Source organism: Nocardioides lijunqiniae (genome assembly GCF_015024225.1).
Taxonomy (GTDB): Bacteria; Actinomycetota; Actinomycetes; order Propionibacteriales; family Nocardioidaceae; genus Nocardioides; species Nocardioides lijunqiniae.
In genome coordinates, this window is the sequence record NZ_JACJGM010000017.1 from 1 (window position 1) to 57175 (window position 57175).

Here is a 57175-nt window from a genome sequence, read left to right on the forward strand (position 1 = left end):
CACCCCCTTCTGGGACTCTCTCTTCCCCCGCGGGGGGCGGGGTGTTGCGCCGGTCGACCGGCGAAACTCCCGTCTGCGGCGCAGATTCCTCCCCGGAACCTCCAGTTTCGCCGGTCGACCGGCGATTCCTGAGCCAGAGTGACGCACGAGGCTCAGCGACAAGGCGACAGATCTATATGTCGACAAAGCGATTCGTTGCTAGATCGGCCTGTCGTTGCGGTTGCGGGGGTCCATGATGTCGATGATGCGGCGCAGGTCGTCGAGGGAGGCGAACTCGACGGTGATCTTGCCCTTGCGCTGGCCGAGGTCGACCTTGACGCGGGTCTCGAGTCGGTCGGAGAGGCGCTCGGCGATGTCGGCGAGGCCGGGGGCGGTGGGACGGCGGCGGGCGCTGCGCTGGCCGGTCGAGCCGACCTCCCCCACGGCCACGATCTCCTCGAGGCCGCGGACGCTGATGCCCTCGGCGACGACGCGCTGGGCGAGGCGGTCCTGGATCTCCGGGTCCTCCACCGCCAGCAGGGAGCGGGCGTGCCCCGCGGAGAGGACGCCGGCCGCCACGCGGCGCTGCACGGCGGGGCTGAGCTTGAGCAGGCGCAGGGTGTTGCTGATCTGCGGGCGGGAGCGGCCGATGCGGGTGGCGAGCTCCTCGTGCGTGCAGGAGAAGTCCTCCAGGAGCTGGGCGTAGGCGGACGCCTCCTCCAGCGGGTTGAGCTGGGAGCGGTGGAGGTTCTCCAGCAGCGCGTCGCGCAGCATGTCGTCGTCCTCGGTCTGGCGCACGATCGCGGGGATCGCCTCCAGACCGGCCTGCTGGGAGGCGCGCCACCGGCGCTCGCCCATGACCAGCTCGTAGGCCTCGGGGCCGGTACGCCGCACGACGATCGGCTGGAGGAGACCGACCTCGCCGATGGAGTGCACGAGCTCGGCCATCGCCTCCTCGTCGAAGACGCTGCGTGGCTGCACGTGGTTGGGCTGGATCTGGCCGATCGGGAGCTCGGCGAAGTACGCCCCCGCCTCGTTCGGGGGAGGCTCCGGGGCGGCCTCCGGGGCCGGCGCGGACGCGTCGCCGTCCGTCGAGGGGTCCTCGACGGACTGCTCGGGCGCGCTCGGGGCGGTCGGGATCAAGGACCCCAGGCCGCGGCCCAGGCCCCGGCGCTGCTGCGGACGGCTCACGGACGTACCCCCTTGGTGGCGATCTCGCGCGCGGCCTCGAGATAGCTGAGCGCACCCGGGGACCCCGGGTCGTAGGTCATGACCGTCTGCCCGTACGACGGCGCCTCGGAGACGCGCACCGACCGCGGGATCGAGGTCTTCAGCACCTGGTCGCCGAAGTGGTCGCGGACCTCCTCGGCCACGCCCGCGGCCAGCCGGGTGCGGGCGTCGTACATCGTCACCAGGATCGTGGAGACGGCGAGATCGGGGTTGAGGTGCGCCCGGACCATGTCGACGGTCTCGAGCAGCTGCCCGAGACCCTCGAGCGCGTAGTACTCCGCCTGGATCGGGATCATCATCTCGTCGCCGGCGACGAGCGCGTTGAGGGTGAGCAGACCCAGCGACGGCGGGCAGTCGATGAAGACGAAGTCGAAGCGGTCGTCCCCCACGTCCTGGGCGGTGCCCACGAGGGGGTGACCGTTGATCGCGCGCTGGAGCCGACCCTCGCGGGCGACCACGCTGACCAGCTCGATCTCCGCGCCGGCGAGGTCGATGGTCGCCGGGACCACGAACAGGTTCTCGATGTCGGGGCACGGCGTCACCACGTCGGCGAGCGGGACGCCGTCGACGAGCGCGTCGTACGTCGAGGGGACCCCGCGCCGGTGCTCGACGCTGAGGGCCGTGGATGCGTTGCCCTGGGGGTCGAGGTCGATGACCAGGACGCGCTGTCCCAGCTGGGCGAGGCCGGCCGCGACGTTCACGGTCGACGTGGTCTTGCCGACGCCGCCCTTCTGGTTGGCCACCACGAACACCCGGGTGGCCTGGGGTCGCGGCAGGGCCGGGCGGGCGGATGCCTGCTGACGCGCCATCAGGCTGTGCTGCGCGGCGCGAGCCAGGGGAGTGGCCGCGTCCTCGAACGAGCCGCCCATCGAGGCGACGTCCGCCGCCGTCCTCACCGTCCTGCCGGCCGGGGCGGCGACGGGAGAGTGTGTTTCACGTGAAACACCTTCGGTCGGCGCCGTTTCACGTGAAACATCGCCCGTCGACCCGTCCCCCTCACCATCCCCAACTTGTGGATAACTGGCCTGGACCTGTGGATGGTCACGCTCAGGGGGCGGGTTGCCACCGGTGGAAAACTCCTCGGTCACGCGTTCCGCCTCTGCTTGCGTCGTGTCTGATCTGATCTGCCCGGACGCCGTCCCGGCGTCTGGGCAAGCGGCCAAGATACCCGCGCGGGGTCGGCCCAGGGAACCCGGACGGCAACGGTGGTGGAGGACAGCAGGCCCTCACCCAGGACGCTCACCTCCGGCTCGCCGCAGCCGAGGTCGCGCAACACCTTCCGTGCGCCCTCGACCTCGTCACCCACCGAAGACCCCTTCATCGCCACCATCGCGCCGTGGGCGTCCACCAGGGGCATCGACCACCCCAGCAACCGGTCCAGCGGGGCGACCGCGCGGGAGGTCACCACGTCGAACCGGCGCTGGCCGTGCAACGACTCCGCCCGACCCCGCACCACCTCGACGTGGTCGAGGCCGAGCTCGGCGACGACCTCCTCCAGGAACGTCGTACGACGCAGCAGCGGCTCCACGAGCGTCACCCGGACGTCGGCCCGAGCGATGGCGAGCACCAGTCCCGGCAGGCCTGCGCCCGAGCCGAGATCGACCAGCGAGCTGCCCTCCGGCACCAGGTCGCCCAGCACCGCGCAGTTCAGGAGGTGCCGGTCCCAGAGCCGGGGCGCCTCGCGGGGCCCGATCAGGCCGCGCACCACGCCGGCGTCGGCCAGCATGGCCGCGTACCGCTCCGCCAGCGGAAGCCGGTCCACAGCAAACACCCTCCGGGCCACATCAGGCACGGAGGGCGTCTGCGGGTGCTGCTCGCTCATCGCGAGGCACCGTGTTCCACGTGAAACATCGCGATCACGCGGGGACGATCACCACGAAGCGGCGCGGCTCGGCGCCCTCCGACTCGGACGTCAGGCCGGCGGCCGCGACGGCGTCGTGCACGACCTTGCGCTCGAACGGGCTCATCGGGTCCAGCGAGACGGGCTCGCCGCTCTCGCGCACCTGCGCCACCAGGCGCTCGGCAAGCTCGACGAGCTGCTGGCGCTTCTCGGCGCGGTAGCCGGAGATGTCCAGCATCAGGCGGGACCGGTCACCGGTCTCGCGGAACACCGCCAGGCGCGTCAGCTCCTGCAACGCCTCCAGCACCTCGCCGTCAGGGCCGACCAGCTGCGAGAGGTCGGCACCCACGATGGAGACGGCAGCGCGGTCGCCGTCGACGTCGATGTCCAGGTCGCCGTCGAGGTCGGCGATGTCGAGGAGCTCCTCGAGGTAGTCGGCCGCGATGTCGCCCTCGCGCTCCAGCTGCTGGATCCGCGTTCCTGCGGCCGGCGCGCCCTCCGTCGCGGGGCTCTCAGTGCCCTCAGCGCCCTCGTCGACCTCGTCGACCTCGGTGGGCTGGGTCTGGTCGCTCTGCGTCGCATCGCTGTCGATCAGCTCGGTGCTGTCGGTCTGCGCGGTGTCGGCGTCGGCACTCATGGGGTGTCTCCCTTGTTCTCGTCAGGTCGGGGCGTGGGCTGCGCCGGCTTCTGGCCCGGCTTCTGGCCTGGCTTCTGGTTCCGCTGCTGCGCGGACTTCTGCGCCTGGCGCTGCTGGGCCTGGCGCTGGGCCTTGGTCAGCTTCTTGGGCTGCTGCCGGACGGCGGGGCGAGGGGCCTCGGGCTCGGCGACGACCTCCTCGGTCAGCACCGTCCCGTGCTTGGCAGCCTTCGCCTTGTCGCGCTCCTGCTTGGCCTGGAAGGCCGGGGTGCCGGGGGCGGGGTTGTTGCGGATCACGTAAAACTGCTGGCCCATCGTCCACAGGTTGGAGGTGGTCCAGTACAGGAGCACGCCGATCGGGAACGCCACGCCACCGAGGCCGAAGGCCACCGGGAGGATGTAGAGCAGCATCTTCTGCTGCTGGGCGTAGGGCCCGCTGAGCGCGTCGGCCGGCATGTTCTTGCTCATCAGCTGGCGCTGGGTGGTGAACGTCGTGGCGGTCATGGCCAGCACCAGGAACAGCGCCACGAGCATCACGGCGACGTTGGAGTCGGGGTTGTCGCCCCACACGCGGGCGCCCCAGAAGCTGTCCTTGATCGGGATGACGCCGAAGATCTCGGACTGCCCGAAGCTCGCGGCCAGGTCCTTGTTGAGGAAGCCGTGCGCCTTGTTGCTCTTGGCCGCCTGGTCGAGGAGGCGGAACAGCGCAAAGAAGATCGGCATCTGGAGCAGGATCGGCAGGCACGAGGCGAACGGGTTGGTGCCCGTGTCCTTGTACAGCTTCATCGTCTCCTGGGCGAGACGCTCCCGGTCGTGGCCGTACTTCTTCTGCAGCTCCTTGACCTTGGGCTGGATCAGCTGCATGTTGCGGCTGGACTTGATCTGCTTGACGAACAGCGGGATCAGGCAGATCCGGATGACCAGGGTCAGGCCGATGATCGACAGGGCCCACGCCAGACCGCCATCCTTGTCGAGGCCCAGCAGCGTGAAGAGCTTGTGGAAGCCGATCATCACCGCCGAGATGACGTAGTACAGCGGCGTCAGGATGAAGTTGCCGATGTCGGACAGGGTTCCCACGGATCAGGCTCCTTGGTTGGGCGTCGTGTGGCCCGCGGCGACGCGGGAGGGGACGGGGTCGTAGCCACCCGCGGCCCAGGGGTGGCAGCGAGCCAGGCGGCGTACGGCGAGCCATCCGCCCCGGACCGTACCGTGCTGCTGCACGGCTTCGAGGGCGTAGGCCGAGCAGGACGGGTGGTAGCGGCACACCTGCCCGTACAGGGGGCTGATCACGGCGCGGTACGCCTTCAGGAGCCCGATCACGACGTGCTTCATGCGGCGCCCCTCGGTTGCACTCGACCGAGACAACGATCCAGGTCGGCGGCCAGTTCCGGCGTGGCCGCGCTCGAGGCCGCCGGCAGCGCCCGCACCACGAGGGCCGAGGAGACCGGCAGGGTGCCGAGGCGCTCGCGCACGAGGTGACGCAGCCGACGCTTGACCCGGTTGCGCACGACGGCGTTGCCGACCGCCTTGCTCACCACGAACCCCGCCCGCACCGGACCGACGTCCAGGGGCGCCAGGTGCACGACGAGGGTGCGCGAGGACGACCGGCGTCCCGTGCGGGACGCGCGGCGGAAGGTGTCGGCGTCGGTGAGCCGGTGCTCCGGTGGCAGCACGAGTGGGGCGCGTCTGGCCAGGTCGGCCGGAGGACGCAGACCCTCAGACGGCCAGTTCCTTGCGCCCCTTGCGGCGGCGCTGCGACAGGATGGCGCGACCGGCGCGGGTGCGCATGCGCAGGCGGAACCCGTGCACCTTGTGGCGACGACGGTTGTTCGGCTGGTACGTACGCTTGCTCACGACTGTGTCTCTTTCGGTTGGTTCGGGAAGGGTCACGCCGGTGGATCGGCAGTGCCTGGCCCCTCGGGACGAGCCCGGGAGGCCGGTTCAACTGGCACCGCCCATCCACGGAGACGACAACTCATCCCGTGGACATGCGGCACCGGTCGACACCGGGCGACCGGCCAACGGTACGCGCGGGTCCTCCACAGGGTCAAACCGGTGACCGACCCTTCTCCACCGGTTCCGTCCCTGCCTGTGGATGACGGCTTGCCGGGGCTGCCGGACGCGGGTTACGTTCGGGCCACCGAGGTTCCCCCGCAGCTCCCGGACGCACCGACTCGACGCGGTCTGTGACCTCCGCCACATCGGTGGACAAAGGGCACCTGACCTGCGAGAACAGCCGAGATCGAGGTGGCCGGCTGTGTCTCGGACCGGCTCTCTCCACAGACACAGAGTCGGGTTCACAACCTGTGGACAAACTTGTGGACACAGCGTCCCGCTGGGGGCGGAACGAACGACTCGGGTCCGAAAGGCGGCGGGAGCCACGTGGAGCACATGACGTCCGACCTCGACCAGGCGTGGCGCCAGGTCGTCAACGACCTGCAGCCCAACCAGCGGGCCTGGCTGCGCGCCAGCAAGCCGGTCACCCTGCACGAGAACACCGCGATCATCGCGGTCCCCAACGACTTCACCCGGGTGCAGCTCGAGGGTCGGCTGCGGGGGCAGCTCGAGGACGCGCTGACGGTCAGCTTCGCGCGCGAGATCCGGATCGCCGTCACCGTCGACGCCGCGCTCGACGACGGGCAGATGATGCCCGACCACCCGCGTGGCGATTCGGAGACAAGTCGAGAAGTCGACATATCGACCACACCGCAGGCGCCGCCTGCCGCGCCGGCACCGGTGTTCGTCCCCGAGGCCACCGAGTCGATGAAGGGCAGCGCCCTGGAGACGCGGCTCAACCCGAAGTACACCTTCGAGACCTTCGTCATCGGCAGCTCCAACCGCTTCCCCCACGCCGCGGCCGTCGCCGTGGCCGAGGCGCCGGGCAAGGCCTACAACCCGCTGCTCGTCTACGGCGACTCCGGGCTGGGCAAGACCCACCTGCTCCACGCGATCGGCCACTACGTGCGCAGCCTCTACGCCGGCGCGAAGGTGCGCTACGTGTCGAGCGAGGAGTTCACCAACGAGTTCATCAACGCGATCCGCGACGACCGGCAGGACCGGTTCAAGCGGCGCTACCGCGACGTCGACGTGCTGCTCATCGACGACATCCAGTTCCTGGAGGGCAAGACCCAGACCCAGGAGGAGTTCTTCCACACGTTCAACACCCTCCACAACGCCAACAAGCAGATCGTGCTGACCTCCGACCGGGCGCCCAAGCGGCTCGAGGCGCTCGAGGACCGGCTGCGCAACCGGTTCGAGTGGGGCCTGATCACCGACGTCCAGCCTCCCGACCTGGAGACGCGGATCGCGATCCTGCGCAAGAAGGCGGCGATGGACCGGCTCACGGCGCCGCCCGACGTGCTGGAGTTCATCGCCTCCAAGATCCAGACCAACATCCGCGAGCTCGAGGGCGCACTGATCCGGGTGACGGCGTTCGCCAACCTCAACCGCCAGGAGGTCGACATGACCCTGGCCGAAATCGTCCTCAAGGACCTGATCCCCGAGGGCGGCGAGCCGGAGATCACGGCCTCGCTGATCATCGCCCAGACCGCGGCCTACTTCGGGCTCAGCATCGAGGAGCTCACCGGACCCAGCCGCGGCCGGCACCTGGTCATGGCGCGCCAGATCGCGATGTACCTGTGCCGCGAGCTCACCGACCTCTCGCTGCCCAAGATCGGCGCGCAGTTCGGCAACCGCGACCACACCACGGTCATGTACGCCGACCGCAAGATCAACCAGCTGCTCGCCGAGCGTCGCGCGGTCTTCAACCAGGTCAGCGAGCTCACCAACCGCGTGAAGATGCAGGCCCGCCAGTCCTGACCTCTCCGCTCCGGCGGTCGACGAGGGACGAAGTCCCGTCTCGAGACCCTGAGGGGAGACCCAAGCATCCGGGGTTTCGAGACGGTTGCTGCGCAACCTCCTCAACCCCCGGGACGAGGGACCGTCAGTCGGGGACGGAGTCGTCGAGGCCGACGAGCATCCGGTCGAGCAGGCTGCGCAGCTGGGCGGCCTCGGCCTCGCTGAGTCCCATCCCGCTCGCGATGCCGAGAGGTACGTCGGCGACCCGGTCGCGCCGCTCCCACCCCGTGGGCGTCACCTCCAGCAGCACGCGGCGCTCGTCGGCCGGGTCGCGCCGGCGTCCGAGGTGCCCCGCCGCCTCCAGGCGCTTGAGCACCGGGGTGAGCGTGCCCGAGTCCAGGCGCAGGCGCGCTCCGAGCTCGCCCACGGTCATCGGATCGTCGGCCTCCCACAGCGCGAGCAGGCACAGGTACTGCGGGTAGGTGAGCCCGGCCTGCGCCAGCAGCGCCGAGTAGCGGCGCGTCACCGCGCGGCTGGCGGCGTACAGGGGGAAGCAGAGCTGGGCGTCCAGGCCCAGCTGCGGGAACGACGTGGTCACACCCTCAGTCTAGCCCTTGCACAATTCAGTTGTGCACAATATATTTGTCCACATGAACACTCTCTACACGGCCTCCGCCGTCGCCACGGGCGACGGCCGCAACGGTCACGTCCAGTCCACCGACGGCCTCGTCGACACCGACGTCCGCACGCCCACCGAGCTGGGCGGCCCCGGCGGCGCGACCAACCCCGAGCAGCTCTTCGCCGCGGGGTACGCCGCGTGCTTCCACTCCGCGCTCAAGCTGGTCGCCGGCCAGGCCAAGGCCGACACCACCGACTCCGAGGTCGTCGCCGACGTCTCCCTGGGCGCCAACGACAACGGCGGCTTCGGCCTCGCCGTCCAGCTCGAGGTGACGCTGCCCGCGATCGAGCGGGAGCAGGCCGAGCAGCTCGTCGCGAAGGCCCACGAGGTCTGCCCCTACTCCAACGCCACGCGCGGCAACATCGAGGTCACCCTCACGGTCGCCTGAGCGACCCCCCGGCAGACGATGCCGACAGCACCACAGCAACCCGCCCGGGGCGCTGTCTCCCTGTGGAGGCAGCGCCCCGTCGTGTCCGAACTACACGGGGAGGATCTGTGGACGACCGGCGCCGTCCGTTCCGGCACGGGATGTGGTTCCACATCCGACGCGGCCCGCACCGATCTCATCCACAGCCGTCTCCACCCCCGCGCACGGGCCTGACCTGCGCGAACGGTGCTCCTCCACAGTTTCCACCGATGCTATGACGACTACCTACCTGTAGATGAGCGGATCATCGGTGCACCTCTGCTCGGCCCCCTGCCTGGGGATGACTCGTGCCGTACCGACCCACGTGGCAGGATGCGCATCCCGAGATATGTGTGAGACCGAGCCCCAGACGAAGGATGCATCGTGAAGTTTCGTGTCGACCGCGACGTGCTCGCTGACGCCGTCGCCTGGGCCGCCCGCAGTCTCCCGGTCCGCCCGAGCGCCCCGGTCCTGGCCGGCCTGCTCATCGACGCCTCCGACGACGGCCTGGTGCTCTCGACGTTCGACTACGAGACCTCGGCCCGCGCCACGCTCACCGCCGAGGTCAGCGACGAGGGCCGCGCCCTCGTCAGCGGCCGCCTGCTGGCCGACATCTGCCGCAGCCTGCCGGGCAAGCCCGTCGACATGGCGCTCGACGGCGCCCGCGTCACGCTGACCTGCGGCTCCGCGCGCTTCACGCTGCAGACGATGCCGGTCGAGGACTACCCCACGATCCCGCAGATGCCCGAGGCCACCGGCACCGTGCAGAGCGACGTCTTCGCCCACGCCGTCGCCCAGGCCGTGACGGCCGCCGGCCGCGACGACATGCTCCCGGTGCTCACCGGCGTGCGCATCGAGATCGACGGCTCGATGATCTCGCTGCTCGCCACCGACCGCTTCCGGCTCTCCCAGCGCGAGCTCGGCTGGGACCCCCGCTCCCCCGACGAGTCCGTCGCCGCGCTGGTCCCGGCCCGCGTGCTCGGCGACACCGCCAAGTCGCTCACCGCCGGCAGCGAGGTCAAGATCGCGCTGGCGGCCAGCGGCTCGGGCGAGGGCCTGATCGGCTTCGAGGGCAACGCGCCCGGCGGCGTGCGCCGTACGACGACGCGGCTCCTGGACGGCGAGTTCCCCAAGGTGCGCAGCCTGTTCCCGGCCGAGAAGCTCACCGTGGCGAAGGTCGACAAGGCCGCGCTCATCGAGTCGGTCAAGCGCGTCTCCCTGGTCGCCGAGCGCAACACCGCGGTGCAGCTCGCGTTCAGCGACGGGGTGCTGACCCTGGACGCCGGCTCCGGCGACGAGGCCCAGGCCTCGGAGTCGATCGAGGCCGACATCGAGGGCGACGACATCACCACCGGCTTCAACCCGCAGTTCCTGCTCGACGGCCTGACCGCGATCGACGAGTCCGTCGTGGAGCTCGCGTTCACGCAGGCCTCGAAGCCGGTCGTGCTCAGTGGCTCGGTGGAGGACGGCGGCGCCGACAGCGGGTTCCGCTACCTGCTCATGCCCAGGCGCCTGCTTTCCTGACAGCGGACGTTCCTACGGCCCGGGAGGGCAAGCAGATGGAGACGAGCATGGACATCGGACTGGTCGGCCTCGGCAAGATGGGCGGCAACATGCGCACCCGGATGCGCAACGGCGGCGTGACCGTCGTCGGCTACGACCGCAACCGCGAGGTGTCGGACACCGACAGCCTCGAGGCGATGGTGCAGCAGCTGCCCGCGCCCCGCGTGGTGTGGGTGATGGTGCCGGCCGGCGGGCCGACCCACGAGACGATCACCGAGCTCGCCGGGCTGTTGGAGGAGGGCGACCTGATCGTCGACGGCGGCAACTCGCGCTGGACCGACGACATCGCCCACTCCGAGGCGCTGGCCGAGAAGGGCATCGGCTTCGTCGACTGCGGCGTCTCCGGCGGCGTGTGGGGCCTCGAGAACGGCTACGCCCTGATGTACGGCGGCTCCCCCGAGGACGTCGCCAAGGTCCAGCCGGCCTTCGACGCGCTCAAGCCCGAGGGCGAGTTCGGCTCGGTCCACGCCGGCAAGGTCGGCGCCGGCCACTTCAGCAAGATGGTCCACAACGGCATCGAGTACGCGATGATGCAGTCCTACGCCGAGGGCTGGGAGCTGCTCGAGAAGGTCGACATGGTCGACAACGTCACCGAGGTCCTGCGCTCGTGGCGCGAGGGCACGGTCATCCGCTCCTGGCTGCTCGACCTGCTGGTCAGCGCGCTCGACGAGAAGCCCGCGCTCGAGGGCATCAGCGGCTACGCCGAGGACTCCGGCGAGGGCCGGTGGACGGTCGAGGCCGGCATCGAGCACGCGGTCGCGACCCCGGCGATCACCGCCGCGCTCTACGCCCGCTTCGTGTCGCGCCAGGACGACTCCCCCGCGATGAAGGCCGTGGCCGCGATGCGCAACCAGTTCGGCGGGCACGCCCTTCGCACCAGCGCTCCCGAGGGCGGCGACGCCGACGGCGGCGGCACTCCGGACCAGTCGGGCGCGGCGAAGAAGGCCGGCTCGGGCGACGACTCCGCACCGGCCGAGAGCTAGCCCAGCTCCTCCGGTGTACGTCTCCCACCTGACACTGCACAACTTCCGCTCCTACGCCACGGCCGACGTCGCGCTCGAGCCCGGGGTGACCGCCTTCATCGGTCGCAACGGGCAGGGCAAGACCAACCTGGTCGAGGCGATCGACTACCTCTCGCGCCTGAGCTCGCACCGCGTCGCCACCGACGCCCCGCTGGTGAGGGCCGGGTGCGACCAGGCGATCGTCCGGGCCGCCGTCGTACGCGACGGGCGCACGGCGGTGCTCGAGGTGGAGCTCAACCCGGGCAAGGCCAACCGCGCGCGGGTCAACCGCTCGACGCTGCCCAAGTCGCGCGACCTGGTGGGGCTGGTGCGCACGGTGGTCTTCTCCCCCGAGGACCTGACGCTGGTCAAGGGCGACCCCTCCGACCGGCGCCGCTTCCTCGACGACCTGCTCGTCCTGCGCACGCCGCGCCTGGCGGGCGTGCGCTCCGACTACGACCGCATCCTGCGCCAGCGCAACTCCCTGCTCAAGACCGCCGGCCACGCGCGGCGCGGGTCGACCAGCCAGGAGGGGGCGCTGTCGACGCTCTCGGTGTGGGACGGCCAGCTGGCGCGCACCGGCGCCGAGCTGCTGCGCGAGCGCCTCGCGCTGGTCGACGCGCTGCGCCCCTACGTCGGCAACGCCTACGCCACCGTGGCGCGCGGCGCCTCGCGCGACGACGCCCAGATCGAGTACCGGCCGTCGTTCGAGCTGAGCGACGACCTCGAGGCCGGCCTGCTCGCCGAGCTGGAGCGCCGGCGCAGCGACGAGCTCGACCGCGGCATCTCGCTGGTGGGCCCGCACCGCGACGAGCTGCTCCTGACGCTCGGCGGCCCGCCCGAGGCCGGCGGTGTGCGGCTGCCGGTGAAGGGCTACGCCTCCCACGGGGAGTCGTGGTCCTTCGCGCTGTCGCTGCGCCTGGCGTCGTACGACCTGTTGCGCTCCGACGGCGACGACCCGATCCTGATCCTGGACGACGTCTTCGCCGAGCTCGACACCGAGCGCCGCGCGCAGCTGGCCGAGCTGGTGGCCGGTGCGGAGCAGGTGCTGGTCACGGCCGCGGTCGGCGACGACGTCCCCGAGGCGCTGGCGGGAGCCCGCTACGCCGTGGCGCAGGGAGAGGTGACGCGTGCCTGACGAGCCCGACGACGCCGTCCTGCCCGAGCCGGAGCCCGAGCCGCCGCACGCCGACGACGGCCTCGACCTGGCGCGCGCGCTCACCCGCGCGGCGGCCGGATCGACCCCGCGTCACCGCGCCCGGGCCCGCGGCCGCGCGCGCCCGGCCGGCACCGGCCGGGTCAGCGGCGCCCACCCCGACGACCGCGACCCGCAGACCCTTGACTCCACCCTCGCCCGCCTCGTCGACGACCACGGCTGGGCGCTCGACCTGCGGATGCGCGGCGTCTTCGCCCGCTGGCCCGAGCTCGTGGGCGCCGAGGTGGCGGCGCACTGCACGCCGGAGAGCTTCACCGACGGCAAGCTGCTGGTGCGCACCGACTCCACGGCCTGGGCCACCCAGCTGACCCTGCTCGCGCCGACCGTCGTACGCCGCCTCAACGAGGAGCTCGGCCCCGCCACCGTCGTCGCGATGGACGTCGTCGGGCCGCACCTGCCGAGCTGGAAGAAAGGCCGGCGGTCCACCCGCGACGGCCGCGGCCCGCGCGACACCTACGGCTGAGTCGAGGGCACCGATCAGGCGATCTGCGGGCCGCGCAGCGGTACAGGGACCTGTCGGCACCCCTGTTCGGCCCTCCGGGAGGCCGCTACGGGACGCTCAGGGAGGGTTTTCCTCCACAGATCCCCCCGTTGCGGTGGTCGTTGCGTGGAATGCGGCCCTAGAACCGGTATCATGGACGTCGGCCGCCGTGACGGGACTCCACCCTGGTCCGCGGCCTTCTGTGTGCCACACCCCCGGAGTAGATGAGGTCCTGCGTGTCCGACGCCACCCCCCCGCCGCACTCGAACGTCAGCGGCGACTACGACGCCTCCGCCATCCAGGTCCTCGAGGGTCTGGAGGCGGTCCGCAAGCGTCCCGGCATGTACATCGGCTCGACCGGTGAGCGGGGCCTGCACCACCTGATCTGGGAGGTTGTCGACAACTCCGTCGACGAGGCCCTCGCCGGGCACTGCGACCGCATCGTCCTCACGCTGCTCGCCGACGGCGGCGTCCGGGTCGAGGACAACGGCCGCGGCATCCCCACCGACACCGCGCCCGGCGCGGAGATGCCGGCGCTCACGATGGCGCTGACCATGCTCCACGCGGGCGGCAAGTTCGGCGGCGGCGGCTACAAGGTCTCCGGTGGTCTCCACGGCGTCGGCATCTCGGTCGTCAACGCGCTGTCGACGCGCGTGATCGCCGAGGTGCGCAACCGCGGCCACGAGTGGCGCCAGACCTTCACCATCGGCGTCCCCGACGGCGACCTGGAGCAGGTGCGCCCGATGGAGTCCGGTGAGCGCACCGGCACCACGATCACCTACTACGCCTCCCCCGAGATCTTCGAGACCACGACGTACTCGCTGGAGACGATCGTCAACCGGATCCGCGAGATGGCCTTCCTCAACAAGGGCCTGGAGATCGTCGTGCGCGACGAGCGACCCGAGGCCGACGACCTGGTCGAGGCCGTGCAGGACGCCACCGTCGACGCCGAGGTCGACACCGCCGGCCACGACGGCATCAAGAAGGCCGAGGGCGGCGGGCTGGAGCAGGTCTTCAAGTACGACCGAGGCCTGGTCGACTACGTCGAGCACCTCAACCGCCGCAAGGACAAGGCCAACCCGACGATCATCGCGTTCGAGGCCGACTCCGACCTGTTCTCCAACGGCAAGGGCAACGACAACGCCGACCACCACATGAGCCTCGAGGTGGCCATGCAGTGGAACACCTCCTACACCGAGTCGGTCCACACCTTCGCCAACACGATCAACACCCACGAGGGCGGCACCCACGAGGAGGGCTTCCGCTCCGCGCTCACCTCCCTGGTCAACCACTGGGGCGAGGAGTGGGGCCTGATCAAGAAGCGCGAGGACCGCGTCTCCGGCGACGACATCCGCGAGGGCCTCACCGCGATCATCTCGATCAAGCTCGGCGAGCCGCAGTTCGAGGGCCAGACCAAGACCAAGCTCGGCAACACCGAGGCCAAGGGCTTCGTGCAGCGCCTGACCAACGACCAGCTGGGCGCGTGGTTCGAGCAGAACCCCGCCGAGGGTCGCGACATCGTCCGCAAGAGCCAGGCGGCGGCGTCCGCGCGCATCGCGGCCCGCAAGGCCCGCGACCTCGCCCGCGGCCGCAAGGGCCTGCTCGGCGGCGGCGGCCTGCCCGGCAAGCTGTCGGACTGCCAGTCGACCAACCCCGCCGAGTGCGAGGTCTTCATCGTCGAGGGCGACTCCGCCGGCGGCTCGGCGCGCCAGGGCCGCGACCCGCGCGTCCAGGCGATCCTGCCGATCCGCGGCAAGATCCTCAACGTCGAGAAGGCGCGCATCGACAAGGTGCTGGCCAACACCGAGGTCCAGGCGATCATCTCCGCGCTCGGCACCGGCATCCACGAGGAGTTCAGCCTTGAGAAGCTGCGCTACCACAAGGTCGTGCTGATGGCCGACGCCGACGTCGACGGCCACCACATCAACACCCTGCTGCTGACGCTGCTGTTCCGCTTCATGAGGCCGCTCATCGAGCACGGCTACGTCTACATGGCCCAGCCCCCGCTCTACCGGATCCGCTGGAACAAGCCGGCCGAGCACGAGTTCGTCTACTCCGACGCCGAGCGCGACCTGATGATGCGCGACGGCCTCGAGCAGGGCAGGAGGCTGCCCAAGGAGAACCCGGTCCAGCGCTACAAGGGCCTCGGTGAGATGAACGCCGAGGAGCTGTGGGAGACCACGATGAACCCCGAGCAACGGCTGATGCTCCAGGTGACCCTGGACGACGCCGCCCAGGCCGACGAGATCTTCTCGATCCTCATGGGCGAGGACGTCGAGCAGCGTCGTTCGTTCATCCAGCGCAACGCCAAGGACGTGCGATTCCTCGATATCTAGCTCTCTAACCCGAGCCTTAGACAGTCGTAGACGCACCGAGAGAGACGAAGAGACGTGACTGAGACCCCCACCGACTCCACCGGCGGCCCCGGCGGGCCCGAGGGCCCCGGGCCCGGCGGCCGCATCGAGCCGATCGAGCTGCAGACCTCCATGCAGCGCGCCTACATCGACTACGCGATGGCCGTCATCGTCGGCCGCGCGCTGCCCGACGTACGCGACGGGCTGAAGCCGGTGCACCGCCGGGTGCTCTACGCGATGTACGACGGCGGCTACCGCCCCGACCGCGGCTTCTCGAAGTGCTCGCGCGTCGTCGGTGACGTCATGGGTCAGTACCACCCGCACGGCGACACCGCGATCTACGACACCCTGGTGCGCCTCGCGCAGCCGTGGGTCATGCGGGCGCCGCTGGTGCACGGCCAGGGCAACTTCGGCTCGCCGGGCAACGACTCCGCCGCCGCCATGCGCTACACCGAGTGCCGCATGGCCCCGCTCGCGCTGGAGATGGTGCGCGACATCGGCGAGGACACCGTCGACTTCCAGCCCAACTACGACGGTCGCTCGCAGGAGCCCGTCGTCCTGCCGGCGCGCTACCCCAACCTGCTGGTCAACGGCTCCGCCGGCATCGCGGTCGGCATGGCCACCAGCATCCCGCCGCACAACCTGCGCGAGGTCGCCGACGGCGCCCGCTGGGCGCTCGAGCACCCCGACGCCACCCGCGAGGAGCTGCTCGACGCGCTGCTCGAGCGGATCAAGGGCCCCGACTTCCCCAACGGCGCCATGATCGTGGGCCACGAGGGCATCGAGCAGGCCTACCGCACCGGCCGCGGCTCGATCACCCAGCGCGCCGTCATCGAGGTCGACGAGGACGCCCGCGGGCGCACGATCCTCTCGATCACCGAGCTGCCCTACATGGTCAACCCCGACAACCTCGCGCTGAAGATCGCCGAGCTCGCCGACTCCGGTCGGGTGCAGGGCATCTCCGACGTGCGCGACGACTCCTCGGGCCGCACCGGCCAGCGCCTGGTCGTCGTACTGAAGCGCGACGCCGTCGCCCGCGTCGTGCTCAACAACCTGCTCAAGCACACCGAGCTGCAGACCAACTTCAGCGCCAACATGCTGGCGCTCGTCGACGGCGTGCCGCGCACGCTCTCGGTCGACCAGTTCATCAGCAACTGGGTCGCGCACCAGGTCGAGGTCATCCAGCGGCGCACCCGCTTCCGCCTGGCGGAGGCCGAGCGCCGCGCCCACATCTTCCGCGGTCTGGCCAAGGCGCTCGACGCGCTCGACGACGTCATCGCGCTCATCCGCCGCTCCCCCGACGTCGAGGAGGCCCGCACCGGCCTGATCGCGATGCTGGAGATCGACGAGATCCAGGCCAACGCCATCCTCGAGATGCAGCTGCGCCGCCTGGCCGCCCTCGAGCGCCAGAAGATCATCGACGAGCTGGCCAAGATCGAGGCCGAGATCGCCGACCTCGAGGACATCCTCGCCAACGAGGCGCGCCAGCGTCAGATCATCGGCGACGAGCTCACCGAGATCACCGATAAGTACGGCGACGAGCGGCGCACGCAGATCATCGCGGCCGACGGCGACCTCTCGATGGAGGACCTGATCCCCGACGAGGAGCTCGTCGTCTCCATCACCCGCGGCGGCTACGCCAAGCGCACCCGCGCCGACCAGTACCGCTCGCAGAAGCGCGGCGGCAAGGGCGTGCGCGGCGCGACGCTGCGCGGCGACGACGTCGTCGAGCACTTCATCGCGACCACCAACCACCACTGGCTGCTGTTCTTCACCACCGCCGGTCGCGTCTACCGCACCAAGGCCTACAACCTGCCCGAGGCGTCGCGCGACGCGAAGGGCGGCCACGTGGCCGGGCTGCTCAGCTTCCAGCCGGACGAGTCGATCGCGCAGGTGCTGGCGATCCGCGACTACGAGCAGGCGCCCTACCTGGTGCTCGCCACCCGCAACGGCCTTGTCAAGAAGACCCGCCTGGGCGACTACAACAGCCCGCGCCAGGCCGGCGTCATCGCGATCAACTTCCGCGAGGACGACGACGAGCTGATCGGCGCCGAGCTGGTCAACGCCGAGGACGACATCCTGCTCGTCTCCCGCAAGGGCTCGGCGATCCGCTTCCGCGCCGACGACGCGCAGCTGCGGCCGATGGGCCGGGCGACGTCCGGCGTCTCCGGCATGAAGTTCCGCAGCGAGGACGACTCGGTGCTCTCGATGTCGGTGATCCGCGCGGCCCAGGCCGCGGCGGAGGAGTCCGACGAGAACGTGCAGTACGTCTTCACCATCACCGACGGCGGCTTCGCCAAGCGCAGCCGGATCAGCGAGTACCGCCTCACCAACCGCGGCGGGCTCGGGGTGCGCGCCATGGCCCTGGCCAACGAGGACCGCGGCGGACTGGTCGGCGGCTTCATCGTCGAGGACGGCGACGAGGTCCTGGCCATCACCCAGAGCGGCCAGGTCGTGCGCAGCCCGATCAACGAGAACTTCCGGCCCACCGGCCGCTCCACGATGGGCGTGAAGTTCGTGTCGCCCAAGTCCGGCGACTCGGTCGTCGTCGTGGCCCGATCGGTCGAGGCGAAGGTGATCGAGGAGGTCGTCGAGAACGCCGAGGCCGCGGAGGCCGCGGAGGCCGAGGGTGCGGTCGAGGGCGGCGTCGACAGCGGCGTCGACAGCGGCGTCGACAGCGGTGTGGACGAGGCCCCGGACGCCGTCGGCTCGTCGGATGTGGCAGCAGATGTCACAATCGAAGAGACCGCTGCACCGGAGACCACCGACGACACAGGCGAGAGTGAGGGCTGATGACGGAGCGTTCCGCCCAGCCAGCCACCCAACGCACGCCGACCCGCACCGGGTCCGACCGATCCACGGCGGACGACACCGCCGTACGGCCTCCGCTGCGCCAGCGCATCCAGGCCAAGGTCGCCAACGTGACCGACGAGCACCGCGCCAACGCGGAGCCGGAGTCGAAGAAGGCGGCCAAGAAGGCCTCGGGTCCGGCCAAGCCGCCCCGTCGCGCTCGTCTGCGGCTGACCCGGATCGACCCGTGGTCGGTGATGAAGACGGCGTTCCTGCTGTCGATCGCCTTCGGCGTCGTCACCGTGGTCTCGGTGATGATGATCTGGTCGGTGCTCGGCGCGGCCAACGTCTGGGACTCCATCAACCAGACGATCCAGGACAGCATCGGTGGCAACGAGACCGCCAACTTCGACATCGAGAACTACATCGGCACCTCGCGCGTCGTCGGGTTCACGATGCTCGTGGCGGCCGTCGACGTCATCCTGCTGACCGCGATCGCGACCCTCGGCGCCTTCCTCTACAACATGGCCGCCGCCCTGCTGGGCGGCATCGAGGTGACGCTCGCGGAGGACAACGCCTGATCGGTGCCGCGACCCTCAGGCCGTTTTGTGAGGGGCGTTCGCGGTGAGGTAATGTTCGCCGCTGGCAGTCGCCATGCGGGCCTATAGCTCAGACGGTTAGAGCGCTTCCCTGATAAGGAAGAGGTCAGAGGTTCAAGTCCTCTTAGGCCCACCACCACCTCCGCCGCGACCTGCGGCCCTGCCCACCCACGTGTCACGGGAGTCAGCATGAAGAAGGTCCTCCTGGTCCTCCTCGCCGCCGGCGGCGCCGTCCTGGCCCGCCGCAAGGTCGCCGAGGGTCGCGCCGAGCAGGCACTCTGGGCCGAGGCCACCGACAACGTCGAGAAGGTCTGACCCGCTCGACGCACCACCGGCCCGGACCCGCTCCGGCGCTGAGGGGCCTTGGCGCAATTGGTAGCGCACCTGCTTTGCAAGCAGGGGGTTAGGGGTTCGAGTCCCCTAGGCTCCACCATCGATCGACCAGGTCGGCTCGGGATCTTCGGTCCCTGGGTTCCTCTGGAGTTCTGCGGCCAAGATGGCGCCGGGGAATGCACCGAGAAGTAGAAGCCAGTACCGCTAATCCAGATGCATGCCGGCGATGCGCAACCGCTGTACGGCACCCACATCATGCGGGTGACACACAGCAGTTCCTCGCCCTGCGGCGGGCAGAGGTGGTTCGCGATCAGAGGTCGCTGAGCAGCTTGGCCTTGGCGCTCGCGAACTCCTCGTCAGACAAGATCCCTTCCTGGTGGAGACTGGCAAGTTCGCGGAGACGGTCCGCCAGACTCGGAGGGGCTACCTGAGCGGCGACTTCCACGCCGGGCTGGACGGCTGGTTGAAGCTCAGCTGCCGCAGCCTCCACGGTCAAAGAGCTGTCGTTGCCGAGGACGGCATTGCCCGCAGCTACGAGCGCCAGTCCGACGTCGACGTGGCCCTTCTTGGCGGTCTTGAGACCCACGCTGTTGGGGACCTGGTTGGAGAGAGTGTAGATCTGACGGTCCGTAGCGATCGTCAGGTACGAGGTGCGCGACCCCTGGCTTGCGACGTGCGCGATCCCGGCGGCGGCCAATCCTGGTGCGCTCGCCTTCATCAGGTGTTTCGTGCCTTTAAGGAGGCCAGCTACAGCCGGGCCAATAGCATTCTCGAGACCGGAGCCGTCGTCCGAGGCCTGACTCGACTCCGGCGAGGTAAACGTGATCGACCGCAACTTTTCGTATGGCGTCTTGGCGGTGATTCCACCGCCGTTCAGATTCGCGGCCATCTGTGATCGCACGTTCGCGGCGCTCGGGCGATCGGGCTGCTCCCCGAACGCAACGCGGGCGTAGCCACCTTCGTAGATCTCGACGGTTGAAAGCCCAAAAGTTCCACTAGTGACCAAAGCGCCCGCGGCGGCTACGTCTTCGGCCCATTTCCGCTCCTGGGCCTCCTTCGCCGCTCTCTTCTCGGCTGACCGATCGGCGGAAGCCTTCCTGAGCCTGGCGAATGTGCCGTCCTTCTTGGCGGCCTCTGGGATCACGACACCACCCGCGCCCTCGTCTTGGGTTTCCTGGGACCGCGCGGTTCCGTCCCAATACCGCATCGTGCCCTGTTGGTCTGGGTAAAACCCCGCGGGAGTCTGCTGGTTCATGGTGGCATTCTGGCACCGCGAGGCGGTTGAAATCATCGCGTCTACCTATTGTGGCCAGCACTCTCACCGAGATCCTTCGGGCATTGGCTGGCGAGTCAGTCAGGTCTTCTCGATTGCCATGGGTGTGGACGACCATCAGCGCATATCGGCGCAAGCGGTTGCCATCGCGGAATGCCGTGCTCGACGGCCGCGTGATGCAGAGAACGATCGCCTCGGGCGTCAAGCGACTCCCGGCCAAGCCTCGTAAGTCGCTCCCCATCTTCCCCGCGAGGGAACTGTCGCTGTCGAGGGTGGCGTGCTGGGGACGGCTCGCCGCGAGAGCGTCCCTTCCAGACCGTCGCCCGTCGCCTGGGTGCGTTCTTCGGTGACCCCGGCGGGAGATCGACGTGTTGAGCGTCCACGTCTTCGCGTACTGACCGGGCGGTCTCTTCCAGGCGACGTTCAGCCGAGCTCCTTGCGCAGGTGCACGTCGGCGACGCCGGCGCCGGCGGCGAGGAAGGTCTGGCGGGCGCTCTCGGCGTGGCCGTAGACGCGCAGGTGCACGTCGCGGACGCCGACCTCGTGGACATGGCGGCGCAGGGCGCCGAGGAACGACTTGGTGAGGCCCTGGCCGCGGTGCTCGGGGAACAGGTCGATCGAGTGGCCGAGGAAGTCGAGCGCACCGTCGCGCTCGACGAAGGTGCCCCAGGCGCGGCCGACCGGCGTGCCGTCGACCTCGGCGGTCATGAGCATCTCGTCCTCGGGCGAGGGGTCGAGGGCCAGGCGGGCGAGGCGCTCCTCGAGCTCCTCGATGCGCCCGGCGCCGGGGGACAGCACACCGGCACGTTCCATGCCGGCGGTGAGCAGCCCGCGGACGTCGACGACGTACTGCTCACGCTCCGTTCGCGTCATCGGCCGTACGGCGACGCGCCGGTCCTCCTGCAGCTCGGGCGCGGAGGCGGGGTCGAGGCGCTTGCCGATGCCGGTCATCGTCGCCTGGAAGCCGGCGGCGGTGAAGACGCGCGCGAGCTCGGGTGCCACCCCGGCGACGAGCACGGCCGCGCCCAGAGTGCGGGCGCGCGCCTCCAGCGCCGCGACGGCCGCGGCCCAGTGCTCGTCGGCGTCGCGGGGGAGGGTCGTCTGCAGCACCCGCAGCGAGCAGCGGGTGCCGCCGACGTCGGGCGTGAGCTCGAGCAGGGCGCCGCCGACGGCGACCCCGTCGACCTCGACGGTCACCGCCGACTGGGCGCCGTCGCGCGCTGGCTGGGGCAGCGGCACGCCGTCCGCGGCCCGGGCCTCACGCCAGGCGGCGAGCTCGGGCCCGGGCATCGGCAGCACCCGGGCTCGGCTCACCGGAGCTTCTTGACGCCCGAGGTGGAGCCCTGGACGCGCTTGCTGGGCAGCAGCTGGGCGCGGTAGGTGGTCGTGGCCGCGCCGTTGCTGTCCTTGACGGTGACGGTACGGCGACCGCGCTTGTCGAGCACGATCGTCTTGACGGCCTTCCACTTGCGGCCGACCTTCACGGACAGCCGCACCCGCTCGCCGGCGACCGACGCGGGGCCGGTGACGACGAGGCGGTCGGGCTTGGCGCCCTTGCTGGAGCCGGTGAGCCTGATCTTGGCCGTCCCCTTCTTGCCGGAGCCGAACGTCGCCTTGGCGGTCACGGTCTCCTTGGCCGCCTTCGCCTCGGCGCGCAGCGCGCCGGTCTCGCTGGGGGCGCCGGCCTCGGCGGCGTCGGCCACCGTGACGGCGAAGGCGCCTGCCTTGCTCGTGGTGACCGAGCCGGTCAGCTTGCGGGCGCCGCCGGCCAGGATGCCGGCGTCGGCGTCCTTGCCGGGGACGAGCTCGACGCCGCGGGTGTAGCCCAGGGATATCGCCCGCCCGGAGACCGGCCACTCGCCGACGCGCAGGCTGCCGGCGTACGCGACCTGTCCGCCGGAGGAGGCCGCGCCGGCGGCGGGGGTGAGCCTGAGCGTCGAGTCGCCCGCCACGAGGGTGTGGCGCCGGCGCTCCCAGAGGCCGTCGCCGTCGGTGTGGACCAGCGTCCAGGCGCCGTCGGGACCGGCCGGGTCGAACGGCAGCACGGCCCGGCCCGACGCGTTGGTGGTGACCGTCGTGTCGCTCGGGGCCTGGCCGCCGGTCGGGTAGAGCCGGTACTCCAGGTCGCGCACGCCGGGGAAGGGCTCGCCCTCCTGGTCGACGATCTGCAGGGCGATGTCGCCGGCGGCGTACTCCTGGTCGTCGAAGACCTTGCCGTCGGCCAGCACGAGCTCCACGCCGGAGGCCGCGGGCGTGTAGGCAGGCGCGTCGATCTGCAGCTGGTAGTCGGTGCTCGTCTCGTACTCGTCGACGTCGGTGGTGTTGACGTAGTAGGTCGCGGTCGAGCTGTTGGGCTGGAGGTGCCGGATCCGTCCCCCGCCGTCGGTGTAGCCCACGAGCGACCCGTCGCCCAGGCGGACCTCGACCCCGGCGACGCCGGAGCCCTTCTGGTCGGTGACGGAGAGCGTGATGCTCGTGCCCTGCGAGGTCGTGACCGACTTGTCGGACAGGACGCCGAAGGACTGGATGGTCTGCTCGTAGAGCTGTGCGGTGTCGACCTCGTCGCTGCTGCGACCGCCGGCCAGGGCCGCGCGCACCGCGACCCGGTCACCCAGCGTGGCGTCGAACGCCGACAGCTCGACGGCGCCGTCGAACCGGCCGCCGTCGACGAAGGTGAGGTTGTTGGTGGCCGAGACCTTGAGGTCCTGGGGGGAGACGGCGGCGTCGGTCAGGCCGTGGAAGGTCCCGTCGGCCCGGCGCCACTGCGACAGCTCCACCTGTCCGCTGGTGGCCGTCGTGGTGCCGGTGAGCCCGACGAGCTGCTGGGTGCGCTGCGAGGAGTCGTAGGGCTGCGTGAAGACGCCGCCGTTGAACCCGGTGAAGGACACGCTGTCCGCGGGGGAGGCCTCGCCCGTGACGGCGACGTCGTGACGGGTGGAGTACGTCGGGTCCTGGCTGGGGAGCGTCGACACCACGCGCACCGAGACCCGCGTGCCCACGAGGTCGCCGGGCGAGGCGAGCCCGCCGTCCCACTGCGTGACCGCGAAGTCGCCCTCGTCCTGCACGTTGTTCACGCTGATGTCGGTCCAGCCAGGGGCGGCGTCGCCGGCCCGGGGGTCGGCGTTCACCTCGAAGGCGATCGTCGCGGCGGGCTCGAGGCGCGCGGCCACGAGCTGGATCGGGTAGCTCGACGTCGCGAGCTCGCTGTCGGTCTTGGTCGACGCGATGCCGCTGCTCAGGCTGAGCAGGACGGCCCCGGGATCGCCCGGGGCGGCCTGGGCCGCGGGCGTCATCGCCAGTCCCGTGATCGTGAGCGCGGCGACCGCGCTCGCTGCGAGTCCTTGACGAATCCCCATGTGTGACATACCGCGACCCTAGGGGCGCAGCCCTTGCCCCCGAGGCCTTTCGTCGATTCTGGTGGGCGCTCTGACCTGGGGGTGCGCGTGCCCGCACCCGCGCCATCCCGGGCGCGGCCGCTAGCGTGGTCGGGCGCAGCCGACGACGACGAGGGCGGGGGGCCAGGAATGGGCGGACACCACTCCCACGGCCCGCGCCACGCGGCACCCGGCGAGAGCCGCACCCCGCTGGTCGCCTGGCTCGTGATCGTGCCGATCGCGCTGCTCACCCTGGGCGCCATGGCGTGGCTCTGGCCCTCCGACGACGCCGTGCCCGACCAGCAGCAGTCGTCGGCGGAGCAGTACGAGGGCAGCGTCACCTCCGTGCAGCGCGAGGAGTGCACCGAGCAGCTCGAGGACGACGTCAACGGCTGCGGCAGCGCCGTCGTCCGCCTCGACCAGGTGGTCGACGGGGAGCGCGACGTCACGGTGCCGCTGCCCAACGGCGCGGGGGCGCCGGAGGTGGCCGACGGCGACGACGTCGTGCTGGTCGCGATCGACAGCCCCGACGGGCAGACCTACACGATCGTCGACCACCAGCGCGGCCGCGGCCTGTGGGTGCTGGTCGCGGCGTTCTCGCTGGCGCTGGTCGCCTTCGGGCGCTGGCGCGGGCTGATGGCGCTGGCGGGGCTGGGCGTGACGTTCGGGCTGCTGCTGCTGTTCGTGGTCCCCGCGATCCTGGCGGGGGAGCCGCCGCTGCTGGTGGCGATCGTCGGCTCCGCCGCAGTGATGCTCACCGTGCTCTACCTGACCCACGGCCCGGCGCTCTCGACCACGGTCGCGCTGCTCGGGACGCTGGCGAGCCTCACCCTGACCGGGCTGCTGTCGTGGCTGGCCGTGGCCGGGCTGCACCTGACCGGCATCACCGACGACATCTCCGGGTCGGTGGCGATGTCGCAGGGAGTGGACACCCGCGGGCTGCTGCTCGCAGGCATCGTCATCGGGTCGCTCGGCGTGCTCGACGACGTCACGATCACCCAGTCGGCGACGGTCACCGAGCTCGCTCGCGCGAACCCGTCGTACGGCGCCCGCCAGCTCTACCGCGCCGCCAGCCGGGTGGGGCGGGCGCACATCGCGTCGGTGGTCAACACGATCATCCTCGCGTACGCCGGCTCGTCGCTGCCGCTGCTCATCCTCATCGTCGCCGCCGACGACTCGCTCGGAAACGTCCTCACCGACCAGGTCATCGCGCAGGAGATCGTCCGCAGCGCGGTCGCCACCATCGGCCTGATCGCCGCCGTCCCGATCACCACGGGGCTGGCCGCCCTCGGCTTCCGCCGACGACAGCCAGCCCCGCGGCCGGACTAGCTCCTCGCTGCGCTACCGCCGCGCGCGCTTGACCACCACGACTCGCACGGGCGAGGCGGAGGGCTTGGCCCTGGTCGTGCCGGCGTAGGTCACCTTCAGCCTGTGCTTGCCGGGCTTGAGCTTCAGCTTGACCACGAGCTTGCCCTTGACCACCACGGTCCGCACGATCTTGCGGCCGTCGCGGATCACGACGGTGCCGGACGTGACGCCGGTCAGCTTGATCTTCAGCGTGACCTTCTTGCCGGCCTTGACGCTGCGCGGCGCGGTCAGCGACAGCTGCGTCGCGGTCGCCGCGGGAGGCGTCACGACGACCGGCACCTGCACGCGGAAGGTCCGCGTCGCTGGGCTGGCGTCGACGTTGCCGGCCGCGTCCACCGCGCGGAACGCCACGGTGTGGGCCCCGTCGGTGAGCGAGCCGAACGTCGCCGGGCTGGTGCAGTCCGCCCAGGCCCGCGCGTCGACGCGGCACTGCAGGGCGGCGGTGTCGCCGGCGGTGCCGGAGAAGCCGAACGTCGCCGAGCGGGTCTTGAGCACGGACCCCTCTGCCGGGCCCGAGTCCACGACCGTGTCGGGCGCGACCGTGTCGACGGTGAACGTCCGGACCGCCGGCGTGGCGTCGGCGTTGCCGGCGGCGTCCTGGGCGCGGAAGCGCACGGTGTGCCGGCCCTCGGCGAGGTCGCCGAAGGTGGCGGGGCTGGCGCAGCCGGCCCAGTCGCCCTCGTCGAGGCGGCACTGCAGCTTCGCGGTGTCGCCGGCGGTGCCGGAGAAGCCGAACGTCGCCGACGAGGTCGTCAGCACGGCGCCGTCGGCCGGGCCGGAGTCGACCGTGGTCTCGGGCGCACCCGTGTCGACGGTGAACGTCCGGACCGCCGGCGTGGCGTCGATGTTGCCGGCGGCGTCCCGGGCGCGGAAGCGCACGGTGTGATCGCCCTGCGCCAGGTCGTTGAGCTCCAGCGGGCTGGTGCAGCTCGCCCACTCGCCCTCGTCGACCCGGCACTGGAGCGCGTCGGTGTCTCCGGCGGTGCCGGAGAAGGTGTACGTCGCCGACGAGGTCGTCACCACGGTGCCGTCGGCCGGGCCGGAGTCGACCGTGGTCTCGGGCGCGGTCGTGTCGACGGTGAACGTCCGGACCGCCGGCGAGGCGTCGGCGTTGCCGACGGCGTCCTGGGCGCGGAAGCGCACGGTGTGCCCGCCGTCGGCCAGGCCGGTGAGGGCCAGCGGGCTGGTGCAGCTCGCCCAGTCGCCGTCGTCGACCCGGCACTGGAGCGCGTCGGTGTCGCCGGCGCTGCCGGAGAAGGTGTACGTCGCCGCGCCGGTCGCGATCACCGCGCCGTCGGCGGGCCCGGAGTCGACGGTCGTGTCCGGTGCGGTGGTGTCGACGGTGAACGTGCGCGTCGCCGGGGTGGCGTCGGCGTTGCCGGCCGCGTCCTGGGCGCGGAAGCGCACGGTGTGCTGGCCGTCGGCCAGCTCGGCGAACGTCGCCGGGCTGGTGCAGTCGGCCCACTCGCCGTCGTCGATCCGGCACTGGAGGAGCGCCGTCTCACCGGCGGTGCCCGCGAAGGTGAACGTCGCCGACCGGGTCGTCAGCACCGCACCCTCGGCCGGGCCGGAGTCGACCGTCGTGTCGGGCGCCGCGGTGTCGACCGTGAACGTCCGCACCGACGGCGTCGCGTCGGCGTTGCCGGCGGCGTCCTGGGCGCGGAAGCGCACGGTGTGCTCGCCGTCGACCAGACCGGTGAGGGCCAGCGGGCTGGTGCAGTCGGCCCACTCGCCGTCGTCGACCCGACACTGGAAGGTGTCGGTGTCGCCGGCGGTGCCGGAGAAGGTGAACGTCGCCGCGCCGGTGGTCAGGGTGGCGCCGTCGGCCGGACCGGAGTCGACCCTGGTCTCGGGGGCCACCGTGTCGACGGTGAACGTCCGCACCACCGGCGTCGCGTCGGCGTTGCCGGCGGCGTCCAGGGCGCGGAGGCGCACCGTGTGCTCGCCCTCGGCCAGGTCGGTGAGGGCCAGCGGGCTGGCGCAGACGGTCCACTCGCCGTCGTCGACCCGGCACTGGAAGGTGTCGGTGTCGCCGGCGGTGCCGGAGAAGGTGAACGTCGCCGCGTCGGCCGTCAGCACGGCGCCCTCGGCGGGGCCGCTGTCCACGGTCGTGTCCGGCGCGGTGGTGTCGACGGTGAACGACCGCGTCGCCGGCGTCGCGTCCACGTTGCCCACACGGTCCTGGGCGCGGAAGGCCACCGTGTGGTCGCCCTCGCCCAGGTCGGAGAACGTCACCGGGCTGGTGCAGTCGGCCCAGGCGCCCTCGCCGACGCGGCACTGGAGCTTGGCCGTGTCGCCGGTGGTGCCGGAGAACGCGAACGTCGCCTCGTCGGTGGTCAGCGTCGCTCCGTCGGCCGGCCCGGAGTCGACCGTCGTGTCCGGCGCCGTGGTGTCGACCGTGAACGTGCGCACCGACGGCGTCGCGTCGGCGTTGCCGGCGGCGTCCTGGGCGCGGAAGCGCACGGTGTGCTCGCCCTCGCCCTGGCCGCTGAGGACCAGCGGGCTGGTGCAGTCGGCCCAGGCGCCCTCGTCGACGCGGCACTGGAGCTTGGCGGTGTCGCCGGCGGTGCCGGAGAACGCGTACGTCGCCGCGCCGGTCGCGAGCGTCGCGCCGTCGTCGGGACCGGAGTCCACCGTGGTGTCGGGCGCGAGCGTGTCGACCCGGAACGAGCGGGTGGCCGGGGTGGCGTCGGCGTTGCCGACCGCGTCCTGGGCCCGGAAGCGCACGGTGTGCGCGCCTTCGCCGAGGCCGGTGAGGGCCAGCGGGCTGGTGCAGTCGGCCCACGCGGCGTCGTCCAGCTGGCACTGGATCTTCGCCGTGTCGCTGGTCGTGGTGCCCCGGAAGGTGAACGAGGTCGTCGTCGTCGCGATGGTGGCACCCTCGGCGACCCCCGTGTCGATGACGGTGTTGGGCGCGACCGTGTCCACGCGGAACGTCCGCGTCGCCTCGGTCGGGTCCTCGACGCCACCGGCGCCGATGGCGTAGACGCGGAAGGTGTGCGAGCCCTGGGCCAGGTTCGTGAAGGTCTTGGGGTTCGTGCAGACCGCCCAGGGGCGGGAGTCGATCTGGCACCCGAACGAGCGGGCCGCGTCGGCCGGCACGCTCGCGAACGTGAACGTCGCCGTGGTGCTGGCGATCGTCGACCCCGCGACGGGCCCGGTCACGATCTCGGTGTCCGGCTCGGGGATGCGCTCGAGGGTGCCGTCGGCGACGGCCGTGCCGGCGCGGGGGACGACGACCGGGGTGGCGGTCGCGAACGTCGCGGCGTCGGCGTGGAACTCGTCGGCGTAGGGGCCGGCGTTGCGGCAGTTGCGGTAGCCGACGACGTACGTGCCGGGCACGATGTCGCGGAAGCGGTAGGTGCCGTTGCTGCCTGTCACGACGGGGTCCTGGGCGCGGGTCTCGTTCTGGTTCCACAGGTCCACGCAGATGTTGGGCAGCACGGCGCCGGCGTCGTTCCTGACCGTGCCGGTGACGTGCCCGCCGATGACCATGCTGGCGTCGATCACGGTCGGCCGGCCGGTGGTCACGGCGAACGTGTCGGCGTCGGCGGCGGTCTTGCTGTCGTACCACTCCTGGATCGGGTAGCCCAGGCCGCAGTCGAGGAAGTCGATGATGAAGGTCTCGGGGATGACCTCGACCGAGTAGCGGCCGTCCCCGTCGGTGCGGACCTGCCAGGACTGGAGCTGCCCGGCGACGGTCGCGGTCACGCAGATGTTGGCGAGCGGTGCGCCCTGGTCGTCGGTGACCCGGCCGGTGATGATCGCCGGGTCGTCGGGGAGCGAGACCTGGGCGTCGACGTCCTTCGTGCGGGTGCCCGCGACGACGGTGACGTCCTTGGCGAGGGCGTAGGTGGCGACGTCGTCGAAGAACTCGGGGAAGGCGCCGGAGCCGCAGTCGCCGAAGCCGACGCGGTAGGTGCCGGCCGCCAGGCCGTAGATGCGGTAGTCACCGAAGTCGTCGGTGACGATGCGGCCGGCGGAGGTGCCCTCGGCGGAGTAGGCGTCGACGCAGACGCCGGCGAGCCCGTTGCTGTTGCGGTCGACGACGCGTCCGGAGATCGAGCCCGACGAGCCGGCGGCGGCGAGCTGCGCGCCGATGGAGCCGGTCTGGGCGTCGGCGCGCACGCGGACGGAGGAGGCGTCGTCGTAGGTGGTCACGTCGTCGTAGAACTCGGTGACGAAGGCGCCGGTGCCGCAGTCGCTGAACCGGACGCGGTAGTCGCCGACGGGCAGGTCGGCCAGGGTGTAGTAGCCGGTCCCGTCGGTGAGCGCCTGCCTCGCGGACTGACCCTCGGTGGCGTAGGCGTCGACGCAGATGCCGGAGAGCGGCTCGGCGGTGGCGTCGGTGACCTGGCCCCGGATGGCGCCGGTCGGCGGGCCGGCCGCGGCCACCGTGAGCGTGAACGCCCCACCGGAGCCGTTGTAGGAGTCGAGCGCGATGCGGTACGTCGTGCCCTGGGTCGCCTCGAACGTCGCGGCCCCCTGGAGTCCTGCGTCGCCGTCGTCGGCGGCGGCGACCGAGCTCAGGTCCCCGACCGCAGGCCCGGTGTAGACCCCCACGACCGTGTCGAAGCCGGTGCCGGCCGGGTCGACCGAGACGAAGCCGTTGGCCGCGGCGGTCCAGGAGAACCACACCGAGGCGCCGCCCGGGGCATCGGCGTGCGACGGCTCGTTGGGCTCCCTGGTCGCGTCGGTGCTGTCGCCGGTGACCGTGGCGGGCAGCGTGTCGAGGACCTGGGCGTCGGCGAAGTCGTCGTTGGTGGGTGCGGCGGCGGAGGCCGGGGCGGGCACGGCGGCGAGCCCCGCGATCGCGAGGAGGGGGCCGAGGGCCAGGGCGACCAGGCGGCCGCGGGCACGAGGGCGCGCGAGTACGCGGGCGGTGCGGTGAGGGAGCATGGCTCGGACCGTAGTTAAGGAAGCCTCCTCGCGCGGGCCGAATGCCGAGACGTGGCCGAGATCGGCCGCCCCCGTGGCCGGGATCGGCCACGCGTCAGGAGGCCAGGAGTCGCCGCTGAGGGACTATCCCGAGCGCAGCAGCCCGCGGTCGTCGAGCGCGGCGCGCAGGCCGTCGCCGTCGGGGGCCCAGACGGCCGGGGTGCCCCCCTCGCTGGCGGCGTCGGTGAGGGGGTCCGGTCCGGTGGGCAGGCCGTGGCGCGCGAGCTGCTCGCCGACGCTGAGCTGGCGGATCGCGATGGCGTGCACCCGGTCGGGGTGGGCCTCGGCGGCCTCGGCGTAGATGGTCGGGTCGTGCTGGCCGTCGTCGCCGACCAGCAGCCACCGCACCTGCGGCAGGTCGGCGAAGAGCCGCTCGAGCTGCGCGCGCTTGTGCGCCTGGCCGGAGCGGAACCAGCCCTCGGTCGTCGGTCCCCAGTCGGTGAGCAGCAGCGGACCCGGCGGGTAGCCGTGCCGCTCGAGGAAGTCGCCGAGCGCGCCGGCGGTGTTCCACGCGCCGGTGGAGAGGTAGACGACGGCCGCGTCGGGGTGGGCGTCCAGGATGCCGGCGTAGAGGTCGGCCATGCCGGGCACGGCCTTGCGGGCGCTCTCGCGGACGAGGAACGCGTTGCGGAAGGCCAGCAGCGGCTTCGGCAGCATGGTGACGATCACCGTGTCGTCGACGTCGCTGACCATCCCGAACGTCGTGCCCTCGCCGACGATGCGCAGCCGCGCGGCCACGGGCGGGTCGTCGCCGACCGACAGCTCCGCGCTCGCCCACCCCGGCTCGAGGTCGCAGGGCAGCCGGGCGTCGATGTAGCCGTCGCGACTGCTCGTCACGACGTGCGTCGCGCCGCCGACACGCACCGTCACCTCGATGCCGTCGGCCGAGACGCTCGTGAAGCGCCGCCATCCCCGCCGCTCGGGTCGGGCCTCGCGCGGGGTGCGCGGCGGCGCCAGGAGCACCCGGGCCAGGACCCGGACCCAGCCGGCTCCGCCGTAGCCGACGTACGGCGTCAGGTGCGGCGCCCAGCCGCGCGCGACGAGCCGCTCCTCGAGGAGCCCGTGCACGCGGTCCTCGATCCGGGCGGCGCGGTGGGTCGGGCTCATGCCGGGAACCTACCGCCGCGGCCAGCCTCGGCGGGCGCGGCGGGCGCGGCGGGTGCAGCGGGTGCTCGGCCGGGAGTGCGCCCGGCAGCATCAGCCCTAGTGGCAGACTGCCCCGGTGAGAATCTGGGGTGGCACGGCGCTCCTCGCCGCGGCGCTGGCGGTGGGCGGGTGCTCGGTCGAAGAGCCGGAGCCCGTGCCGGCGCCCCCGCTGCCGACCTCGACAGTCGCTCTCCCACAGGCCTTCGACCCCGAGCTGGCCCCTGCTCTCGCGGCGCTGACCCTCGTGCCCGCCGACGCCACGACCCTGACCGTCACGGACTTCGACCAGGTCCGGCTGCAGCTCGGCGAGCCCCTGCTGACGAGCGCGTCACCGCCGGCGGCGCGCGCGGCGTTCTGGCGGCGGGCCGAGGCACGGGCGCCGCTGCTGTCGACCGGCCGGCTGCGCCCGGTCGACGCACGGCTGCTGCGCGACTACGGCTTCACCCAGGACGACGTCGCGTGGGAGGCCGGCTTCTCCGGCCCGTCCGGGCAGGGCTGGGTGGCCCGGCTCCGCGACGACCTGGACCTGACCGGCGTACGGCGCGCGGTCGGCGACGGCGTCGGACCGCTCGCCGGCGCCGAGCTGGACGAGGAGACCCGGCTGGTCTCGGTGGGTGCCGCGCCCGACGCGGCCTCGTCGTGGGCGCAGGACGACGAGCTGGGCGACCTGGTCGCCGGCGCCGCCGCCGGCGCGACGTACGTCGAGCGCGCCTGCGTCCCGGCCGAGACCGCCCTCGGCGCCGACGCAGCGATAGCGGCGACGGGAGGCGCGACGGAGGCGGAGCTCGACGACCTCGAGACCTGGTCGGTGTCCTTCGGCGGCTCGCTGGCCACGGTGCGGCTCGGCCCGTCGCGCGACGACGTCTTCGACCGGCTGCGGGTCTCCGAGGCGCTGCCGAGCACCGGCCCGGCGCTCGCGCGCGGCTTCACGCAGGGCGTGGCCGACCCCGTGGGCGGGCGGATCGGCTTCGCCATGGCCGATCCCGCGGTCGCGGCGCGACTCACGCTGCAGCGACGCCTGCCGTTCGCGGCCTGCGCGCCGTAGCTCTCACACCGAGTCGTCGGGCGGCGGAGGCGGCCGCAGCGACGCCGGGCTGAAGACCGCCCAGACGCGGCGGCGCAGGGGGACGTCGGCGGCGAGGCCGGAGCGCCGGTCGCGCACGAGCGCCCAGAACGCCGCCGCGTCGGCCGGCGCGGGCTCGTCGGCGCCGAAGATCCGCGCGTCGGCCTCGCCGGCCAGCGTCAGCAGGGCGCCCGCATCGCCGTCGCCGTCGCCCCGATCGCCGTCGGAGGCCGCCATCGCCCGCGCCTCCGCGGGGCGGGTCAGTCCGCCCGGCACGGGCGTGCCCAGGTCGCGGGCGCGGTCGACGAGCTCGCGCCACGCGCCGGCGTAGCGCGCGGTGACCGCTCGCGCGGCGAGACGGCGCCGCCGGCGCACCAGCTTGGCCAGGGGGATCGCCGCCACGAGCAGCACGAGCAGGGCCAGCAGCACCAGTCGCCACGGCACACCGGAGGAGGCGTCGGCCTCCGCGTCCTCCGAGGGCTCGTCGACCTGCGGCTCCTCGGCCTCGGGCTCCTCGCCCGGCTCCGGGGCCGGTGGCTCGAACGGCGGGAAGGAGCGCGGCTCGGGCTCCGGGGACCCGCGGTCGGGCGGCTTGCGACCCATGAAGGTCTCGGTCGGCAGCGTGCGCCAGCTGCCGTTCTCGATCCGGATCTCCACCCACGCCTGGACGTCCTTGCCGCGCACGGTGCCCGACTTCGGCACGACGGCGCCGACGACGACCCGGGCCGGGATGCCGAGCCGGGTCGCGAGCAGGGCCATCGCGGAGGCGTACTGCTCGTCGTCGCCGACCGTCGGGACGCCGAGCACGAAGCCGTCGCCCAGCCGCTGCTCGCCGTGCCCGGGGCGGTAGACCGACTCCCACGGCTCGGTGCCGGAGCTGTAGCGCCCGACCTCCTTGAGCCGGGCGGCGACCTGGAAGAGCGCCTGCATCGGGTACTTCGCGCCCGCGGCCCACGACTCGACGGCCGGCTGGAGGAACGCCGCGCGGTCGTAGAGGTCGGTGTCGAGCTCGTCGGAGGGCGACATCCGTTGCTTGAGGAGGCCGCCGGTCAGCCCGCTCGTGAACAGGTAGGCGTCGCCCTTCTCGAGGCGGTCGTCCATGACCGCGGTCTGCGTGGCGGGGTTGTAGCGCAGGTGCGACTGGGCGTCCGGGCGCGCCGAGCCCAGGAACTGGAAGGAGCGCAGCGCCCCGATCGTCGGCACCCAGGGCTGGGTGTACCTGGGCGTCGGACGCACGGTGATCTTGCGCTCCTTGCCCGACGAGGGGTTCTCGATCGTGGAGGAGAGCCGCAGGAAGCGGTCGTCCTGCCGCGTCGGGTCGGTGTCGTTGTCGGCCTGCCAGCTGGAGCCGTCGTAGGTGTCGAGAGCCGCCAGGCGCAGCCGCGCGCCGGCCGGGGCCCCCTCGACGACGAACAGCTTGGACTCGAAGACGTTGCCCTCGGTCCGCCCCTGCTGGCGGGTGTAGTCGCGGAACTCGTCGAGCGGAGTCGACAGCTTCTGCACCTGGTACGGCGCGAGGCTGCGGCTGAGCAGCAGCCGCTCTCCCGGCGGCGAGGTGCTCGCCAGCAGCCCGGCGACCAGGGCCACCACGACGACCAGCGCGACGCTGCCCACCAGGCGCCAGCCCCGGGCCGGGTCGCGACCGTGGGCCGCCTCGTCGATGCGCAGGCCGCGCAGGCGCATCCACAGCATCGCCAGCGTGCCGTAGCCGACGCCCTGCAGCAGCACCGAGACCGGCTCCGGCTGCGCCAGCAGCAGCACCGCGCCGAGCATCAGCGTCGGCGGCACCAGCGGCGTCGCCGCCCGGCGGCTGCGCAGGGCCAGCGCGGCGCCCACCCCGGCGGAGGTGAGGCTGAGCAGCACCGGCGCGATCAGCACCGCTCCGGAGGCGTCGATCGGCGGATGGGTGCCGAGCAGGATCGACCAGCCCTCGGAGTTGGCGCGCACGCCCGACTCCAGCGTGCGCAGGCCGTCGAGGCGCAGGGTGCCGTCGACGATGGGCCCCGACACCAGGTAGTAGCCGACCAGCAGCACCAGCGTCACGATCTCCACGCCGCCGCGGGCCGAGACCACCGCCATCGCGACGACGATCCCGGTCAGGGCCGCCAGCCCGCCGGCGATCCACCAGCCGGGTCCGCGGAAGGTCGACTCCCAGCCCACCAGCGCGATGGCGGTGAGGCCGAAGACCAGCAGCAGGTCCCAGACGTGGAAGGACTGCACCGCCGGCTCGCGCGGACCGCGCGGGGGCCGGGGCGCTGGCCGCAGGTGCGGCGTCAGGTCGGGGGCGCTCACAGCACGATCCCGCGCACGTGGGCCGCCAGGAGCCCGGGCAGCCGCTCGAGCCGGTCGACCGTGATCAGCTGCGGAGCCTGGGCGCCGGTCTCGTCGGGGTCGGCGTCCAGGTCGGCACGGAAGCCGAGGAAGCGCACGTCGTCGGCGAACGCCGCGCGCACGTCGGCGAGCAGCCCGAGGTCCAGCCGGCTGCCGGAGACGACGATGAGCTGGCTGGCGTCGGGGGCGAGGTGCGCGGCCGTGCGCGCCGAGACGACGAGGTCGCCGGCGGCGAGCTCGGAGTAGCAGAACGCGTCGAGGACGTGGTGGGCCGCGCCGGAGAGCTGCTGGGGCCCGCAGACCAGGCTCAGGTCGAACTCGTCGAGCGCCACCCGCATCACCACCGACGCGGCGATCTGCAGCGCCAGCTCGAAGTCCTCGGGATCGGCGTAGGCCGCGCGGCTGTCGTCGACCAGCACGACCACGTGGCTGCGGCGGGTGTCGTGGTACTGACGCACGTAGAGGCGTCCGGCCCGGGCCGACGAGCGCCAGTGCACGTGGCGCAGGTCGTCGCCGCGCACGTACTCGCGCAGCGCGTGGAAGGCCAGGTCGCTCATCGAGACCTGGTCGCTGGGGGTGCCCTCGAGGTCCTTCACCGAGCCGGGCCCCAGCCCCTCGACCGACACCATCCGCGGCCGCACGAGCAGCTCGGCGGCGCTCGACCAGGCGGCCTGGCGCTGGAAGAACCCCAACGGGTCCGTACGGCGGGCGCCGGCGGGCCCGACGCGGAGCACGCCGCGGCGTACGGCCGGGACCTCGAACTGCTCGACCACCGGCTGGTTGCGCCGCAGCACCGGCATCCGCACGTGCACCCGCTGGGCGCCGCGGCGGTCGTCGCGCTCGGCGTCGAGCGGAACGCTGACCAGTGGGTGGTAGAGCGGGGTCAGCCGCAGGTTGGTGACCTGCAGCTCCCCGAGGCCGGTCTCCCCGGCGATCGTGTGGGCCGGGCGCAGCTCGAGGCGGGCCCGCACCCGCGTGGGCAGCGCGAAGAGCAGCAGCGCCACGAGCACCAGCAGGCCGCACATCACCGCGATCAGGCGGAACTCCTCGTAGCCGGCCTCCGCGGCGACGACGGTGCTGACCAGCCCCAGCAGGATCACGGCGCGACCGGCCGGAGTGGTGCTCGCGAGCGCGAGGCGCGCCAGGCGGCGCAGGGCGGGCACGGTGGTGGGTCAGTCGCGGCGGGCGCGGTCGACGGGCGGCGGCACCGAGGTGAGCAGCTGCCCGATCACGTCGGCGACGGTGACGCCGCTGAACTGCGCCTGGGGGTCGAGCAGCAGCCGGTGGCACAGCACCGGCTCGGCGAGGATGTTGACGTCCTCGGGCACGACCGCGGTCCGGCCGTCGGCGGCCGCCCAGGTCTTGACCACCCGCACCAGTGCCAGGCAGCCGCGCGCCGAGAGCCCCATCCTGACGTGCTGCAGCTCGCGGGAGGCCTCGGCGAGCTGGCGGACGTAGGTGACGATCGAGCGGTCGACGTGGACCTGCGCGGCCAGCGCCGACATCTCCGCGATGGTGGCGGTCGTCGCGATCGGCTTCACCAGCTCGGCGCGGTCGCGGATGTGGGAGGAGAGCAGCAGCTCCTCGGTGGAGGCGGCGTCGGGGTAGCCGACCGACGACTTCATCAGGAAGCGGTCGAGCTGGGCCTCGGGCAGGCGGTAGGTGCCGGCTTGCTCCACCGGGTTCTGCGTGGCGATCACCATGAACGGGCGCGGCACGTCGTGCGTCACGCCGTCGACGGTCACGTGCCCCTCCTCCATGACCTCCAGGAGCGCCGACTGCGTCTTGGGCGAGGCCCGGTTGATCTCGTCGGCCAGCACGATGTCGTGGAAGATCGGGCCCGGGTGGAACTCGAAGGTGCCCTTCTGCTGGTCGTAGACGGTCACGCCGGTGACGTCGGTGGGCAGCAGGTCGGGCGTGAACTGGATCCGCGCGTGGCTGCCCTCGACGGTGTTGGCCAGGGCACGGGCCAGCATCGTCTTGCCGGTGCCGGGCAGGTCCTCGAGCAGCAGGTGGCCCTCGGAGAGCAGGCAGGTCAGCGACAGCCGGATCACGTGCTCCTTGCCGAGCAGTGCCTGGCCCATGTTGTCGGCCATGTCGTTGAAGCCCGCCCGGAACCAGTGCGCCTGCTCGGTGCTCAACGTCATGCCCGGGAGGCTACCCGTGGTGGCCCGTCGGTTGAGGAAGTTGCGCAGCAACCGTCTCGAAACCTGGTGAGCCGGGCGACGGCCTCGACTGAGCTCGTCGGGTTTCGAGACAGGCGCTGCGCGCCTTCCTCAACCACCGGAGGGTCAGTCGTGTCGGCTCCGTACGCTGGAGGCGTGCGCGCCTACCTCACCCCCCGGATGATCGGCGCGCACCTGCTCGCCGTGGTCTGCGTGGGAGTGGCGTGCGGCCTGGGCGTCTGGCAGTACGACGCCTGGCAGCGCCACCGCGCCTCCGAGGCCGTCGACCTGACCCAGCTGGAGCCGGTGCCGCTCGCCGACGTGATGGGCGGCGACGACCCGTTCCCCGGCGACAAGGTGGGGCAGCCCGTGGAGGTCTCGGGCACCTGGCTGCCCGACTCGACGGTCTACGTGGAGGGCCGCGAGGTCGACGGCGTCGCCGGCTACTGGGTCGTGACGCCGCTGGCGGTCGGGTCCGCGGACGGCTCGGCCCTGCCCGTCGTACGCGGCTGGACCGAGCGCGTCGACGAGGCGCCCGCCGCCCCGGCCGGCACCGCCGACGTGGTCGCGTGGCTGCAACCGACCGAGGGCACCGGGCAGGCCGACGACGACCCGAGCGACGACGTGCTCCCGCAGTTGCGCACGGCCGACCTGGTGCAGCACGTCGACCAGGACCTCTACGGCGCCTACGGCGTGGCCACCGAGCCGCTCGACGGCCTGCGGGCCGCGACCCTCGAGCAGCTGCCCGCGCCCGGCCGGTTCACGGCGCTGCGCAACTTCCTCTACGCCCTGGAGTGGTGGGTCTTCGGCGGCTTCGCGGCCTTCATCTGGTGGCGGTTCGTGCGCGAGGAGCGCGTGCCCCCGGAGCCCGTGACCCAGGACGACCGGGTACGTTCGGAGGCGTGAACGGCACCCTGACCCGCTACCGCGTGATGGCCACGATCGTGGGTGTCCTGCTGATCGTGCTGATCCTGGTCGGGATGCCCCTGAAGTACCTCCTCGAGGACGGCTCCGGCGGCCAGGAGCTCGGCGCCTGGATCACCGAGTACCTCGGCGTGGCGCACGGCTGGCTCTACATGATCTTCCTGGTGACGGCGTTCCTGCTCTCGCGCAAGGCCGGCTGGGACCTCGGCTTCACCGTCGTCACGCTGCTCTGCGGCACCGTCCCGGTGCTGAGCTTCTGGGCCGAGCACCGCGCCACCCAGCGGGTGCGCGCCGAGCACGCCGACGAGCTCGCGCCCAGCGCGGCGTAGTCCGGTGGCGACCGCGTGACCACCGCCTTCGTCCTCGGCGGCGGCGGGGTCCTCGGCGCGGTCGAGGTGGGCATGCTGCGCGCGCTGTTCGAGCGCGACGTGCGGCCGGACCTCGTGCTCGGCACCAGCGTCGGCGCGCTCAACGGCGCGCTGGTCGCCCAGGACCCGACCGTCGACGTCGTGCCGCGGATGCTCGAGCTCTGGCGCGGCGCGAGCGAGTCGGGCCGCGAGGTCTACGGCGACAAGCCTCTGCGCACCGTGCGCCGCGCCGTGGCGACCGGCACCCACATCTACTCCGCCAAGCCGCTGACCCAGCGGCTGCGCGAGGAGCTCGGCGACGTCACGTTCGAGGAGCTCCCGGTGCGCCTCCAGGTCGTCGCCGCCAGCATCGAGCGGGCCGCGGAGCACTGGTTCACCACCGGCCCGGTCGTGGACGCGGTGATCGCGAGCGCCGCCGTACCGGGGCTGCTGCCCCCGGCCAAGGTGGGCGACGAGCACTACCTCGACGGCGGCATCGTGAACTCGATCCCGCTCGGGCGGGCGGTGCAGCTCGGCGCGACGCGGGTCTTCGTCCTGCAGGTGGGGCGCATCGACCGGCCGCTGAGCGTGCCCAAGCGACCGTGGGAGGTGGCGCGGGTGTCCTTTGAGATCGCCCGCCGGCACCGCTTCGCCCGCGAGCTGGAGGAGCTGCCCGACGGCGTCGAGTGCCACGTCCTGCCCGCGCGCGGCACGTCGTCGCGTGACGACACCCTCTTCGGCACGCGCGACTTCCGCACGGTCGAGGAGCGCATCGACCGCACCTACGAGGCCGGTCTCGCCTACCTCGACGAGCACCTGTGACCCGGGTGCTGCGGCGGGTCGTCGTGGCCCCCGCCGTCGTCGCGCTCGCGGGGGTGCTGTGGCTGACGCTGCCCGTCTGGCTGATCGGCGCCGCCGCCCTCTCCCCGCTGCTGCCCGGGCGGTGGCGGGCGCTGCGGCTGGCGTGGGTGGTGCTGGTCTACCTCACGATCGAGGCCGTGATGCTGCTCGTGCTGCTCGGGCTGTGGCTGGCCAGCGGCTTCGGGCGGCGCATCCGCTCGCCGTACTTCGAGGGCATCCACTACGACCTGGTGCAGGGCGTGATGTGGGTCTTCTTCCGCGAGGCCCGGCGGGTGCTGAAGCTGACGATCGAGACCGACGGGCCCGACCCCGACGCCCACCCCGGCCGCCCGCTCCTCGTGGCGTGCCGGCACGCCGGCCCGGGCGACTCGTTCACGCTCGTCCACGCCCTGATGCACTGGTACGCCCGCGAGCCTCGCGTCGTCCTCAAGGACACCCTCGCGTGGGACCCGATGATCGACGTCGTGCTGCGCCGGATCCCCGCCAGCTTCATCTCGCCCAACCCGGGGGCGGGCGAGGACCTGGAGAGCCAGATCGCCTCCCTGGCGGCCGGTCTCGACGCGAACGACGCGTTCGTGATCTTCCCCGAGGGCGGCAACTTCACCCCCGCCCGGCGCGAGCGCGCGATCGACAAGCTCCGCAAGCTGGGGCTGGAGCGGATGGCCGAGCGCGCTGAGGCGATGACCAACGTCCTCGCGCCGCGTCCCGGCGGCTTCATCGCGGCCCTGGACGCCGCCCCCGAGGCCGACGTCGTGCTGGTGGCGCACACGGGCCTGGACCACCTCCTCACCGTCGGCGACCTGTGGCGCGCGCTGCCGATGGACAAGCGCATCGTGATGCGGTGGTGGACCGTGCCGCGCGACGAGATCCCCGAGGGCCGCGAGGAGCGCATCGACTGGCTCTTCGGCTGGTGGGAGCGCATCGACGCCTGGATCGAGGCCTACGACGCCGCCCCGCCGCCGCCGTCGCGTCGCCGCCGCCTGCGATGACCACGAAATGACACCGACCCGCCAGAGGATCTCTGGCGGGTCGGCGGTGGAGCGGTGGTCAGGTCAGGACTTGGGGTCCTCGACCTGGACGACCTCGGCCGGGTCGTCCGGCGTGGTGACCTCGTGCGGGGCCTCGGCGGCGTCGGCCAGGGCCTCGTCGGGCGAGGAGCCGCCCGGGTCGTCGGTCGGCGGGACCGGCGCGACGTCGGTCGGCGCGGGGGCCGGGGCCGGCGGCGGGCTCGGCACGTACGACGACTGCCAGTTGTCGGCGGCCGCGTCACCGCCCTGCAGCTTCTTGGCGACGAACGCCACGACACCGGCGATGCCGGCGAAGAGCAGGAACTTCTTGAGCTTGCCGCCCTTCTTCGGCTCGGGCTCGCCCTTGAGTCGGGCCACCTTCGCGTCGGCGACGGACTTGGCGGAGGCCGCCTTCTCGGTGGCGAGCGCGGCACCCGTGGCGAGCAGCGGGGCGGCCTTGTCACGAGCGTCGCTCGCGGCGGAGGCGGCCTTGGTGCGGGCGTCGGCGATGACCGGCGCCGCCTTCTCGCGGGCGTCGGCCAGCACCGGGGCGGCCTTCTCCTTGGCGTCGAGGAGCGCCGGCACGGCGGTGTCCTGCACGAACTCGCGCGCCGACTCGTAGGCCGACTCGACGTGGGGCTTCGCCGCCTCGACGTACTCGCTGGCCTGGTCCATCAACGTCTTCTTCTTGCGCAGTCCCATCAAGCGCTCCTTCTGTGGGTTCCGTCCATCCCACCATGCCGGTGGTGACCAAGCCACCCCCAGGGGGGTGACCTGCGCGCCCCCGCCTTGCGACCCGTGCGAGGATCGATCCCGCAAACCGGCGCGGCAGCACCAGGCGCCGGACATCCCAGGCGAAAGGCAGTCATGGCGGAGCAGCAGGCCATCCTCAAGACCAACCGGGGCGACATCACCGTCACCCTGTTCGGCAACCACGCCCCCGAGACGGTCGACAACTTCGTCGGCCTCGCGACCGGCGAGAAGTCCTACGACGCCGGCAACGGGCGCACGGGCAAGTTCTACGACGGCCTCGGCTTCCACCGGGTCATCGAGGGCTTCATGATCCAGGGCGGCTGCCCCCTCGGCACCGGCACCGGCGGCCCCGGCTACACGTTCAAGGACGAGATCCACCCCGAGCTCGTCTTCGACAAGCCCTACCTGCTCGCGATGGCCAACGCCGGCCCGGGCACCAACGGCTCGCAGTTCTTCATCACCCTCGGCGCCACCCCGTGGCTCAACCGCAAGCACACCATCTTCGGCGAGGTGGCCGACCAGGCCTCCCGCGAGGTCGTCGACGCCATCGGCTCGACCCCGACCGGTGCCGGCGACCGTCCGCAGGACGACGTCGTGATCGAGTCGGTCGAGGTCGTGGCTTCCTGAGCGACCACCCTGCTCCCGTCCCCGGGGTGCCGGTCACCACGTGCTACCGGCACCCCGGGCGGGAGTCGTACGTCCGCTGCCAGCGCTGCGGCAAGGTCATCTGCCCCGACTGCATGCGCCAGGCGTCGGTGGGCTTCCAGTGCCCCGACTGCGTCGCCGAGGGCGCCAAGACGATGCGCGCCGGCCGCACGGCGTACGGCGGCATCCGCCCGAGCAACCCCGGCGCCACGACGATGGCGCTCATCGGCATCAACGTCGCCGTGTGGTTCGCGATCGTCGCGACCGGGTGGAAGAGCAGCCAGCTCATCGACCGGCTGGCGCTGAGCCCGCTCGGCACCTGCTTCACCTCCGACGGCAGCGGCTACTACCCCAACCTCACCGAGGCCTCCTGCGTCGCGCCCGGGCAGGAGTTCGTGCCCGGCGTCGCCGACGGCTCCTACTGGCAGCTCGCGACGAGCATGTTCGCGCACGTCGAGATCTGGCACATCGCGTTCAACATGTTCGCCCTCTACGCGCTGGGCCCCCAGCTCGAGCTGGTGCTGGGCCGCGCCCGCTTCCTCGCGCTCTACCTGCTGTCCGGGCTTGCCGGCTCGGCGTCGGTCTACTGGCTCGCCACGGAGCACGGCGCCACCCTCGGCGCCTCCGGGGCGGTCTTCGGCCTGATGGGCGCACTGCTGGTCGTCGCGTTCAAGGTCGGCGGCAACGTCCAGTCGGTCCTCACCTGGATCGGCATCAACGTCGTGATCACCGTGCTGGGCGCGCAGTTCATCTCCTGGCAGGCCCACCTCGGCGGCCTGGTCGGCGGCGTCCTGATCGCTGCCGCGCTGGTCTACGCCCCGCGCCGCAACCGCACCCAGTTCCAGGTCGGCATGCTGGTCTTCATCGCTGCGGCCCTCGCGCTGGCCGTCATCGTCCGCTCCGCCGTCCTCACCGGCTGACGCCGCCGTTGCTCCACAGGTTTCTCCACACCTGTGCAGAACCACACGCGTGTAACTCTCCACAATCTGTGGATGGACCTGTGGAGAACTCGGTCGTCGGGGACGGGTGACGTTTCCCCAAGGGATGCATCCGGAGCGTCACTTCCCGGGCGCTGCAGACTGAGGGAAGTGACGTCTTCCCTGCATCCCTTGGTGAAACGTCACCGTCCGACGCGGTCGACCGACTGCAGTAGGACAGGCGAAATGCCACCGACCCGCCGGAGAGGCTCCAGCGGGTCGGTGGGTGACGTGCGGGTGGGGCCGTCAGGCCCGGGGGCTCACTCCCAGCGCGTGGCGTAGGCGAAGCCGACGGCCATGAACGCGATGCCGACGAAGAGGTTCTTCTGGCCGAGGTCGTTGAAGACCCAGATCCGCGACGGGTCGTCGCTGATGACGTAGAAGGTGCAGATCCACAGCAGGCCGAGGATGAAGCAGCCGAGCATGCCCACGACGACGCCGCGGCCGCGACCGAGCGGGGTGGAGGGGTGGGCGGCCAGCGCGAGGCCGAGGAAGAGGGCGCCGAAGCCGATCAGGTAGTTCCAGTCCTCGAGGTCGGCCATGAACTTCGGGCCGCCGGCCTTCGGGAGCGGGATGACGCTCGGGTCGGGGCGCACCGCGGCGTAGTAGAAGACGATCCAGGCGATGCCGACGACGATCAGCAGCAGGGAGATCACGAAGCGCGGCGTCAGCAGCTTGCCCCTCGGCTCCGCAAAGGGATCGTTGGCCTTGAGCTTGGGCACGGGTCTGCTCCTTGTCGCGGGTGGCGCCGCCGCGACGTCTCGCCGCGGGTCGCGGGATACCTTAGTCGGCATGACGTCCGGTTCCCACGCGAGCCCCTCGGGGCCCGCGCCCGAGCGCCCGCGCCGCAAGCGGGGCGCATGGCGCATCGGGACGCCGGTCGTGCTGCTGCTCAGCGGCTCGCTGTTCGCCATCAGCGCCTACAACAGCGAGGGCACCGACCTGCGCCCCGGTCGCTACTCCGACCTCGCCGGCCTGGTCGACACCGAGGCGGAGAAGTACGACCAGCTCAAGGGCCGCCTCGACGACCTCAGCGCCGACGTCGAGTCGCTGACCGCCGGCGTCGACGACCGCACGGTCAACAAGCTGCGCCGCCGCGTCGACACGCTGCGCGACCCGGCCGGGCTCGAGCCGCGCCGCGGTCCGGGCATCACGGTCACGCTCTCCGACGCCCCCGAGGACGTCATCAACTCCACGACCCGCAAGCTGTCGCTCCTGGTCGTGCACCAGCAGGACATCCAGGCCGTCGTCAACGCCATGTGGCGCGGCGGCGCGAGCGCGGTGACCATCCAGGGCCAGCGCGTCGTCAGCACGACCGGCATCAAGTGCCACGGCAACGCCGTGCTCCTGCAGGGCATCCCCTACGCCCAGCCCTACGTCATCCAGGCCGTCGGCGACCCCGACACCCTCGGCGAGGCCGTCGTCGACGACGAGGACGTCGACTACTACCTCCAGCGCGCGCAGCTGCCCGACATCTCCGTCGGCTGGGACCTCGAGTCCGACGACGACGTGCAGGCGCCGGCGTACGACGGCCTGCTCGACGTGCAGCACGCCGAGGTGCTCCGCAAGCAGGGCTAGATCGAGCGCCGACACGGTCCGGTGGTCGAGCAGTGAGGAGCGCCGGCGACGAGCGTCCGTCGAGACCCGGTGAGCCGAACGCCGGGCGGCGACCCACGGTGGTTGAGGTGCGAGCGCAGCGAGCCTCGAAACCACGCCACCGGTGGTCGAGCAGTGAGGAGCGCCGGCGACGAGCGTCCCTCGAGACCCCGTGAGCCGAACGCCGAGCTGAACCACGGTGGTTGAGGTGCGAGCGCAGCCAGCCTCGAAACCACGCCACCGGTGGTCGAGCAGTGAGGAGCGCCGGCGACGAGCGTCCGTCGAGACCCCGTGAGCCGAACGCCGAGCTGAACCACGGTGGTTGAGGTGCGAGCGCAGCGAGCCTCGAAACCACACGTCCGGTGGTCGAGCAGCGAGGAGCGCCAGCGACGAGCGCCCGTCGAGACCCGGCGAGCCGAACGCCGAGCTGAACCACGGTGGTTAAGGTGCGAGCGCAGCCAGCCTCGAAACCACTCACGGTGTGCGGGGCTCGCGAGGCCCGCGCGCATAGCAGCCCGGGTTCGGCGTTAAGGAGCTTCGCCCGCTGCGCCGCGGCTTCGGCCGTCCTTGACTCCGAGCCTCTTCCGGGCTGCTGAGGCGGCGCACGGGCGGCGGCGGCTTCTCCGCGCCGCCCGCTAACAGCGCGGGCCCTGCGTATCGGTCACCTACGTCGGCAGTTCGAGCTCGGGCCGTGCCTCTCCACGCTCAGCCGCGGCTGGGTAGTGACCAACTGCCGACGCTGAGTGTCGCTTGTTGCACCACCAGTCACACCAGCCCCATCAGGGGTGCCGCGCTAAGCGCGAGGCACCCAGATGAGCCCCGAGGAGACAGCCAGAGGTGCGGGGGTCTCGACGGGCGCTCGTCGCTGGCGCTCCTCGCTGCTCGACCACCGGTGGAGTGCGGCGGCGTGGTTTCGAGGCTCGCTTCGCTCGCACCTCAACCACCGAGGTCGGCGCTCGGCTTGCGGGGGTCTCGACGGACGCTCGTCGCTGGCGCTCCTCGCTGCTCGACCACCGCGAAGGCCGCTAGTCGCGCTCGTCGTCGCCGTCGCCGTCGCGGCTGGGGATGGGGATGGTGGGGGTGCTGGGGATTGGGGCTGTGGGGGTGGGCGAGGTCGGGGGCAGCTCGGTGGTGGGGGCGGTGGGCGTCGGCTCGACGTAGGTGGAGACGAACAGGATCACCTCGGCGCCGGCGTCGGCGGTCTGCTCGCCCAGGGGGAACTGGTCGACGATCGTGCCGGCGGGCTCGGTGGAGGAGGCGTCGGGTCGCACGACCGGGGTGAAGCCGGCGGCGCGCACCTTCTGCTCCGCGACGTCCTGCTGGTCGCCGATGACGTCGGGGATCTGCTCCTGGCCGTCGGAGTAGAAGATCGTGACCGTGCTGCCCGCAGGCACCTCGGTGCCGGCGGCCGGGTCGGTCTCGATGATCTCGTTCTTGTCCTCGTCGGAGTCGCGCTCCTGCGCGTTGACCTTGAGGCCGGCGGCCTCGAGCGCCTCGGCCGCGGCCTTGCGCGGCTGGCCGACCACGGCGGGCACCGGGACCAGCGGCTTGCCGTTCGAGATCACCAGGTCGATCTCGGAGCCGGGGTCGACGAACTGGTCGAGGTTGGGGGACTGGCTGATGACGTGGTTCTCGCGCACCGTGTCGTCGGGCGCGTAGGAGACGTCGCCCTTCTCCAGCCCGGCGTCGGCGATCTCGAGGAGCGCCTCGTCGTACGTCAGGCCCACGAGCCGCGGCACCTGGGTCTGCTCCGGCGGGCTCTCGAAGAGCTTGGGCATGAAGAACGCGCCGGCGGCGACGAGCACCAGCGCGAGGATGCCCAGCATCCACAGCAGTCCGGTGTTGCGTCGCGGCTCGTCGTCGTTGCCCACCGGCAGAGGGGGCTGTGGTGCCGCGGCAGCGACGGTGGTCGCGGGCACGGCGGCGCCGGCCACCATGGTGTGCTCGGGGGGCGGCGCGACGGTCGCCTGCACCGGCACCCCCGCGAGGTAGCGCTCGATGTCCGCGCGCATCGCCGCGGCGGACTGGTAGCGGTCCTCGAGCCGCTTGGCCAGCGACTTCATCACGATCGTGTCGATCTCGGGCGGCAGCTCGGTGTCGTGGTCGGACGGCGGCGCCGCCTGCTCGCGCACGTGCTGGTAGGCGACGGCGACCGGGCTGTCGCCCACGAACGGCGGACGGCCGGTGAGCAGCTCGTAGAGCAGGCAGCCGGTGGAGTAGACGTCCGAGCGGGAGTCGACGGTCTCGCCGCGCGCCTGCTCGGGGGAGAGGTACTGCGCGGTGCCGACGACCGCGGCGGTCTGGGTCATCGTCGACGAGGCGTCGCTGATGGCGCGCGCGATGCCGAAGTCCATCACCTTCACGTCGCCGCTGGGGGTGAGCATCACGTTGCCGGGCTTGATGTCGCGGTGGATGATGCCCGCGCGGTGGCTGTAGTCGAGCGCCGACAGGACGCCGCTGGTGATCTCGAGGGCGCGCTCGGGCAGGATCTTGCGGCCCTCGCGCAGGATGTCGCGCAGCGTGCGGCCGGCCACGAACTCCATGACGATGTAGGGCTGGGCGACCCCGGAGCCGTCGCCGGCCGGCTCCTCGCCGGTGTCGTAGACCGCCACGATGGAGGGGTGGTTGAGCGACGCCGACGACTGCGCCTCACGGCGGAAGCGGGCCTGGAACGTCGCGTCGCTCGCCAGGTCGGTGCGCAGGCGCTTGACCGCGACGACGCGGCCCAGGCGCCCGTCGGTGCCCTTGCGGACCTCAGCCATGCCGCCGCGACCGAGGAGCTCGCCGAGCTCGTAGCGGTCGCCGACGACGGTCGGCTGTGAGTTGCTCATGGAGTGGGCTCTCCCTCGGAGTTCGTCGCCCGCTGCTGGGGTGACTGCGCGGCGTCGGACGGCGTCGAGTCGACCGGCTCGCTGGGCGGGGTGTCGGTGGGCTCGTCGCTGGGGACGTCGGTGGGCGTCTCCGGCGGGGTCTCGCTCGGGGTCTCCTCCGGCGTCTCCTCAGGAGTCTCGGAGGGCGTGTCCTCGGGAGTCTCGGAGGGCGTGTCCGGCGGCGGCTCGGGCTCCTCCGACTGGCTCGGCTCGGGCTCCTCCTGCGTGGGGGTGTCCTCGGCCGTCGGCTCCGACGTCGGCGCCTGCGACGGCGGGGTGTCGTCCTCGGGCTCGTCGTCGCCGCCGGTGACCAGCAGCAGCACCACGGCGGCGGCCGCGACCAGGAGCAGCACCAGCAGCACGATGCCCCACGGGCCGCGACGGCGCTCGTCGTCGGCGACGGGCGGCGGTGGCGGCGCCACGGCCGTGGCCGCCGTCGGGATCGGCGCGGCCGCCACCGGCGCGAGGACCTGGGTGCTCTGGGTGTCGCCGGGGGGCGCGACCGGTGGCGCGATGACCTGGGTGGCGGGGTCGCGCAGAGCGGACGCGAACGCCGCGGCGTCGGCGTAGCGCTCCGCAGGGTCCTTGGTGAGCGCACGCCGTACGACGGCGGCGAGGTCGGCCGGCACGTCGTCGGGCAGGTCGGGGACCGGCTGCTGCAGGTGGGCGAGCGCGGTTGCGATCGGCGACTCGGCCTCGAACGGACGCCGGCCCGCGAGGCACTCGAAGGCGACGACGCCGAGCGAGTAGACGTCGGACGCCGGCGTCGCCGGGTTGCCGCGAGCCTGCTCGGGGGAGAGGTACTGGGGGGTGCCCATGACCTGCCCGGTCTGCGTGATGCCGACGCCGTCGGCGGCCCGCGCGATCCCGAAGTCGGTGATCTTGATGCGCCGGTCGGGCGTCACGAGCAGGTTGGCGGGCTTGATGTCGCGGTGCACGATGCCGGCGGCGTGGGCGACGGCGACCGCGTCGGCCGCCTGCGCGAGCAGGTCGCGGGCGACCTCGGGGTCCAGCGGACGGCCGCCGCGCAGCAGGTCCGACAGCGGCTTGCCGTCGACGAGCTCCATGACGAGGTAGGGCCGCGGCGAGCCCGAGCCGTCGGCGGCACCCGGGGCGAGCGCCTCGCCGAAGTCGTAGACGCCGGCGACGCCCGGGTGGTGCAGGGCCGCGGCGTGCTGGGCCTCGGTCTCGAAGCGGGAGCGGAACGTCTCGTCGTCGGCGTACTCGTGCTTGAGCAGCTTGACCGCGACCTCGCGGCTCAGCGTGGTGTCGGTGGCGCGCCAGACCTCGCCCATCCCGCCGGTGGCGATGCGGGAGTCGAGGCGGTAGCGGCGCGCGTCGTCGGCGAAGCGCTCGGACGGCTCGCCCGCGGCCGGCGTCTGCGTGGTGTCAGTCATCGAGGATCGCCTCCATCACGGCCTTCGCGATCGGCCCGCCGAGCTGGCCGCCCGCGATCTCGCCGCGCGGGATGTCGGCCGACTCGATCATCACCGCGACCGCGACCTCGGGGTCCTCGGCGGGGGCGAACGAGACGAACCAGGCGTACGGCGGCACGTCGTCCTGGCCGCTCTGGGCGGTGCCGGTCTTGCCGGCGACGCTCACGCCGGGGATGGCCGCGGGCGAGGCCGTGCCGTTGTCGACGGTGGAGACCAGGAGCTGGGTCAGGTCGGCGGCCGTGGAGGAGGAGACGGCCTGCGAGAGGTCGCTGTCCTCGGTCTTCTCCAGCGTGGACAGGTCGGCGGACTGCACCTCGTCGACGATGTAGGGGCGCTTGACCACGCCGCCGTTGGCGAGCCCGGCCACGACCATCGCCATCTGCAGCGGCGTGGAGCGCACCTCGAACTGCCCGATCCCGGACTGGCCGGTCTGCGGCGGGTTCATCTCGGTGGGGAAGTTCGACTCGGCCTGGGGACGCAGGTCCTCGAGGTAGGTGGTGTTGAACCCGAACGCCTCGGCCTGCTTGATCATCGCCTCCGCGCCGACCTCGACGGCGAGCGCCGCGAAGGTGGTGTTGCAGGAGTTCTCCATGGCCTGCTCGAAGGGGATCTTGTCGGTGCCGCAGTCGCGGCCCTCGTTGTCGATGAGGCCGCTCTCGCCCGAGGTCTGGGGCAGCTGGTAGGTGTCGCCGCCCGGGACCATGCTGTCCGCGGTGTAGGCGCCGCTCTCGATCGCGGCCGCCGCGGTGACGAGCTTGAACGTCGAGCCCGGCGGCAGCGTGGTCTGGATGCCGCGGTTGAGCAGCGGCTCGGAGTCGTCGGCCAGCAGCTTGTCGTAGGTGTCGCTGACCTGGTCGAGGTCGTGGGAGGCCAGCTTGTTGGGGTCGTAGCTCGGGAGCGAGACCATCGCCAGGATCTTGCCGGTGCTCGGGTCGAGCGCCACGACCGAGCCCTCGACGTCGCCAGGCAGCGCGTCGAGGCCCTCGAAGGCGGCGTCCTGCGCCTCCGGGTCGATGGTGAGCTGGACGCTGCCGCCCTTGTTGGGGTCGTTGGTGACCAGGTCGACGAGCTTGGTGACGAACAGCCGTGGGTCCTCGCCGGAGAGGACCTGGTTCTGGGAGCGCTCGACGCCGGTCTGGCTGAAGTAGGAGAAGTAGCCGGTGATCGGCGCGTAGCGGAACGGCTCGGCGTAGGTCCGCTGGAACTCGAACCGGTCGTCGCTCGGCACGCTCTCGGCCACCGGGTCGCGCCCGACCAGGATGGCGCCGCGCTCGCGGGAGTAGGACTCCTCGATCACGCGGCGGTTGCGGGCGTCGTTGTTGAGGTCGTCGGCCTTCCAGAACTGCAGGTACGTCGCGTTGAGCATCAGCGCCACGAACAGGAAGAGGCAGAAGAGCGAGATCGTGCGGATCGGCTTGTTCACAGCTTGATCACCTGCGTCGACTGCTCGTCCGGCGCCTCGCTGGGCCCGGAGAGGTCCGGGACGGGGCGACGGGCCTGGTCGGAGATGCGCAGCAGCAGCGCGATGATCACCCAGTTGGCCACCAGCGAGGAGCCGCCGTAGGACAGGAACGGCGTGGTGAGGCCGGTCAGGGGGATCAGCCGGGTGACGCCGCCAACGACCACGAAGACCTGCAGCGTGACGACGCCGGCCAGGCCGACCGCCACCAGCTTGCCGAAGCCGTCGCGCGAGATGAGGGCGGCGCGCAGCGCGCGCTCGACGATGAGGCCGTAGAGGACCAGCACGGCGATGACGCCGGTCAGGCCCAGCTCCTCGCCGATCGCGCCCATGATGAAGTCGGCCTCGGCGTAGGTGATCCGGGTCGGGTCGCCCTCGCCGAAGCCGCGTCCGATCAGGCCGCCCCAGCCCATGCCGAACATGGTCTCGACGATCTGGTCGCTGTAGGGCGGGCGGGGGGCGTTGTAGTAGTCGAAGGGGTGCAGCCAGATGTCGACGCGGTCCTGGACGTGGCTGAACAGCCGCCAGGCGACGAACGCCCCGGACAGGAACAGCCCGGAGCCGACGACCAGCCAGCCGGGCCGCTCGGTGGCGACGTAGAGCATCACCAGGAAGAGGCCGAAGAAGAGCAGGCTGGAGCCGAGGTCGCGCTGGAAGACCAGGATGCCGAGGCTGACCAGCCACATCGCGAGGATCGGCCCGAGGTCGCGGCCGCGGGGCAGGTCGATGAAGAGCACCCGCCGGCCGGCGAGCGCGAGCGCGTCGCGGTGCAGGACGAGGTAGCCGGCGAAGGCCACGACCAGCAGCACCTTGGCGACCTCGCCGGGCTGGAAGCTGAACGGTCCGACGCCGATCCAGATCTTGGCGCCGTTGATGGTCTTGCCGACGCCGGGGACCATCGGCAGCAGCAGCAGCACGATCGCCAGCAGGCCGAAGGTGTAGGTGAACCGGGTCAGGACGCGGTGGTCGCGCAGCACGACGAGCGCGCCGACGAACAGCACGACGCCCAGCGTCATCCAGGTGAGCTGCTGGCGCGCGAAGGTGGTGTCCTCGGCGAGGTCGAGGCGGTGGATGACGGCCAGGCCGAGCCCGTTGAGGGCGGCCACGACGGGGAGCAGCACCGGGTCGGCGTACGGCGCGACCAGGCGGACCGCGACGTGGGCGCCGACGAGCAGCGCGGCCAGCCAGCCGCCGTAGCCCAGGATGTCGACCGGCACGTGGCCCTCGACGCCGATGCCGACCGCGGCGTAGGCGCCGATGCCGACCGCGAGGGCGAGGATCAGCAGGAAGAGCTCGGCACCGCGTCGCCGGCGGTGCACGAACCCCATCAGGGCCGAGGACTGGGACATGGGCTCAGCCCGCCCCTTCGGCGCTGTCCGTCGTGGCGGCGCCGCTCGTGGGGATCTCGGTGGGGAGCTCGCTGGGCTCGTCGCTGGGCTCGTCGCTGGGAGTCTCGGCGGTGTCGTCGGCGGGGGACATCTCGGCGGACAGGTTCTGGACCGTCTCGCGGGCGGCGTCGAGGTCGCTGACCTCGATGCCCTGCCGCACGCGGCCGGCGTCGTAGTCGCTGAGGCGGTCGAGCTCGACGTCGCTGGTCTGGTAGAGGTCGCTGAGGTCCATGCCGGGCAGGTCGGTGTTGATGCCGCGGAAGATGACGACGTTTCCGTCGCTCTCGCCGACGAAGTACTGGCGCTGGGTCCAGGAGTACGCCGCCGCGGCGCCCGCCCAGACCACGCCGGCGATCACCGCCAGCACCAGCAGGCGGGTGACCCACTGGTAGCGCGACGGCGGGATCGGGGCGTAGCGCGCGGCCTCGGGGTCGACCGGTGCGGAGGTCGCGCCGGGCCCGCCGACGATCTCGTCCTCGATCGGGTCGAGCTCGCCGGTGTCGCCGGAGCGGTGTCCGCGGAAGAGGCTGCCCTTGGCGCGCGGTGCGCGGCGGCGCAGCTCGGCGGCGGCGCCGACCAGCAGCGGCTCGAGGGCGTCGTACGACGGGTCGCCGGCCGCGGCCTCCTCGGTCACGACGTCGGCGACCAGGCAGGTGACGTTGTCGGAGCTGCCGGCCTCCAGGCTGGCGCGCACGAGCTCCACCGCGGCGAAGTCGGGCGTGCCCATCGACAGGATGTCGGCGAGGCGGCCGTCGTCGAGGACGCCGCAGGCGCCGTCGCTGCAGAGGAACAGCCGGTCGCCGGGCACCAGCTCGATCATGAAGAGGTCGGGGTCGGCCTCCTGCATGCCGTCGAGCGCCTTGAGGATCAGGTTGCGGTGCGGGTGGACCCGCGACTCGGCCTCGGTGATGCGGCCCTCGTCGATGAGGGACTGCACGAAGGTGTGGTCCTTGGTGAGCTGGGACAGCTCCTTGTCGCGGAACAGGTAGGCGCGGCTGTCGCCGACGTGGCCCATGCCGACGCGGTCGCCGTCGAAGAGCGCGACGGTGGCGGTGGTGCTGGTGCCGTTGAGCGCCGGGTCGGCGTCGACGAGCTGGCCGATGCGCAGGTGCGCCTCGTGCAGCGTGTCGGCCACCCGGTCCAGCAGGTCGGCGCCGGTGTCGTCGGCGGGCGGCACGTCGAGCTCGCGCAGCGTCTGGATCGCGGTCGCCGAGGCGATGTCGCCGCGGGCCGCGCCGCCGACGCCGTCGCAGACCGCGAGGAGCCAGGCGCCGGCGTAGCCGGAGTCCTGGTTGTCCTTGCGCACGCGGCCGACGTCGGAGATGGCCGAGTAGTGCAGGCGCAGGCTCATGAGCAGCTCACTTGCGCAGCTCCAGGATCGTCTTGCCGATCCGGACCTGGGTGCCGAGCGTGATCGTGGTGGGCTGCGTGATGCGCACGGTGCCGATGTAGGTGCCGTTGGTGGAGCCGAGGTCCTCGACGAACCACTGGTCGCCCGAGGCGGCGATCCGGGCGTGTCGCGTCGAGACGTAGTCGTCCTCGAGCCGGATCGCGGCGTCGGGCCCGCGTCCGATCAGGATGGGGGCGTGGTCGAGCGAGGCGGTGGCGCCGTCGTTGGTGCCGGAGGTGACCACGACCTGGGTGGGCGAGCCCCGGCGCTTGGGCGGCTTCTTCTGCTTCGCGGGCTTGCCCCCGCCACCGCCGGCGGCGCGCGCGGCCTCGGGCACCCGGGCGCCGAACATGTCGGAGCGGATCACCGAGATCGCCGACAGCACGAAGATCCACAGGATCGCGAGGTAGGCGATCCGGATGAGGAAGAGCGTGAGCTCAGACATCGGCGTCCTCCCGGACCACGCGCACGGTCATGGTGGTGTTGCCGATCTTGACCCGCGAGCCGTCGTGGAGCACGGCGTGCTTGACCTTGCGGCCCTCGACGAGCATCCCGTTGGTCGAGCCGAGGTCGTGGACCTCGATCTCCACGTCGTCGCCGATGCCCGAGACGGTGAACTCCACGTGGCGACGGCTGACGCCGGGGTCGCTGATGCGGACGTCGGCCTCGGTGCCACGCCCGATGACCAGCCCCGGGGGCTGCAGCGGGTGCTTCGTGCCGTTGACGTCGAGCACGGCGCGGGCCCGCGTCACCTGCGTGTGCGAGGCGTTGCCGGTGACCGAGGCCTGGGCGGAGCTGCGGATCCGGAAGCGGCCGGTGGTGAGGTCGTCGGCGGGCTCGAAGTCGAGCTGGACCGGGCCGGTGAACACGTAGCCCTGCGCGTCAGCGTGCTCGCGCAGCTGCCCGATGAGCTCCTTGGCCATCGCGCCCTCGTACGTCGAGAGCCGGTCCAGGTCGGTCTGGGAGAGCTCGACGTGGAAGTCGTTGGGCACCAGCCGGCGGTCGCGCGAGAGGATCTGGGCGTTGTTGTCGCACTCGCGCTGGAGCGCGGCCGCGATCTCGACCGGCTGCACCGCGGAGCGGAACGCCCGGGCGAACGCGCCGGAGATCATCTGCTCGAGCCGTTGCTCGAACCTCTGCAGCCCTCCCACGTCCCCCTCCTTCCGCAGACAGCGCCAGACATGACGAACGGACCCGTCCTCGAGACGGGGTTCGATCGATCGTATCGGGGTCGGGCCCGCGGATCGTGCACCCTCCGTCCCGGTTTGGGGGTCAAACCCGCCCTGGGATAACCTGACCCGGCTCACTTGCGCGAGTGGCGGAACGGCAGACGCGCTGGCTTCAGGTGCCAGTGTCCGAAAGGGCGTGGGGGTTCAAATCCCCCCTCGCGCACAGAAGCACCGCAGGGCCCCGGGTCTCCCCGGGGCCCTGCGGCGTTGATGGGCCCGGCGGCCCACCGCGCTCGGCGTCAGGCGGGCGCGCTGGTCCGGCCCCGGCCCGCCGCCGGCGTGGCTGCCGCGTCGCGGCGCAGCAGGAGGTGCTGGCGCACGCTGGCGACGACGTCCCACGCGCAGAGCGCGAGGATCGTGGCGAGGACGACGGTGCCGACCACGCGCGGCTCCCAGACGTTGTCGTCGGCCAGCATCGCCGGCGCGAAGTCGGGGTTCTCCACGCCCACGACGGTCATCACGACGACGACGAACGCCGCCAGCACCGCGTTCAGCGCGGCGTTGACCAGGACCAGGGGCAGCGTCCACCGGCCGACGCGGTACTTGACGACCTCGAGGACGCCGCCCGCCAGCATGATGACGATGAACGCGGGGATCCAGCTGTCCCAGAGCGCCGGGTCCACGAGCGGGACCGGGTCGCCGTCGGCGTCGTCGACGACCCCCCTGACGTGCTGCCACGGCAGCCAGGCGATGGACACGGCGACCACCACCAGCCCCCAGACGAGCTCGGACACGCCGATCTGGCGCTGCGGCGGCACCGGCGGCAGCAGGTCGGGGCTCCAGGGCTCCTGCTCGTCGGTGGCCGGGGCGCGCTGCTCGTCGCCGTACCGCTCGACGAGGGCGAAGGCGAGCCCGGTCCAGAAGACGATGTGCAGGCCGACCGTGAACGTGTCGAGGGCGGCGTGCAGCAGCCCGAGGGGCAGGCTCTCGCCCTCGATGCCCACCTGGACCACGGTCATCGCGACCAGCACGATCGGCAGGACGGTGACCAGCGTGGCCCGCAGGACCCCGACGAAGTCGTCGAAGACGGCGGGGCCGATCAGGTGGCGCGGGCGGGTGTCGTAGCTGCGGGCCAGGACGGCGGGGTCCCCGAGCTCGAGGAGCACCTCGCGCGTGGCCGCCGGGTCGTCGCCGTGCGCGTCGCGCATGTCGGCGATGGTGCCGCGCAGCTCGTCGGTGACGTCGGCGCGGATGGCCTCGGGCAGGCGGCGCGAGACCGCCGCCAGGTAGCGCTCGACCAGGTCGGTGGTGCTGTCGTCGTTCATGGGGTGCCTCCTCGGAGAACGGACTCGATGCGGGCGCCGAGGTCGGCCCACTCCTGGGCCATCTCGTCGCGGAGTCGCTCACCCAGCGGGCTGACGACGTAGAACTTGCGCGGCCGGGACTCGTCGGTGTTCCACTCGCTGCTCAGCAGCCCCTGCTTCTCCAGCCGCCGCAGCAGCGGGTACAGCGTGTTGGCGTCCACCGGGAAGCCGGCCTCGTCGAGCGTGCTCAGCAGCGCGTAGCCGTACTGCGGGGTCCGCAGCACCGCCAGGCACGCCAGGACGACGGAGCCTCGGCGGATCTCCTGCACGTGACCGCCCAGCACCTCGTCGTCGTCGCTCATGCCGACGACAATAGTGTGTGACACACACTATTGCAACGGGCACTTCGTTGTGGGTCATCTCGTCTGGTCGCGTGAGGCAGGATCGCCCCATGACGACCGAGGTCCTGCGCAACGACGCCGAGAGCCGCTACGAGATCCGCGAGGGCGAGACCCTGCTGGGGTTCGCCGCCTACCAGTCCACCCCCGAGCTCGTGGTCTTCACCCACACCGAGGTGTTCCCCGGCTCCGAGGGCAAGGGCGTGGGTGGGGCGCTGGTCCGCGCCGCGCTCGACGACGTCCGCGCCCAGGAGCTGCGGGCGCTGCCGGTGTGCCCGTTCGTCCAGGCCTACCTGCAGCGCCACCCCGAGTACGCCGACCTCGACTACCGCGCCCCGCGGTCCACCGCCACGGATTGAGCGTCGGCCTCGGGTCGTGTGCCGGAGACCGCGCTCGGGCGCTGCGTGCGGCACACGACCCGCAGCCGACCCCCGCCAAGCGCTCGCGGACGGGCTAGACGTGGTGCTCGGTGAGCACCAGCGCGAGGTCGTCGTCGACGTGGGTGCCGGCGTGCAGGAGCAGCTGGTCGACGAGGTGGTCGAGCGCCTGGTCGAGCGAGCCGTCGGCGAGCTCCTCGGCGTGGTCGTCGAGGGGGAAGAAGCGGCCGCGGCGGTCGCGGGCCTCGATCAGCCCGTCGGTGTAGAGCAGCATCCGGGCGCCCTCGGGCCACGGGTGGGTGCTCAGCACCGGGTCGGCGCCGAGCCCGAGCGGCAGGGTGTGCTCGCTGGGGTCGAGGCTCTCGATGCGGCGTCCGGCCACGAGCACGGGCGAGGGGTGCCCGCAGTTGGCCAGCGTGATCCGGTCGTGGGCGAACTCCGCCACGATCGCGGTCACGAAGTCCTCGTCCGAGACCATCCGACCGACGGCCGCGTCGAGCGAGCGGGCGACCGCGCCGACGTCGCTCTCGGTCACCGCGGCGTGGCGGAAGGCGCTGAGCACCGACGCTGCGACCTGCACGGCCTCGATGCCCTTGCCCTTGACGTCGCCGACGATCATCCGCACGCCGTACGGCGTCGAGCTCACCTCGTACAGGTCCCCGCCGACCTGGGCGGCCGTGGTCGCCGAGACGTAGCGGGCGGCGAGCTCGACATCGGCCAGGCGCGAGGGGATCGAGCTGAGCAGGGCCTGCTGGGCGGTGGCCGCGATGACGGTCATCCGGCGCAGCCGCTCCTCGCGGCGGTCGCGCACGACGGCCGAGATCACCGCCAGCACGCCGAGGGCGGCGCCGAGCCAGCCGCGCAGGGCCCACTCCGCGCCGGCCGGGCCGTCGTCGACGTAGCCGATGAGGAAGGCCAGCGCCACGCTGGCCACCGCCACCGCGGTGGTGCGCCGCGCGGTGGTGAGCATCGAGGCGACGATCGCGCTCGCGGAGTAGGTGGCGGTGAGGAGCAGGTCGCGGCGCAGGTCGCCCACGACGAGGAGCGCGAGGACGCCGAAGCCGGCCTGGAGCCCCCGATCGCGTGCGAGGAGCCCCAGCCGTCCGAGAGTGCTGGGGGGCATGCCTGAGAGCATCCCAGCCCGCAGGGGTCCTGACCTGCGAATACACAGACCCGTGGCCGGAATGTTCCGCCCGCCCTCGGTCACCGCGCGGGCTTGGCGGTGCTGCCACGCTGGGCCCATGCCCGCCACCGCCGTGCTCGACGCCGTGCTCGACCGCTCCCTCGTGCTGGGCTACACCAGGATCGGCCCCTCGCTGCGTCGCCGGTGGTGGCCCGCCGACCCCGCGCCAGGCTCGATGCGCGGCAGGCGGGTCGTCGTCACCGGCGCCACCTCGGGCATCGGCGAGGCGATCTCGGTCTCCCTGGCCGAGCTGGGCGCGACGGTCCACCTGCTCGGCCGCAGCGCCGACAAGGTCACCCGCTACGCCGAGCGGCTGCGACAGGCCGTGCCCGGCGCGGACGTCGTCGAGGAGGTCTGCGACATCGGCGACCTGGACGCCGTGCGGGCGTGGTGCGCCGACCTGCTCGAGCGCGTCGACGTGCTCCACGGACTGGTCCACAACGCCGGTGCGATGCCGCCGAAGCGCGCCGAGACGCCGCAGGGCCACGAGACTGCCCTGGCCGCCCACGTGCTCGGCCCGCACCTGAT

At 72.1% G+C, this 57175-nt stretch carries 50 protein-coding genes and 3 tRNA genes (1 of these 53 cut by a window edge); 24 read left to right on the plus strand and 29 right to left on the minus strand.

From position 1 onward, the window contains the following. Positions 1-198 precede the first annotated feature (198 nt). The 8 genes from IRQ30_RS11525 to rpmH all read right to left on the minus strand — a co-directional run bounded on the left by IRQ30_RS11525 (position 199) and on the right by rpmH (position 5539). On the minus strand, positions 199-1170 hold the full coding sequence (locus IRQ30_RS11525) for a ParB/RepB/Spo0J family partition protein (RefSeq protein ID WP_193613007.1): 972 nt from the start codon (positions 1168-1170) through the stop codon (positions 199-201). Continuing rightward, positions 1167-2105: a ParA family protein gene (locus tag IRQ30_RS11530; protein ID WP_338089669.1), complete on the minus strand. Its 939-nt coding sequence runs from the start codon at positions 2103-2105 to the stop codon at positions 1167-1169. Before IRQ30_RS11530 ends, IRQ30_RS11525 begins: the two co-directional genes overlap by 4 nt. A 188-nt stretch (positions 2106-2293) precedes the next feature. After that, positions 2294-2971 (minus strand): 16S rRNA (guanine(527)-N(7))-methyltransferase RsmG, encoded by a 678-nt coding sequence (gene rsmG, locus IRQ30_RS11535; protein ID WP_338089670.1) that lies wholly within the window; start codon positions 2969-2971, stop codon positions 2294-2296. 94 nt (positions 2972-3065) lie between these two features. Continuing rightward, the gene (locus IRQ30_RS11540) at positions 3066-3686 is read right to left on the minus strand and encodes a Jag family protein (RefSeq protein WP_193613009.1); all 621 of its coding nucleotides are present in this window, start codon (positions 3684-3686) and stop codon (positions 3066-3068) included. Next, positions 3683-4762 (minus strand): membrane protein insertase YidC, encoded by a 1080-nt coding sequence (gene yidC / locus IRQ30_RS11545; protein WP_193613010.1) that lies wholly within the window; start codon positions 4760-4762, stop codon positions 3683-3685. The genes IRQ30_RS11540 and yidC overlap by 4 nt, the downstream gene beginning before the upstream one ends. Positions 4763-4765: 3 nt before the next feature. After that, the gene (gene yidD, locus IRQ30_RS11550) at positions 4766-5017 is read right to left on the minus strand and encodes a membrane protein insertion efficiency factor YidD (RefSeq protein WP_193610533.1); all 252 of its coding nucleotides are present in this window, start codon (positions 5015-5017) and stop codon (positions 4766-4768) included. Next, positions 5014-5358, minus strand: a complete 345-nt coding sequence (gene rnpA, locus IRQ30_RS11555) for a ribonuclease P protein component (RefSeq protein ID WP_193613011.1) — start codon at positions 5356-5358, stop codon at positions 5014-5016. The genes yidD and rnpA overlap by 4 nt, the downstream gene beginning before the upstream one ends. Positions 5359-5401: 43 nt before the next feature. After that, a complete protein-coding gene (gene rpmH, locus IRQ30_RS11560) occupies positions 5402-5539 on the minus strand; it encodes a 50S ribosomal protein L34 (RefSeq protein ID WP_193610531.1) in 138 nt (45 codons plus the stop codon). Between the two features lie 537 nt (positions 5540-6076). Between rpmH and dnaA the strand changes: the two genes are divergently transcribed. Further along, a complete protein-coding gene (gene dnaA / locus IRQ30_RS11565) occupies positions 6077-7504 on the plus strand; it encodes a chromosomal replication initiator protein DnaA (RefSeq protein ID WP_193610530.1) in 1428 nt (475 codons plus the stop codon). A 124-nt stretch (positions 7505-7628) separates the two neighbouring features. Here dnaA and IRQ30_RS11570 read toward each other — a convergent pair whose 3' ends face one another. Further along, positions 7629-8081, minus strand: coding sequence for a MarR family transcriptional regulator (locus IRQ30_RS11570; RefSeq protein ID WP_193613012.1), 453 nt, complete (start codon positions 8079-8081; stop codon positions 7629-7631). Positions 8082-8133: 52 nt separating this feature from the next. On the opposite strand from IRQ30_RS11570, the gene IRQ30_RS11575 reads away from it, so the two are divergent. From IRQ30_RS11575 to IRQ30_RS11620, 11 genes are all read left to right on the plus strand, one after another. Next, complete coding sequence (locus IRQ30_RS11575) at positions 8134-8550, plus strand: organic hydroperoxide resistance protein (protein WP_193610528.1); 417 nt, start codon at positions 8134-8136, stop codon at positions 8548-8550. A 402-nt stretch (positions 8551-8952) separates the two neighbouring features. After that, positions 8953-10092 carry a DNA polymerase III subunit beta gene (gene dnaN, locus IRQ30_RS11580; RefSeq protein WP_193610527.1) on the plus strand — a complete coding sequence of 380 codons (1140 nt, stop codon included), beginning with the start codon at positions 8953-8955 and terminating at the stop codon, positions 10090-10092. 47 nt (positions 10093-10139) lie between these two features. Beyond that, positions 10140-11114: a phosphogluconate dehydrogenase (NAD(+)-dependent, decarboxylating) gene (gene gnd / locus IRQ30_RS11585; RefSeq protein ID WP_193613013.1), complete on the plus strand. Its 975-nt coding sequence runs from the start codon at positions 10140-10142 to the stop codon at positions 11112-11114. 13 nt (positions 11115-11127) lie between these two features. Further along, complete coding sequence (recF, locus tag IRQ30_RS11590; protein WP_193613014.1) at positions 11128-12270, plus strand: DNA replication/repair protein RecF; 1143 nt, start codon at positions 11128-11130, stop codon at positions 12268-12270. Then, a complete protein-coding gene (locus tag IRQ30_RS11595) occupies positions 12263-12811 on the plus strand; it encodes a DciA family protein (protein WP_193613015.1) in 549 nt (182 codons plus the stop codon). Before recF ends, IRQ30_RS11595 begins: the two co-directional genes overlap by 8 nt. A 242-nt stretch (positions 12812-13053) precedes the next feature. Beyond that, a complete protein-coding gene (gene gyrB / locus IRQ30_RS11600; RefSeq protein ID WP_193613016.1) occupies positions 13054-15165 on the plus strand; it encodes a DNA topoisomerase (ATP-hydrolyzing) subunit B in 2112 nt (703 codons plus the stop codon). A gap of 54 nt (positions 15166-15219) precedes the next feature. Further along, positions 15220-17976, plus strand: a complete 2757-nt coding sequence (gene gyrA, locus IRQ30_RS11605; RefSeq protein ID WP_338089672.1) for a DNA gyrase subunit A — start codon at positions 15220-15222, stop codon at positions 17974-17976. Continuing rightward, positions 17976-18554: a DUF3566 domain-containing protein gene (locus tag IRQ30_RS11610; protein WP_193613017.1), complete on the plus strand. Its 579-nt coding sequence runs from the start codon at positions 17976-17978 to the stop codon at positions 18552-18554. Before gyrA ends, IRQ30_RS11610 begins: the two co-directional genes overlap by 1 nt. A 77-nt stretch (positions 18555-18631) precedes the next feature. Next, positions 18632-18708: transfer RNA gene (locus IRQ30_RS11615), tRNA-Ile, on the plus strand. Positions 18709-18761: 53 nt separating this feature from the next. After that, positions 18762-18887 (plus strand): DLW-39 family protein, encoded by a 126-nt coding sequence (locus tag IRQ30_RS23410; protein WP_209021899.1) that lies wholly within the window; start codon positions 18762-18764, stop codon positions 18885-18887. Between the two features lie 42 nt (positions 18888-18929). Then, a tRNA-Ala gene (locus IRQ30_RS11620) sits at positions 18930-19005 on the plus strand. A gap of 210 nt (positions 19006-19215) precedes the next feature. Here the strand turns inward: IRQ30_RS11620 and IRQ30_RS23415 are convergent. The 3 genes from IRQ30_RS23415 to IRQ30_RS11635 all read right to left on the minus strand — a co-directional run bounded on the left by IRQ30_RS23415 (position 19216) and on the right by IRQ30_RS11635 (position 23543). Then, the gene (locus IRQ30_RS23415) at positions 19216-20160 is read right to left on the minus strand and encodes an SHOCT domain-containing protein (RefSeq protein ID WP_227467473.1); all 945 of its coding nucleotides are present in this window, start codon (positions 20158-20160) and stop codon (positions 19216-19218) included. A gap of 441 nt (positions 20161-20601) precedes the next feature. Further along, complete coding sequence (locus IRQ30_RS11630) at positions 20602-21492, minus strand: GNAT family protein (protein ID WP_193613018.1); 891 nt, start codon at positions 21490-21492, stop codon at positions 20602-20604. Then, positions 21489-23543, minus strand: coding sequence for a hypothetical protein (locus IRQ30_RS11635; RefSeq protein ID WP_193613019.1), 2055 nt, complete (start codon positions 23541-23543; stop codon positions 21489-21491). Before IRQ30_RS11635 ends, IRQ30_RS11630 begins: the two co-directional genes overlap by 4 nt. A 159-nt stretch (positions 23544-23702) precedes the next feature. On the opposite strand from IRQ30_RS11635, the gene IRQ30_RS11640 reads away from it, so the two are divergent. Beyond that, the gene (locus tag IRQ30_RS11640; protein WP_193613020.1) at positions 23703-24881 is read left to right on the plus strand and encodes a YibE/F family protein; all 1179 of its coding nucleotides are present in this window, start codon (positions 23703-23705) and stop codon (positions 24879-24881) included. A 12-nt stretch (positions 24882-24893) separates the two neighbouring features. Here the strand turns inward: IRQ30_RS11640 and IRQ30_RS11645 are convergent, their stop codons facing one another. Both IRQ30_RS11645 and IRQ30_RS11650 read right to left on the minus strand, forming a co-directional pair. After that, positions 24894-29819 (minus strand): carboxypeptidase regulatory-like domain-containing protein, encoded by a 4926-nt coding sequence (locus IRQ30_RS11645; protein WP_193613021.1) that lies wholly within the window; start codon positions 29817-29819, stop codon positions 24894-24896. A 123-nt stretch (positions 29820-29942) separates the two neighbouring features. After that, positions 29943-30965, minus strand: a complete 1023-nt coding sequence (locus IRQ30_RS11650; protein WP_193613022.1) for an App1 family protein — start codon at positions 30963-30965, stop codon at positions 29943-29945. Between the two features lie 115 nt (positions 30966-31080). On the opposite strand from IRQ30_RS11650, the gene IRQ30_RS11655 reads away from it, so the two are divergent. Next, positions 31081-32049 carry a hypothetical protein gene (locus IRQ30_RS11655; protein WP_193613023.1) on the plus strand — a complete coding sequence of 323 codons (969 nt, stop codon included), beginning with the start codon at positions 31081-31083 and terminating at the stop codon, positions 32047-32049. 3 nt (positions 32050-32052) lie between these two features. On the opposite strand, the gene IRQ30_RS11660 is transcribed toward IRQ30_RS11655, so the two are convergent. From IRQ30_RS11660 to IRQ30_RS11670, 3 genes are read right to left on the minus strand one after another with little or no spacing between them, the layout of a single operon-like run. Then, complete coding sequence (locus tag IRQ30_RS11660) at positions 32053-34359, minus strand: transglutaminaseTgpA domain-containing protein (protein WP_193613024.1); 2307 nt, start codon at positions 34357-34359, stop codon at positions 32053-32055. Continuing rightward, the gene (locus tag IRQ30_RS11665) at positions 34356-35561 is read right to left on the minus strand and encodes a DUF58 domain-containing protein (RefSeq protein ID WP_193613025.1); all 1206 of its coding nucleotides are present in this window, start codon (positions 35559-35561) and stop codon (positions 34356-34358) included. Before IRQ30_RS11665 ends, IRQ30_RS11660 begins: the two co-directional genes overlap by 4 nt. Before the next feature lie 9 nt (positions 35562-35570). Further along, positions 35571-36545 carry an AAA family ATPase gene (locus IRQ30_RS11670; protein ID WP_193610063.1) on the minus strand — a complete coding sequence of 325 codons (975 nt, stop codon included), beginning with the start codon at positions 36543-36545 and terminating at the stop codon, positions 35571-35573. A 174-nt stretch (positions 36546-36719) separates the two neighbouring features. Between IRQ30_RS11670 and IRQ30_RS11675 the strand changes: the two genes are divergently transcribed. Genes IRQ30_RS11675 through IRQ30_RS11690 form a run of 4 tightly spaced genes read left to right on the plus strand, consistent with a single transcriptional unit; the run spans position 36720 to position 39684 of the window. Beyond that, on the plus strand, positions 36720-37469 hold the full coding sequence (locus IRQ30_RS11675) for an SURF1 family cytochrome oxidase biogenesis protein (RefSeq protein ID WP_193613026.1): 750 nt from the start codon (positions 36720-36722) through the stop codon (positions 37467-37469). Next, a complete protein-coding gene (locus tag IRQ30_RS11680) occupies positions 37466-37816 on the plus strand; it encodes a DUF3817 domain-containing protein (protein WP_193610065.1) in 351 nt (116 codons plus the stop codon). The genes IRQ30_RS11675 and IRQ30_RS11680 overlap by 4 nt, the downstream gene beginning before the upstream one ends. Before the next feature lie 15 nt (positions 37817-37831). After that, positions 37832-38656, plus strand: a complete 825-nt coding sequence (locus IRQ30_RS11685) for a patatin-like phospholipase family protein (protein WP_193613027.1) — start codon at positions 37832-37834, stop codon at positions 38654-38656. Then, entirely contained in the window at positions 38653-39684 is a 1032-nt protein-coding gene (locus IRQ30_RS11690) for a 1-acyl-sn-glycerol-3-phosphate acyltransferase (protein ID WP_193613028.1), read from the plus strand. The genes IRQ30_RS11685 and IRQ30_RS11690 overlap by 4 nt, the downstream gene beginning before the upstream one ends. 63 nt (positions 39685-39747) lie before the next feature. On the opposite strand, the gene IRQ30_RS11695 is transcribed toward IRQ30_RS11690, so the two are convergent. Next, entirely contained in the window at positions 39748-40404 is a 657-nt protein-coding gene (locus tag IRQ30_RS11695) for a DLW-39 family protein (RefSeq protein ID WP_193613029.1), read from the minus strand. A gap of 165 nt (positions 40405-40569) precedes the next feature. On the opposite strand from IRQ30_RS11695, the gene IRQ30_RS11700 reads away from it, so the two are divergent. Together IRQ30_RS11700 and IRQ30_RS11705 are read left to right on the plus strand one after the other, a co-directional pair. Continuing rightward, on the plus strand, positions 40570-41082 hold the full coding sequence (locus tag IRQ30_RS11700) for a peptidylprolyl isomerase (RefSeq protein WP_193613030.1): 513 nt from the start codon (positions 40570-40572) through the stop codon (positions 41080-41082). A gap of 26 nt (positions 41083-41108) precedes the next feature. Beyond that, complete coding sequence (locus IRQ30_RS11705) at positions 41109-42020, plus strand: rhomboid family intramembrane serine protease (RefSeq protein WP_338089673.1); 912 nt, start codon at positions 41109-41111, stop codon at positions 42018-42020. Positions 42021-42337: 317 nt separating this feature from the next. Here the strand turns inward: IRQ30_RS11705 and IRQ30_RS11710 are convergent, their stop codons facing one another. After that, positions 42338-42799: a cell division protein CrgA gene (locus IRQ30_RS11710; RefSeq protein ID WP_338089674.1), complete on the minus strand. Its 462-nt coding sequence runs from the start codon at positions 42797-42799 to the stop codon at positions 42338-42340. Between the two features lie 70 nt (positions 42800-42869). Between IRQ30_RS11710 and IRQ30_RS11715 the strand changes: the two genes are divergently transcribed. Further along, the gene (locus IRQ30_RS11715) at positions 42870-43655 is read left to right on the plus strand and encodes a DUF881 domain-containing protein (protein WP_193613032.1); all 786 of its coding nucleotides are present in this window, start codon (positions 42870-42872) and stop codon (positions 43653-43655) included. A 1043-nt stretch (positions 43656-44698) separates the two neighbouring features. Here the strand turns inward: IRQ30_RS11715 and pknB are convergent. Genes pknB through IRQ30_RS11750 form a run of 7 tightly spaced genes read right to left on the minus strand, consistent with a single transcriptional unit; the run spans position 44699 to position 53367 of the window. Continuing rightward, on the minus strand, positions 44699-46504 hold the full coding sequence (gene pknB, locus IRQ30_RS11720) for a Stk1 family PASTA domain-containing Ser/Thr kinase (RefSeq protein ID WP_193613033.1): 1806 nt from the start codon (positions 46502-46504) through the stop codon (positions 44699-44701). After that, on the minus strand, positions 46501-47940 hold the full coding sequence (locus IRQ30_RS11725) for a serine/threonine-protein kinase (RefSeq protein WP_193613034.1): 1440 nt from the start codon (positions 47938-47940) through the stop codon (positions 46501-46503). The genes pknB and IRQ30_RS11725 overlap by 4 nt, the downstream gene beginning before the upstream one ends. Beyond that, positions 47933-49402 carry a penicillin-binding transpeptidase domain-containing protein gene (locus IRQ30_RS11730; RefSeq protein ID WP_193613035.1) on the minus strand — a complete coding sequence of 490 codons (1470 nt, stop codon included), beginning with the start codon at positions 49400-49402 and terminating at the stop codon, positions 47933-47935. The genes IRQ30_RS11725 and IRQ30_RS11730 overlap by 8 nt, the downstream gene beginning before the upstream one ends. Beyond that, a complete protein-coding gene (locus IRQ30_RS11735; protein ID WP_193610075.1) occupies positions 49399-50787 on the minus strand; it encodes an FtsW/RodA/SpoVE family cell cycle protein in 1389 nt (462 codons plus the stop codon). The genes IRQ30_RS11730 and IRQ30_RS11735 overlap by 4 nt, the downstream gene beginning before the upstream one ends. Positions 50788-50791: 4 nt before the next feature. Continuing rightward, the gene (locus IRQ30_RS11740) at positions 50792-52177 is read right to left on the minus strand and encodes a PP2C family protein-serine/threonine phosphatase (RefSeq protein ID WP_193613036.1); all 1386 of its coding nucleotides are present in this window, start codon (positions 52175-52177) and stop codon (positions 50792-50794) included. Positions 52178-52184: 7 nt separating this feature from the next. Continuing rightward, the gene (locus IRQ30_RS11745; RefSeq protein WP_193610077.1) at positions 52185-52661 is read right to left on the minus strand and encodes an FHA domain-containing protein FhaB/FipA; all 477 of its coding nucleotides are present in this window, start codon (positions 52659-52661) and stop codon (positions 52185-52187) included. After that, positions 52654-53367 carry an FhaA domain-containing protein gene (locus tag IRQ30_RS11750; RefSeq protein WP_193610078.1) on the minus strand — a complete coding sequence of 238 codons (714 nt, stop codon included), beginning with the start codon at positions 53365-53367 and terminating at the stop codon, positions 52654-52656. Before IRQ30_RS11750 ends, IRQ30_RS11745 begins: the two co-directional genes overlap by 8 nt. Before the next feature lie 158 nt (positions 53368-53525). Between IRQ30_RS11750 and IRQ30_RS11755 the strand changes: the two genes are divergently transcribed. Continuing rightward, positions 53526-53608: transfer RNA gene (locus IRQ30_RS11755), tRNA-Leu, on the plus strand. A gap of 76 nt (positions 53609-53684) precedes the next feature. On the opposite strand, the gene IRQ30_RS11760 is transcribed toward IRQ30_RS11755, so the two are convergent. Both IRQ30_RS11760 and IRQ30_RS11765 read right to left on the minus strand, forming a co-directional pair. Beyond that, on the minus strand, positions 53685-54710 hold the full coding sequence (locus tag IRQ30_RS11760; protein WP_193613037.1) for an HAAS signaling domain-containing protein: 1026 nt from the start codon (positions 54708-54710) through the stop codon (positions 53685-53687). Then, positions 54707-55051, minus strand: coding sequence for a PadR family transcriptional regulator (locus IRQ30_RS11765; protein ID WP_193613038.1), 345 nt, complete (start codon positions 55049-55051; stop codon positions 54707-54709). The genes IRQ30_RS11760 and IRQ30_RS11765 overlap by 4 nt, the downstream gene beginning before the upstream one ends. 89 nt (positions 55052-55140) lie before the next feature. Here IRQ30_RS11765 and IRQ30_RS11770 point away from each other — a divergent pair, with 89 nt between their 5' ends. Continuing rightward, positions 55141-55446 (plus strand): GNAT family N-acetyltransferase, encoded by a 306-nt coding sequence (locus IRQ30_RS11770; protein ID WP_193613039.1) that lies wholly within the window; start codon positions 55141-55143, stop codon positions 55444-55446. 94 nt (positions 55447-55540) lie between these two features. Here the strand turns inward: IRQ30_RS11770 and IRQ30_RS11775 are convergent, their stop codons facing one another. Continuing rightward, complete coding sequence (locus tag IRQ30_RS11775) at positions 55541-56587, minus strand: PP2C family protein-serine/threonine phosphatase (RefSeq protein WP_193613040.1); 1047 nt, start codon at positions 56585-56587, stop codon at positions 55541-55543. 118 nt (positions 56588-56705) lie between these two features. On the opposite strand from IRQ30_RS11775, the gene IRQ30_RS11780 reads away from it, so the two are divergent. Then, on the plus strand, positions 56706-57175 hold the 5' portion of the coding sequence (locus IRQ30_RS11780; protein WP_193613041.1) for an SDR family NAD(P)-dependent oxidoreductase. 514 nt of this gene lie beyond the right edge of the window; the window shows 470 of its 984 coding nt (coding positions 1-470); the start codon lies at positions 56706-56708; its stop codon lies beyond the right edge, outside the window.

Coding starts and splice junctions, on each gene's coding strand:
- dnaA (WP_193610530.1), top strand. CDS start 6,077: ATGACGTCCGACCTCGACCAGGCGTGGCGCCAGGTCGTCAACGACCTG.
- IRQ30_RS23415 (WP_227467473.1), bottom strand. CDS start 20,160: ATGAACCAGCAGACTCCCGCGGGGTTTTACCCAGACCAACAGGGCACG.
- gyrB (WP_193613016.1), top strand. CDS start 13,054: ATGAGGTCCTGCGTGTCCGACGCCACCCCCCCGCCGCACTCGAACGTC.
- IRQ30_RS11635 (WP_193613019.1), bottom strand. CDS start 23,543: ATGTCACACATGGGGATTCGTCAAGGACTCGCAGCGAGCGCGGTCGCC.
- IRQ30_RS11745 (WP_193610077.1), bottom strand. CDS start 52,661: ATGTCTGAGCTCACGCTCTTCCTCATCCGGATCGCCTACCTCGCGATC.
- IRQ30_RS11715 (WP_193613032.1), top strand. CDS start 42,870: ATGACGTCCGGTTCCCACGCGAGCCCCTCGGGGCCCGCGCCCGAGCGC.
- IRQ30_RS11610 (WP_193613017.1), top strand. CDS start 17,976: ATGACGGAGCGTTCCGCCCAGCCAGCCACCCAACGCACGCCGACCCGC.
- pknB (WP_193613033.1), bottom strand. CDS start 46,504: ATGAGCAACTCACAGCCGACCGTCGTCGGCGACCGCTACGAGCTCGGC.
- IRQ30_RS11695 (WP_193613029.1), bottom strand. CDS start 40,404: ATGGGACTGCGCAAGAAGAAGACGTTGATGGACCAGGCCAGCGAGTAC.
- IRQ30_RS23410 (WP_209021899.1), top strand. CDS start 18,762: ATGAAGAAGGTCCTCCTGGTCCTCCTCGCCGCCGGCGGCGCCGTCCTG.
- IRQ30_RS11765 (WP_193613038.1), bottom strand. CDS start 55,051: ATGAGCGACGACGACGAGGTGCTGGGCGGTCACGTGCAGGAGATCCGC.
- IRQ30_RS11650 (WP_193613022.1), bottom strand. CDS start 30,965: ATGAGCCCGACCCACCGCGCCGCCCGGATCGAGGACCGCGTGCACGGG.
- gnd (WP_193613013.1), top strand. CDS start 10,140: ATGGACATCGGACTGGTCGGCCTCGGCAAGATGGGCGGCAACATGCGC.
- IRQ30_RS11700 (WP_193613030.1), top strand. CDS start 40,570: ATGGCGGAGCAGCAGGCCATCCTCAAGACCAACCGGGGCGACATCACC.
- IRQ30_RS11640 (WP_193613020.1), top strand. CDS start 23,703: ATGGGCGGACACCACTCCCACGGCCCGCGCCACGCGGCACCCGGCGAG.
- IRQ30_RS11740 (WP_193613036.1), bottom strand. CDS start 52,177: ATGAGCCTGCGCCTGCACTACTCGGCCATCTCCGACGTCGGCCGCGTG.
- IRQ30_RS11645 (WP_193613021.1), bottom strand. CDS start 29,819: ATGCTCCCTCACCGCACCGCCCGCGTACTCGCGCGCCCTCGTGCCCGC.
- IRQ30_RS11540 (WP_193613009.1), bottom strand. CDS start 3,686: ATGAGTGCCGACGCCGACACCGCGCAGACCGACAGCACCGAGCTGATC.
- IRQ30_RS11735 (WP_193610075.1), bottom strand. CDS start 50,787: ATGTCCCAGTCCTCGGCCCTGATGGGGTTCGTGCACCGCCGGCGACGC.
- IRQ30_RS11760 (WP_193613037.1), bottom strand. CDS start 54,710: ATGAACGACGACAGCACCACCGACCTGGTCGAGCGCTACCTGGCGGCG.
- IRQ30_RS11725 (WP_193613034.1), bottom strand. CDS start 47,940: ATGACTGACACCACGCAGACGCCGGCCGCGGGCGAGCCGTCCGAGCGC.
- IRQ30_RS11775 (WP_193613040.1), bottom strand. CDS start 56,587: ATGCCCCCCAGCACTCTCGGACGGCTGGGGCTCCTCGCACGCGATCGG.
- IRQ30_RS11575 (WP_193610528.1), top strand. CDS start 8,134: ATGAACACTCTCTACACGGCCTCCGCCGTCGCCACGGGCGACGGCCGC.
- IRQ30_RS11670 (WP_193610063.1), bottom strand. CDS start 36,545: ATGACGTTGAGCACCGAGCAGGCGCACTGGTTCCGGGCGGGCTTCAAC.
- yidD (WP_193610533.1), bottom strand. CDS start 5,017: ATGAAGCACGTCGTGATCGGGCTCCTGAAGGCGTACCGCGCCGTGATC.
- IRQ30_RS11770 (WP_193613039.1), top strand. CDS start 55,141: ATGACGACCGAGGTCCTGCGCAACGACGCCGAGAGCCGCTACGAGATC.